The sequence below is a fragment of the Roseospira goensis genome (assembly GCF_014197795.1).
In the GTDB taxonomy this organism is placed as follows: domain Bacteria; phylum Pseudomonadota; class Alphaproteobacteria; order Rhodospirillales; family Rhodospirillaceae; genus Rhodospira; species Rhodospira goensis.
Genome location: NZ_JACIGI010000001.1, coordinates 167,845 through 225,515 on the forward strand (window position 1 = coordinate 167,845; position 57,671 = coordinate 225,515).

Genomic DNA, 57,671 nt, shown 5'->3' on the forward strand with positions numbered 1-57,671 from the left:
GGTGTCGGCGCCCTTGAACAGGTCCTCGAAGCGGAAGTGGAACCCGCCATCGGATCCGGCGGATCCGGCGGATCCGGCGGATCCGTCGGTTCGGCCGCCGCCGGCCCGGAAGCCGGAGAACCCGCCGAACCCGCCCGGTCCGGCGCCGGCATGCCCGCCGCGGAACCCGAACGGCCGCTCCTGGCCGTTGGCGTCGATCTCGCCGCGGTCGAAGCGGGCGCGCTTATCGGCGTCCGACAGCAGGTCGTAGGCCGCGTTGAGGTCCTTGAACCGCTCCTCGGCCTTGGGGTCGCCGGGGTTGACGTCGGGATGCATCGTCCGCGCCAACCGGCGATAGGCGCGCTTGATCTCGTCTGTGCTGGCGCTGCGCGCAACGCCGAGCACGCCATAGGGGTCCTTCATGACCGTCCCGTCGCCCCACAGTGTTCACGGAAACTGCGGACAATATAGGTCGGTGTGCAAGAGCCCGCTAGTTGACCATCTGCCAGGTGCCGTCCGGCTGGCGGCAGGCGGTGCCCGTGGCCTCCTCCAGGCGGCCGTCGATCGTCACCGTGGTGCGGAACTGGCGGCAGTACTGGCCGGTGTTGGTGTAGCCGTCGTTGACCGGCGTGAACGTGCCGCTGTTGCCGGATTGCGGGTTGTTCCAGCGGATGGTCTGGCCGACCGGGGCGGTGTACGCCTGCTGCGACGCCTGGCGCATGCGCATGCGGTCGGTCTCGTCGAGCGAGCGGCCGATCTCGCTGCCGACCACGGCGCCCAGCAGCACACCGAGCCCGGTGGCGGCCATCTTCCATTCGGTCGAGCCGCCGAACTGGGAGCCGAGCAGGCCGCCCAGGGCGGCGCCGCCGACGGCGCCGGCGGTCTGCTTGGGGTTGTTCTGGGCCTGCTGGCAGGCGCTCAGCACGGGCGCGGCCAGCAGGACGGCGGCCAGCGCCGTGGCGGTGGAACGTTTCGCGATGCTGTGCATGGAGGGACCCTTTCTCACGTTCTCTCGTCTCCGGGCTCTCGTCTCCGGGCTCTCGTCTCCGGGCTCTCGTCTCGGGGAGCGACTCCGGGGCCATGTCCGAGCGGGTCGGGCGCGCGACCCATCCTTCCCGCTACCGTGGCCCACCAAGATGGCGAAATAAAGGGCATATCCGGGCCGTCCGACGGTGCGGCGGCCAGAACCGGCGGCGGCGGCCGGGGCGTGCGCCGCTCTCACATGGGGCTGGAAAGCGCGGCCGGGTTCTGGTTTGTGTGGGCGCCCCGTTCCCAGTCCGGTGGTCGTCCGGCCCGCGCGCCGCGCGGCGGCGGCCGGCCCGCTCAGGAGGATTGTCCCGTGTCCTCGATCGACGTGTCCGATCCGTTCGCCCTCTTCCGCGCCTGGCTGGCCGAGGCGGAGGCGGCCGAGCCCAACGACCCCACCGCCATGGCGCTGGCCACGGCGACCCCGGACGGGCGGCCGTCGGTGCGCATGGTGCTGCTCAAGGACGTCGTGCCCCGGCCCGGCCCGGACGGCGGCTTCGTCTTCTACACCAACATGGAGAGCCGCAAGGGCGAGGACCTGGAGAACAACCCGCACGCCGCCCTGTGTTTCCACTGGAAGAGCCTGCGCCGCCAAGTGCGGGTCGAGGGGCCGGTGGTCCCGGTCAGCAACGCGGAGGCCGATGCCTACTTCGCCTCCCGCGCCCGCGACAGCCGGATCGGGGCCTGGGCCTCGCAGCAGTCGCGGCCGTTGCGCGCGCGCATGGACCTGGAGAAACGCATCGCCCAGTATGCGGCCCGGTACGCGGTGGGCGCCGTGCCCCGGCCGCCGTACTGGACCGGGCGCCGCGTCGTGGCCGAGCGCATCGAGTTCTGGCGCGATCGACCGTTCCGGCTGCACGATCGCATGGTCTACACCTGGGACGGCACGGCCTGGCGGACCGAGCGGCTGTATCCCTGAGCCGGCCGCCGCCACCACCGCCGCCGCGAGGAGGACCCGTTCCGATGGTCGACAGCCCCGTGTTGCCCGAGACCGAGGCCGCCGCCGACACCACCGCGCACGCCGGGCGCCTGATGCGGTGGGCGACCTATGCCGCGGTGGGGACGGCGACGACCCTGATCCTCATCAAGCTGGTCGCCTGGACACTGACCGGTTCGCTGTCGCTGCTGTCGACGCTGGTCGATTCCGTGCTGGACGCGGCGGCCTCGCTGCTGAACCTGTTCGCGGTGCGGGTGGCGCTGGCGCCGGCAGACCGCGATCACCGGTTCGGCCACGGCAAGGCCGAGCCGCTGGCCGGGCTGGCGCAGGCGGCCTTCATCGGCGGCTCGGCCCTGTTCCTGGTGGTCGAGGCCAGCGACCGGTTCCTGGACCCCGTGCCGGTGGCGCGCTCGGGCCTGGGCATCGCCGTCATGGTTGTGTCGATCGCCATGACTCTTGCTCTGGTGGCGTTCCAACGCCACGTCGTGCGGCGCACCGGCTCGATCGCCATCCAGGCCGACTCGACGCATTACGCCGGCGACGTCCTCATCAATCTCAGCGTGATTCTCTCGTTGGTGCTCGCCACGACGGTCGGCCTGCCCTGGGCCGATCCGGCGTTCGCGTTCGCCATCGCGCTCTACCTGCTCTACAATGCATGGGCGATCCTGCGCAATTCCCTGAACCTTCTGATGGATCGGGAGTTCGACGAGCCGGACCGCACGCGCATCCTGGAGATCGCCCGCGACCACGCCCAGGTGCTGGACGTGCACGATCTGCGCACGCGCTCGTCCGGGCCGCAGCGGTTCATCCAACTGCACCTGGTGATGGAGCGCACCCTGCCGCTCTGGCAGGCCCACGGCATCGCCGATCAGGTCGAGGCCCGCATTCGGCGCGCCTTTCCGGGCGCCGACGTGCTCATCCACCAGGACCCCTCGGGCCTGGCCGAGCGCCACGACGCCCTGGTCTACAGCGACGGACCGGCGGCCGACGCCGACCCGGCGTCCGCGGACGGTGCACAGACGGGCCAAGAGATCGGGCCAGGGGCGCAAGACTCGCGCCCCGCCTAAAGACTGTCCGGGCCAATGAAGACGCCGAAAGGCTGAGGCTTGCCGCCGCCGTTGCTCGGGGTCATCGTCAGTGGCGGTCCGGTCCCGCATTCCGGTCCCGGCGCTCTTTTGATTGTTGGCTTTCCGGTATCCTTTCCCTACCATGCCGTCCCGGTTGCAGGTGTGGTCCGGCGACCCGGCCGCGCGGTTACAGCACTGTGCGTTTGTATCACGGTGCATTTGCGTCACCATGCGTTTGCATCACCATGTGTTTGCATCACCGGGCATTTGCAGCACTGAGAGTGTGCTGCAGCGTGCCGGAGAGTGTGGCCGGAGAGTGTGGCCGGAGAGTGTGGATGCGCGGCGGACACCCGGTGCAGGGCCGAACGCGGCCGCACCCAGATAATGCAGGGGAGGGGGGCATGGCCGAGGACCCCGCTCGGGTTTTGGTGATCGGGGGAGACGGCGAGCGGGTTGACACCCTCTGCGTCACCCTGGCTGGCGACTCCGACGTTCACAGGGTGCCCGACGTGGACGCGGCCGAGGGGGCGGTGTTCGGGTTGCGGCCCGACCTTGTGGTGCTCGACGCCGCTCTTCTGGGCGACCGCGCGCGGCATCTGTGTGCCGCGCTGCGGGCCGACACCCGCACCGCCATGACGCCGGTCGTGCTGCTGCAAGCCGGGGCCGACGGGGCGGGTGGCGCCGGCGGCGCGGGCGCGTCGGCGCGGGCGTGGCGGGACCTCGGCATCGCCGACGTGCTGTCGGAGCCGGTGGACGCCGACCTGGCGCGGGCCCGGGTCGCCTGGCTGGTGGAACTGCGTCGCCTGCGCATGGACATGGCGCTTGCGGTCCGCTGCGAGACGGGCGGCGGCATCATGAACCGCCGCGTGTTCGATGGCCTGCTGCGGCGCGAGAGCGGCCGCCTGCGCCGGTCCGACGGCTCGCTCGCGCTACTTCTTCTCGACATCGACCACTTTCGGGACTTCCGCGCCCGCCACGGCGCCGCGGCCGCGGAAGACTGTTATCACCGGGTGGCGGACTGCGTCTCCGCCCGCCTGCGGCGCCCGCCCGACGTGGTCTCGCGCTTCACCGCCGACCAGGTGGCCTGCCTGCTGCCGGAGACGGACCTGCGCGGGGCCCGGGTGGTGGCGGAGACCATCCGCGAGTCGGTCGCCGCGCTGGCGCTGCCGCACGGGGACTCGCCGGTGGCCGATCACGTCACCGTGAGCGTCGGGGTCGCCGCGCGGCGCTGCTCCGGGCCCGAGGTGGACGCCTGGCTGCTGTCGGAATGCCTGGAGCGGCTGAGCCGGGCGCGACGCGAGGGCTGCAACCGCGTCGTCGCCGGTGATGGCGGCCCCACCCTGATGGGCGGCGGTCTGGAGCGGTTCGGCGCACTGTCGGGCGGCGCCGACATGCCACCGTACGGCTATTCGGCCCTTTGACCGGCCGGCGCGGCCGGCGCCGGATGCCGGTCCAGCACGTGGGGCCGCCCCAGGTAGTCGGCCGCCTGCATCTCCATCAGGCGGGAGACCGTGCGGTCGAACTCGAACCGGCCTTCGCCGGCCTCGTACAGCTCGGTGGCCGGCGCGTCGGCACCGCAGACCAGGGCCGTGCGGTGCTCGTAGAGGGCATCGACGAGGACCACGAAGCGGCGCGCGCGGTCCCGGTCCTGCGGCCCCAGGCGCGGGATGCCGCTGACCACCACGACGTCGTACAGGCTGGCGATTTCCAGGTAATCGGCGGCCCCGAGCGGTCGCCCGCACAGGTCGTCGAAGGAGAACCAGGCCACGCCGTTGCCGGCCCGCGACACGGCGATGGCCCGACCGTGCACCGGGATCGTGTCCGGCGTCTCCGGGGTGCCGTCCAGCAGCGCCTGGAACGTCTTCTCCAGCATCGCGTCGGTGTCGGGTCCGAGCGGATGGTGATAGAGCGCGTGGCCCTGCAACCGGCCCAGGCGGTAGTCCTGGGCGGCGTCCAGTTCCAGCACGTCCAGACGGGTTTCCAGCAGGCGGATGAAGGGCACGAACTTCTCGCGTTGCAGCCCGTCCTTGTACAGGTCGGCCGGCGGCCGGTTCGAGGTCGTGACCACCACCACGCCGGCGTCGAGCAGACGGCCGAACAGGCGCGCGACGATCATGGCGTCGGCGATGTCCTTGACCTCCATCTCGTCCAGGCACAGCAGCGTGGCGCCGGCGGCGATCTCGTCGGCCAGGCGCACCAGGGGGTCCGTGCCCTCGCGTCCCTCCTGGCGCCAGCGGTGCAGGGTCTCGTGGATCTCGCGCATCAGGACGTGGAAGTGCACCCGGCGCTTGCGCGTCAGCGCGACGGATCCGTGCAACAGGTCCATCAGCATGGACTTGCCGCGCCCCACGGCGCCGTGAATATACAGGCCGCGCGGCGCCGTCCGTCGCGCCTCGTCGCGTCGCGCCTCGTCGGCCCGCCGGCCGCCGGCCGCGCCGCGCCCCAGCCCGGGCAGGCGCCGCAGCAGGCCGCGTCCGGCGCCGCGGGCCGCGCCGCCGTCCGGCCGGCCGGCGTCATGCGCGGGCAGGGCCGCGGCGAGCGCGTCGAGGCGGTGCACCACATGCTCCTGGGCGGGGTCGGGATGCAGCGTGCCCGCCTCCAGCAGGGCCCGATAGCGGGCCAGCGGGCCGTCCGGCGCGGTCATCGCCACACCCCGGCGGTCCCCGCCGCCGTGCCGCGCCCGGGGCCTGTCCTCGTCGTCGCGGGAGTCACGAGGCCCGGCCGCCCCCGGCCGCCGCGGCCTCCGGACTGGTGGCGAATCCCAGGCGGGCGGCGGCGACCACCGCGCCGGTCCGGTTGTGCACCTTGAGGGCCTTGAGAATCGCGGTCACGTGCAGCTTGACGGTGCCTTCGGACAGGTCGAGGGCGCGCGCGATCTCCTTGTTGGACTTGCCCTGGCCGAGCAGCGCCAGGACCTCCCGCTGGCGCGGCGTCAGCAGGCCGCTGGCCGGGGTCTGCACGGGCGCCCGGTCCGGATCGGCCATCGCCGCCGCGCTGTCGCTGCCGAGGGGCAGGGCCTCGCGCAGGTGGCTGACCTCGCGGTCCTCCAGCAGGGCCGGCGGCAGATAGACCCCGCCCGACAGCACCAGGCGCAGGGCGCCGATCATCACCTTGCCGCTCGAGGTCTTGGGGATGAACCCGGAGGCGCCGAGCCGGACCGCGTCGGTGACCAGGCGGCGGTCCTCGGCCGCCGTGAGCACCACCAGGGGCGTCTCGCCGATGCGACGCTTGAGCGCGGTCAATCCCTCGTGCCAGGACATCCCCGGCATGACCAGATCCAGAAGGACGAGATCCACGCCCGGCGGCTCCGCGGCGCGGGCCAGGGCCTCGTCGAAGGTGCTGGCCTCGATGATCTCCAGACCCGGGTCGAGTTCGGTCAGGACCAGCCGCAGCCCGTCGCGGAACAGTTCGTGATCATCTGCGATCAGAAGTCTCACCGGACCCTCGCGCTGCTGTTTGGCGCCGTGCGCCCGTCCCCCGGTCTACCTCATCCCGCCCGCGGCGCGGCCTCCCGCCGACCGGACCGGCAACATCGAGTCTGCCCGGTCCCCAGCCTGATCCGCGCCTGATCCGCGCCCGACCGGTGCCGGTGACACCGCCCCCGCGCCCGGGGCTCGGGCTGCGTTGGGGTGTACCAGGGTCGTTGCGCGGGAGCCGCCGTGCGCCTGCCTTCATGCGCCTGCCCGTGTGCGCCTGCCTGCGGTGGCGACCCGGCCTGTCGGCAGGGGGGGCGGTTCCGACGCCCCCGACTTTGGTCATACTAGGGACGTTTTGATCCGCTGGCAAAGGCTTCCGCATATCTGGACCAACACCGGAACCAACACACATGTGCGGCGTCGGCGGCGGGCGCAAGCCCACGGCGTGCGAACGCGGGGTCATTCGGCAATCGAGGGCAGAAATAGGGCAAGACACCCGCCGGGCATTCGCTTGCAAGGCGCATCGGGACGACAGTCCGGCGGTCGCCCCGAGACCGCTGCAACTCTTGCAGTATACGGCCGCGACGCTGCTCGCCCCGGCCGCAAGCGCCCGGGCTTGGCCTACAGGCGCGGCGGTCTCGGCACCACGCCGCCCGGGTAGACGGCGCCGGGCGCGTCCGGGCCCGCCGCAGACCCCGCGGGGGGACCAAGCCGGGGCGAGGCCGGGCCGGCGGATCCCGGTGGGACGCAGGTGAAGCGCGCCCGCCACGGCTGCATCAGGCGACAGCGCAGCAGGTCCTCGCCGTCGAACCGCGGCACCCGCCCGGTCTCGGCGCAGACCTCGGCAGCCAGGGCGCGAACCTGCTCGGGCGTGGTCTCCCCACGGGCATAGCAGATCACCGGCCGATCGAGGGTGGACGGCCCCACCATCTCGCGGCTGCCGGCCTCGCGCCGGCTGTCGACGAAGGGCGCGCCGCAGGCCGCCAGCAGCGGGAGGGTCAGGCCGGCGACGGTCAGCAGGGCGGCGCGGGTGCGTCGCGTCCGTCGGGTCGGGGGGCGGCGGGCCGCGTCCCGCGCGGTCGGCCGATCCTGAAACAGCATGGCGGGGTCCCTGGGAACGCTCCAGCCGATCGCCCGAAGTCGGCGTCATGCCGTGATCCGGCGTCGGACGAGGGTCGGCTGATGACTCAACAGATCGCGGGGCGTCGCGCGCCCCTTCGTGATCACCGACATGATCACGGATTGGCGCAATCCGCGCTCGCGGCGGTGGCACGGCGCCGATCCCCTGTGTGGGCCGGCCGGTGCCCGGAATCAACCGGGAATCGACCGGGACTCAAGGGCCTGTGCCGGTCGCGACACGGTGTGCGGCGCCGTCCCGCCGTTGCTTGCGCAGGGCACGGCCGGTGCAGTATACGGGACGGCGAATGACACCGGGGAGACCCAGGCATGGCGAATGCCAAGCATCGGCTGGTCACACGCAGCGACTTCGACGGCCTGGTCTGTGCCGCCCTCCTGAAGGAACTCGACATGATCGACGAGATCATGTTCGTCCATCCGAAGGATATGCAGGACGGCCGCATCGACATCACAGGGCGGGACATCACCACCAACCTGCCCTATGTGCCCGGCGTTCATCTGGCCTTTGATCATCACCTGTCCGAGACCATTCGCGTCGGCCGGCGCGACAATCACATCATCGACCCGCTCGCGCCCTCGGCCGCCCGGGTGGTTTACGAGCACTTCGGCGGTCGGGCCGCGTTTCCCCGCATCTCCGACGAGATGATGGAAGCGGTCGACAAGGCGGACTCCGCGCAGTACGAGAAGGAGGAGGTCCTCAACCCGACCGGGTGGGAGCTGCTCAACTTCATCATGGATGCGCGCACCGGGTTGGGACGGTTCCGGACCTTCCGGATTTCCAACTACGCCCTCATGATGGAGTTGATCGACTATTGCCTCGACCATCCCATCGAGGATGTGCTGGCGCTGCCCGACGTCCAGGAGCGGGTGGCGCTGTACCGGGAGCACCAGGACCGCTTCAAGGACCAGCTTCAGCGTTGCGGTAGCGTGCACGGCAATCTTGTCGTGCTGGACCTGCGCGGCGAGGAGACCATCTGGGCCGGCAACCGGTTCATGGTCTATGCGCTCTATCCCCAGTGCAATATCTCCATGCACGTCATGTGGGGCCTGAAGCAGCAGAACACGGTGTTCGCCGTCGGCAAGTCGATCTTCGACCGGTCCGCCCGCACCAACGTCGGCGAGCTGATGCTGGAGTACGGCGGCGGGGGCCACCACGCCGCCGGCACCTGTCAGATCGCCAACGACAAGGCGCGCGAGGTGATGGCCGACCTGATCGCGCGCGTCACCGCCGACGGCTGAGGCCGTCCCGGGGCTGGTGCCCCCCCCTCCTGTCACGAGACCGTCTCGGGATACCGGGCGCCCACCCTGGGGCGTGCCCCGGCCGGCGGCGCGTGACCGGGCGGCGGGGGCGGACCTGTGGCGGGGTTATCGGCTGCTGTCGCGCGGATCGCGATCAATCGGAACCACGATGTGGTTCGGATTGATCGCGTGACTCCGCGCGACCTATATGATTCTCAGCCGATTTTTGCGGCAAACCGAAATCGCGCTGCGAGTCCGGTTTGTCGCAATCGGCTGTAATCAAACATTCACGGCCCTGTCACACAGGCGTCGTCGTCCGTGAGTACGGTGCCGCCCATCCGGGTGCCGGAGCGGTGCCCGGACCGCATGTTCGTTCGGTCGCGGGCTGCTCCCGGGCCGAGGCCGCTCCGGGGGCGGGCACCCCGGAGAGACGCTCCCACTCAGATTTGGAGGTCCTCGTGATCAAGAAGAGCATTCTGCTGGCCGCCGTGGCGACCGTCGGCTTCGCCGGTGTCGCTGAGGCGCGCGACCAGATCCGCATCGTCGGCTCCTCGACCGTCTATCCGTTCACCACGGTGGCCGCCGAGACCTTTGGCAAGAAGACCGGTTATCCGACCCCGGTCGTCGAATCGACCGGCTCCGGCGGCGGCCTGAAGCTGTTCTGCGCCGGCCTGGGCGTCGAGCACCCGGACTTCACCAACGCCTCGCGCGCCATCAAGGCGTCCGAGATCGAGACCTGCGCCAGCAACGGCGTCGACAAGATCACCGAGATGAAGGTGGGCTACGACGGCATCGTGATGGCCAACTCCAAGGCCGCTCCGGTGCTGGATCTGACCAAGGAGCAGGTCTTCCTGGCGCTCGCCAAGGACGTTCCGGTCGACGGCGAGTGGGTCGCCAACCCCAACACGAAATGGTCGGACATCGACCCGTCCCTGCCGGACGCCGACATCGAGGTGCTGGGCCCGCCGCCGACCTCCGGCACCCGCGACGCCTTCCTGGAACTGGTGATGGAGCCGGGCTGCGAGTCCTTCGAGGCGTGCGCGAGCCTGGACGGGGACGCGTTCGATGCCCGGGCCTTCACCCTGCGTGAGGACGGCGGCTTCGTCGAGGCCGGCGAGAACGACAACCTGATCGTCCAGAAGCTGGAAGCCAACGCCGATGCCGTCGGTATCTTCGGCTACTCGTTCCTGGACCAGAACCTGGACAAGATTCAGGGCGCCATGATCGACGGCGAGGCCCCGACCTTCGAGAACATCGCCTCCGGCGCCTACCCGGTGTCCCGTCCGCTGTTCGTCTACGTCAAGGTGGCGCACATGGGCGTGATCCCCGGTATGGAGGAGTTCCTGGAGGAGTACACCTCTGACGCGGCCTGGGGTCCCGAAGGCTATCTGTCCGACAAGGGCCTGATCCCGATGGACGACGCCGAGCGCGCCCAGTATCGCGATGCCGCCCTGAACCAGGTTGACAACGTCAACATGTAAGGGTTCAACGCGTCGGGCCGCGGTCCTCCCGATCGGGATGATCGCGGCCCGGCGTCGCGAGGGCTTTCCGACTCGGTCGCGCCGGAGCAGGCGCCGGGAGACCGAGCCGGAAAGCCGTCGCACGGGGAGCACGGAGGCGTCACCGCGCCGCCGCAAACACGCCGTCGCCGCATCGCGCCGGGGCGGACCGGGGCGGCGGTCATGCCGTCCGCCGCCCGCGCCATCCATCTGCAAACCGGGGCCGCCCCCGGCCGGTCAGCCCGTCGCGGGGGCACGCGGCGCGGCGACGGAGGGGCGGAAAACGGGGACTCATCCATGGACACCTTGCTGGTCATCGCCGCCATTCTGGTGCTGGCGGCCGTCGGTTTCGCGTTCGGACGCCGGCGCGCCGTCGTCCAGAGCGCCGGCGTGCCCGCCCGCCTGCACTCGCTGCCCGGCTACCACGGCCATTTCGTCGCGCTCTGGGCGGCGGTGCCCGCGCTGGTTCTGCTGGCGATCTGGGTGCCGCTGGAGCCTGTCCTGGCGATGAACGCCGCGCTGGACTACTTCCAGGCGCATGTCTCGGAGCCCGGCAACATGGAGAGCATCCGGCAGTCCAAGTTGGCCCTGCTGCTGGGCATTCCCCAGGATGCCACCACCCTCCGGCTCGATGAGCTGGGCGCCGACCAGTACGCGCTCATGCAGACCGAGATCCGGAACACGGCCGTCGGCACCGCCACCACGGGGCATTCGGCATTCATCCAGGAGGTGGCGGACTACTACGCCCGCTACCGCACCACCAGCTACCTGATCATGTTCGCCGCCGCCGTCGGCGTGGCCGGGGCCGGCGCCGGCTTCGCCTGGTCGCGCGTCGCGCCGGAGATGCGCGCCCGCAACCGGGTCGAGGCGGCGGTCAAGTGGTTCATGATCCTGTGCTCGACGGTGGCGATCCTGACCACCGTGGGCATCGTGCTGTCGCTGCTGTTCGAGGCCCTGCGGTTCTTCTCCCGCATCCCGGTCACCGAGTTCCTGTTCGGCCTGCACTGGAGCCCGCAGACCGCGATCCGTGAGGATCAGGTCGGCTCGACGGGGGCCTTCGGCGCGGTGCCACTGTTCGCCGGCACGATGCTGATCTCGTTCATCGCCATGTGCGTGGCCGTGCCCATTGGCCTGCTGTCGGCGATCTACATGGCCGAGTACGCGCACAGCAAGGTGCGCGCCGTGGTCAAGCCGCTGCTGGAGATCCTGGCCGGCATCCCGACGGTGGTCTACGGCTTCTTCGCGGCGCTGACGGTGGCGCCCTTCTTCCGCGATCTGGGCGACGCGGTGGGGCTCGACGTCTCTTCGGAGAGCGCGCTGGCCGCCGGCGTGGTGATGGGGATCATGATCATTCCCTTCGTCAGCTCGCTCAGCGACGACGTCATCACCGCCGTGCCGCAGTCGATGCGCGAGGGCTCGTACGGCCTCGGCGCCACCAAGTCCGAGACCGTGCGCCGCGTCATCCTGCCGGCGGCGCTGCCCGGCATCGTCGGCGGCGTGCTGCTGGCGGTCAGCCGCGCCATCGGCGAGACCATGATCGTGGTGATGGCCGCCGGCCTGGGCGCCAACCTGACCGCCAACCCGCTGGAGGCGGTGACCACCGTGACGGTCCAGATCGTCACCCTGCTGGTGGGCGACCAGGAGTTCGACAGCTCGAAGACGCTCGCCGCTTTCGCCCTTGGCCTGGTGCTGTTCGTGATGACGCTGTTGCTCAACATCGTGGCGCTGCACGTGGTGCGCAAGTACCGCGAGCAGTACGAGTAGGGTCCGCCGCCGGACCCTGTCCCCGCGCGGCCCCAACGAAACGAGAGAGACCATGACCCCACCGTCCGGCTCCCCCGCGACCGCCACCGAGAAGATGCGGGCCTCGCTGAAGCGGCGCTACGCCGCCGAACGGCGCTTCCAGGCCTACGGCATCGTCGCCATCCTGCTGGCCCTGGGCATGCTGGTGACCCTGTTCGCCACCATCATCAGCACCGGCACGTCGGCCTTCGTGCAGCACACGGTGCGGCTGGACGTGACCCTGTTCCCGCAGGACATCGACCCCGACGGCACGCGCGACCCCGCGGTGCTGCGGCGCGCGAACTATCAGACCACGATCAACGATGCGCTCTACTCGCTGTTCCCCGAGGCGACCAGCCGCCAGGACCGCCGCGCGGTGCGCGACCTGGTCAGCAGCGGGGCGAACTTCGTGGTGCGCGACATGGTGCTGGCCGATCCCTCCCTGGTCGGCCAGCGGATCAGCGTGCGCGTGCCGCTGGCCTCCGAGTTCGACCAGGTCCTGAAGGGCAATGTCGATCCGGCGGTCGACCTGGGCGTGATCCGGGAGGCCAGCACGTCGGTCCCGTGGTCGCTGCCGCCGGACGAGCGCCTGATCAGCGAGACGCAGGCCGACTATCTCCAGCAGCTCGTCAGGCAGGGCGAGATCGAAGGCAGCTTCAATCGCTGGTTCTTCACCAACGGGGACAGCCGCCAGCCCGAACTGGCCGGCATCTGGGGGGCGGCCGTGGGGTCGTTCTTCACCCTGGTGGTCACGCTGGCGCTGTCGTTCCCGATCGGGGTCGCCGCGGCGGTCTACCTGGAGGAGTTCGCGCCCAAGAATCGCTGGACCGACATCATCGAGGTCAACATCAACAACCTCGCGGCCGTGCCGTCGATCGTGTTCGGCCTGCTCGGTCTCGCGGTGTTCCTGCAATTCTTCGGGCTGCCGCGCTCGGCGCCGGTGGTCGGCGGCCTGGTGCTGACCCTGATGACCCTGCCCACCATCATCATCGCCAGCCGGGCGGCCCTGAAGTCGGTGCCGCCGTCGATCCGCGAGGCGGCGCTGGGGGTGGGCGCCTCCAAGTTGCAGACCATCACCCACCATGTGCTGCCGCTGGCCATGCCCGGCATGCTCACCGGCACCATCATCGGCATGGCCCAGGCCCTGGGCGAAACCGCGCCGCTGCTGATGATCGGCATGGTGGCCTTCGTGGTCGACATCCCGGGTTCACCGCTGGACTCGGCCACCGTGCTGCCGGTGCAAATCTTCCTGTGGTCGGACAGCCCGGAGCGCGGCTTCACCGAGCGCACCTCGGCGGCCATCATGTGCCTGCTGGGCTTCCTCATCTTCATGAACGCGGCGGCGGTGCTGCTGCGCAAACGCTTCGAGAGACGGTGGTAAGAGCCATGAGCGACGAGCAGCACACCGAGAGCGCCCACGACCACGCTCAGGACCACGCCCGCCCCGACACCACCGCGGGCAAGCCCACGGTGGACGGCCCGGTCAAGGTGGCGTCGCGCCACGTCGATGTGTTCTACGGCGAGAAGCAGGCGATCAAGGACGTCAGCCTGGACATCGCGCCCAACGAGGTCACGGCCTTCATCGGTCCCTCCGGCTGCGGCAAGTCGACGTTCCTGCGCGCGCTCAACCGCATGAACGACATCATCGACATCTGCCGCGTCACCGGCGACATCCGCCTGGACGGCGACGACATCTACGACCGCCGCGTCGACGTCGTGCAACTGCGCGCCCGCGTCGGCATGGTGTTCCAGAAGCCGAACCCGTTCCCCAAGTCGATCTACGAGAACGTCGCCTACGGGCCGCGCATCCACGGCCTGGTGGCGCACAAGGACGAACTGGACGAGATCGTCCACACCAGTCTGGACCGCGCGGGTCTCCTGAACGAGGTCAAGGACCGCCTGGAAACTCCGGGCACCGGCCTGTCGGGCGGTCAGCAGCAGCGCCTGTGCATCGCGCGCGCCATCGCGGTCAGCCCCGAGGTGATCCTGATGGACGAGCCGTGCTCGGCGCTGGACCCGATCGCGACGGCCAAGATCGAGGAGCTGATCGACGAACTGCGCGAGAATTACACCATCGTGATCGTCACCCACTCGATGCAGCAGGCCGCCCGCGTGTCGCAGCGCACCGCCTTCTTCCATCTGGGCCATCTGGTCGAGATGGGCGATACCGAGACCATCTTCACCAATCCGGAACACCGGCTGACCCAGGGCTATATCACCGGCCGCTTCGGCTGACGCCGCACCGGCCGCCGAGGCCGATCCCGGACAACCCGACAGGAGGACGACGGCGGTGGTCGCGTCCAGTGGAGATCATACCGTCCGCGCCTTCGACGCGGAGCTTCAGCGCCTCGCCGACCTGGTGGTGCGGACCGGCGGGCTGGTGGAAAGCCAGCTTGCCGCCGCCATGCAGGCGCTGTCGCGGCGCGACAGCGCGCTGGCCGCGACCGTGATCGCCGGCGACGCCAAGGTGGACGCCCTGGAGCAGGACATCCAGGAGCTGGCGGTGCGCCTGCTCGCCCTGCGCCAGCCGGTGGCCGAGGATCTGCGTCACATCGTCGCCGCGCTCAAGATCGCCGGCGACCTGGAGCGCATCGGCGACTACGGCGCCAACGTCGCCAAGCGCACCATGGTGGTCAACCAGGCGCCGCCGGTGCGCACCGTGGCGGCGATGCCGCGCATGGCCGGGCTGGCCCAGGAGATCGTCAAGGACGTCCTCGACGCCTACGTCGAGCGCGACGTGGAGCGGGCCATCGCGGTCTGGCGGCGCGACGAGGAGATCGACGAGCTGCACACCAGCCTGTTCCGCGAGTTGGTCACCTACATGATGGAGGATCCGCGCAACATCACCGCCTGCACGCACCTGATGTTCATCGCCAAGAACATCGAGCGCATCGGGGATCACGCGACCAATATCGCCGAGATCGTCTACTACCTGGTGCAGGGCCGCCCGCTGAAGGACGCGCGACCCAAGGGCGCCGTGGCGGCGGCCGGGGCGGCCGAGCCGTCCCAGGACGTCGGGGTGTGAGCGAACGTGGAGACCATGGAGACCATGAAGCCGCTGGTCATGATCGTCGAGGACGAGGCCGCCCTCGTGACGGTGCTGCGCTACAACCTTGAGAAGGAGGGCTACCGCGTCTGCGAGGCCATGGACGGCGAAGAGGCGCTGACGGTGTTCGCGGAGTCCAGCCCGGACCTGGTGCTGCTGGACTGGATGCTGCCGGCGCTGTCGGGCATCGAGGTGTGCCGCCAGTTGCGGCGCAAGCCGGGCGCGCGCGAGGTGCCGATCATCATGCTGACGGCGCGCGGCGAGGAGGCCGACAAGGTGCGCGGCCTCAACACCGGCGCGGACGACTACATCACCAAGCCGTTCTCCGTCCCTGAGCTGCTGGCGCGGGTCAAGGCGCACCTGCGCCGGGTCCAGCCGATCCAGCCCAAGGGGGTGCTGGAGTACGACACCGTGGTCATGGATCTGGGGGCGCACCGCGTCACCCGCGCCGGCCGCCACGTCCATCTGGGGCCGACCGAGTTCCGGTTGCTGCGCTTCCTGATGCAGAACCCGGGCAGCGTGTTCTCGCGCGAGGCGCTGCTCAACGCGGTCTGGGGGCCCGACATCTACGTCGAGCCGCGCACCGTGGACGTGCATATCCGGCGCTTGCGCAAGGCGCTCAACGGCGAGGGCGAGACCGACCTGATCCGCACCGTGCGCGCCGCCGGCTACGCCCTCGACGCCAGCGTCACGGCCTGAGGGGGCGGTCCCGGGCCGTGCGGCGGCGGGCGCGGGCGGCGTCCGCGCGGGCGATATCCCTGTGCCGCGCGGCGTTGATCCGGCGGGGCCGATGCGGCATGGTCCGCCGCTCGAACCCTCCCATGCGCCGGACATCATGACCCAGGACACGCCCGCCCCCGCCGCCAAGCCCCAGCCCTCTAAACCCCAGCCCTCCAAACCCCTGCCAAAGGTCCCCGAGATCCCCGCCGATCTGCCGGTGCCGCAGCCGCCGCCCGGAGCGAAGACACGGGCGAAGGCGCTGATGATCCAGGGCACCAGTTCGGACGTGGGCAAGAGCCTGCTGGTGGCCGGGCTGTGTCGCGCCTACCAGCGCCGCGGCCTTGCGGTGCGCCCCTTCAAGGCGCAGAACATGAGCAACAACGCCGCCGTGGCGGTGGACAGCGACGCCCCGCCCAACCCGGACGGCACCTTTCCCCACGGCGAGATCGGGCGCGCCCAGGCGTTGCAGGCGCGCGCCTGCAAGGTGCCGCCGTCGATCGACATGAACCCGGTGCTGCTCAAGCCGCAGACCGAGATCGGCGCCCAGGTGGTGCTGCGCGGCCGGGTGCTGGGCAACTGCCCGGCCAAGGTCTATCACAAGATGCGCCACGCCCTGATGCCGTCGGTCCTGGGCAGCCTGGAGCGATTGCGCGCCGACGCCGACCTGGTGATCGTCGAGGGCGCCGGCTCGGGTGCCGAGGTCTACCTGCGCGAGTCCGACATCACCAACATGCGTCTGGCGGAAAAGGCCGAGCTGCCGGTGGTGTTCCTGTCCGACATCGACCGCGGCGGCACCATGGGGGCGCTGGTCGGCACCCATACGCTGCTGCGCCCGGAGGACAACGCGCGCGTCCGGGGCTATCTCATCAACAAGTTCCGCGGCGACTTCTCCATCTTCGAGCCCGCCTGCGCCACCATCACGGCGCGCACCGGCTGGCCGTTCCTGGGTGTGGTGCGCTGGTTCGAGGGCGGCAGCCGGCTGCCGGCCGAGGACTCGCTGGCGCTGGAACGCCCGGCCGAGCCCGGCGCCGGCGATCTGCGCATCGCCGTCCCGCGGCTGTCGCGCATCGCCAACTTCGACGACATCGACCCGCTGGCCGCCGAGCCGGGGGTGTCGGTTTCCTGGGTGCAGCCGGGCGCGCCGATCCCCAAGGACACCGACGTTGTGATCCTGCCCGGCTCCAAGGCGACGCGCTCGGATCTGGAGGTGCTGCGGCGCGAGGGCTGGGACGTCGACATCCTGGCTCATGTGCGCCAGGGCGGTCGGGTGGTGGGTCTGTGCGCCGGCTACCAGATGCTGGGGCGGGTGGTGCGCGACCCCCAGGGCATCGAGGGGCCGCCGGGCGAGACCCCGGGGCTCGGCCTGCTGGACATCGAAACCGAGATCGGCGGCGACAAGCGCCTGATCGACCTGGCGATGCACGATGCCGAGAGCGGTTGCCCCATCCATGGCTACGAGATGCACATGGGCCGCACCACCGGGGCCGCTCTGGCGCGCCCCTGGCTGCGCCTCTCCGAGACCCCCGACGGCCCGGCGCGGGCCGAGGGCGCGGTCTCGGCCGACGGGTGCGTCATGGGCGCCTACGTGCACGGCCTGTTCGGCGGCGATGCCTTCCGGGCGCACTGGATCGGGCGTATGGGCGGGGAGGCCGCGCGCCTGAACTACGAACAGCGTGTCGAGGATGCGCTGGACGATCTGGCCGCGCACATCGAGGCCAACCTGGACCTGGACGCGCTGCTGGCGCTCGCGACCTGAGAGCGTCGGTCAGGCGGCGACCGCCGCGGCCTCCACGGCCCGGTGCCAGCACTCGACCCGGTTCGCGGCCACCAGGGCCACCAGGTCGCCGTCCAGGATGCGGCGGGCCGCCATCTGCTCCAGGATCTCCATGATCTGGGGCAGGCCCAGGGCCGGCCGGTAGGGGCGCGTCTGGGCCAGGGCCTGGAAGACATCGGCGACCGCGATGATGCGGGCTTCGAGCGGCAGCGTGGTGGCGTCCTTGCGGAACGGATAGCCGGAGCCGTCGAGGGCCTCGTGGTGGCAGGCGGCCCACAGCGCCACCGACTCGAACCCCGTGATCTGGGCCAGGATGTGGTGGGTGTAGTAGGCGTGGCGGTTCATGACCGCGCGCTCGGCCCGGGTCAGTGGTCCGGGCTTGTCGAGGATGTGGTCCGGCACCCGCAGCTTGCCGATATCGTGCAGCAGGGCGGCCACCTCCAGCAACGTGATCTGCTCGGGGTCGAGGCCGACCCACTGGCCGAGGCATACGCTGAGGCGGGCGACGCCCGCCGAGTGTTCGGCCGTGAACGGGCTCTTGGCATCCACGATGCCGGCGAACAGGGTGGCCACGTCGATCAGTTCCGCGGCGCTCAGGGTGTGGTACTGGCCACCGCGCGCCAGGGGGGCCAGTGCGACCGGCAGCGCGTCCGGGTCGAGTCCGAACCACAGGGCGTCGCTCGCGGCGGCCGTCCGGAACGCCGCGACCACGTCCGGGGCGAAGAGCCGCGCATCGGTCTGCGCGAGCCGGTCGAGGACATGGCGGCGTAGCGCCAGGGGATCGGCGGCGCCGTGCCCGGCAAGCTGGGCGTCCACGCGGTCGACCAGATGAATGACGCTGGCCGCCTGGCGCATGTCGTCGGTCACGGTGTCGTTGATGGTGCGGAGCTGGAACCACGGCGTGTGGTGTTGGGCGACGATCGGGGCGAGGTGGGCCAGCGGGCCGAAGCGCGACAGTATGGCCTCGCCGCGCCGGCAGTGGCGGCGCATGTCCGGGTATCCAGGCTCGGCGATCAGGCGATCATGCTCGCGTGTGGTCGACACCCCGATGTCGTGCAGCAGGGCAGCCTCGAACAGGGTGGCCTGACGCTCGCCGGTCACGCCCAGGGCGCGCCCGGTGGCGACCGCCATGTGGGCCACGCGCTTGCCGTGGTGGACGTCGGTGACGCCGACGAAGTCGAGCACACCGGAGAGGACGTAGATCAGCTCACGCAGGTCCACTTGCATTGTCACCTCGTGGGGGACCGAGGGCCGCCGCGCGTGCGGGCCGCCAATGACCCGACCGCGCGGCGCCCGCAGGGAGCGCCCGCCTGTCGGGAAGGAAACAGGGGCTGGCAAGGAGAGACTGTACCGCTTGGAAGACCTCTGGGTGTCCTGGACCGGTGTCGTTCGGGGTGTCGGTGCCTCGGCTCGGGGCCGGAACAAGACCGGGTCCCCGGCTCTCCTCTTGAGGCACAGACCCCCGTGACGCCGACACTTCCCGCGAACGCCACCATCATTGTTGTGGCAGCATAGCACGTCCGGATTAATCCGTCTGCGCGCAGTGTGACAGAAGACGCTCCTCCGAACGTCATAGACGCGGGCAGGCGTCCGGGGGGCATCCCGCGCTTGACCCGGGCGCGGTACCGGCCAACATCGGGGGGATCGACCCGCGACCACAGGAGCATGCCCGTCATGGCCACGGTGGAGTTGTACACCACCCCGATCTGCCCGTTCTGTCACCGCGCCAAGCAGTTGCTGCAACGTAAGGGCGTCCAGTATAGGGAGCGCAACGTTATGCTCAATCCGGGCACCCGGGCGGAGATGGTGGACCGCGCCGGGGGCGCCCGCACCGTGCCGCAGATCTTTATCAACGGGCAGCACATCGGCGGCTGCGACGAGCTGTACGCCCTGGACGGCAAGGGCGGCCTGGACCCGCTGCTGCGCGCCGAGGCGTCCTGACATGGCGGTCACGGACCCGCGCCCGTTCCGCGCCGCCGTCGTTCAGGTCAACGCCGGCAACGACATGGACTACAACATCTGGCGGGCCCTGGATGCGGTGCGGCGTGCCCGCGCCGGCGGCGCCGAGATCGTCATGCTGCCCGAGAACGTCGCCATGATGGAACTGGGCCGGGAGAACGTCCTGGCCCAGGCCCGCCGCGCGGAGGACCACCCGGCGCTGGCGGCGTTCCGGGACGTGGCGCGCGAAACCGGCGCCTGGATCAACGCCGGCACCCTTGCGATCCTGCTGGACGACGGCCGGGCGGCCAACCGGGCCTACCTGATCGCCCCCGACGGCTCCATCGCCGCCCACTATGACAAGATCCACATGTTCGACGTGGACCTGAGCGCCGAGGAGAGCTACCGCGAGTCGGAGACCTTCCACCCGGGGGCGCGCGCGGTGGTCGCGGACCTGCCCTGGGCGCGGCTGGGGATGACGGTGTGCTACGACGTGCGCTTCCCCTCTCTGCACCGGGCGCTGGCGCAGGCGGGGGCCGAGGTGCTCGCGGTCCCGGCCGCGTTCACCGTGCCGACCGGCCAGGCGCATTGGCATGTGTTGCTGCGCGCCCGCGCCATCGAGACCGGCTGCTACGTGCTGGCCCCGGCGCAATGCGGCGCCCATCCGCACGACCGCCGCACCTACGGCCACAGCCTGGTCGTCGACCCGTGGGGCACCGTGCTCGCCGATGCCGGCGAGGCCGATTTCGAGATCCTGCACGTCACCATCGACCCGGCCAGCGTGGCCGAGGCGCGCCGGCGCATCCCGGCCCTGACCCACGACCGGGGGTTCAGCGGGCCGGAACAGGCAGCGGCGGCCGCAACCGTCTGAGGCGCGCACCAAGGGGAGGCGACATGAGACCGGACCTGGCGACGGAGACTCTTGATGTCCTGACAACGGACCCCGCGACGTTTGTCGAGCGCCTGAAGGAGAGCGGGCGCCCCGCGCTGCTGACGCATCAGGGAGAACCGGCTCTGGTCGCCATGGCCCCTGAAGCGTGGCAAGCCCTGCGGGTGCGGCTGGAGGAGGCGGAGACGATGGCCGCCCTCAGAGAAGGGCTCGCTCAGGCGGCGGCGGGAGAGGTTATGCCGGCCGACACGGTGTTCAGGACCCTGACCGCAATCCGCTAGTGCCAGGCTACGACGCCGTTCTGACGGCCCGGGCGGTGCGGGACATTCGAAACGCGCTGGCCTTTCTGGCCGTAGAGGCGCCGCATCACGCGGACGACTGGCTCTCGGATCTGCAGCGCGTCGTCGTTGCCCTGGGCACGTTTCCGCGGGCGCACCCGATCGCACCGGAGGCGCACCGACTGGATGCCGAGGTTCGGCACGTCGTCATGGGCCGAACGGGGCGCTGGCGGGTCTTCTTCACGGTCGACGGAACCACCGTGCAGGTCCTTCACATTCGTCACACCAGCCGCGCCCCTTGGCAGCCGTAAAGGACCGCCGTTCCGGCCGCCGTCCGCTTCCCCGAGCCTCTGGAGCGCTCCGCTCCTTTTCCGTGCCGGATTCGGTCCCACGGTTCCCCATCCGCCCTTTCGCCGGCGACTCCGGGCGCCTATAGTCCGCCGGCGCACGCGCCCGCCCGGAGGCAGAGACCAGGCGGCCCCTCCGCTCGAAGGCAAGGACCAAGCGACATGACCCCAGACTCCACCCACTCCCCAGACTCCACACACTCCGCATCCGCGCCCGTGGCCGGCGCCGACGCCGAGCGCGTCGCCGTCATGATTTGCGGTCACGGCAGCCGGGACGTCGCCGCCGTCGAGGAGTTCAACCGCCTGGCCGTGCACCTGCGCGAACGCCTGCCCCAATACGCGGTCGAGAGCGGGTTCCTGGAGTTCGCCCGGCCCATCATCCGCGAGGGTCTGGACAAGCTCGTGGCCGGCGGCGCCACCCGCATCCTGGCGGTGCCGGGCATGTTGTTCGCGGCCGGTCACGTCAAGAACGACCTGCCGTGGGAGGTCAACAGCTTCGCCGCCGAGAATCCGGCCCTGACCGTCGAGTTCGGGCGCGAACTGGGCATCGACCCCAAACTGCTGAAGGCGGCCCGCGCGCGTATCGAGGAGGCCGAGGCCGCCGCCCCGGCCCCGGTGGACCGCGCGCAGACCCTTCTGATGGTGGTCGGGCGCGGCACCAACGACTCCGACGCCAACGGCAATATCAGCAAGGTCGCCCGCATGCTGTGGGAGGGCATGGGCTTCGGCTGGGCCGAGGTGTCCTACTCCGGGGTCACCGCGCCCCTGGTCGACGCCGGCCTGCGCCATGCGGCGAAGCTGGGCTACAAGCGCATCATCGTGTTTCCGTACTTCCTGTTCACGGGCATCCTGGTGCGCCGCATCTACGACTGGGTCGACGAGGCCGCCGCCGCCCATCCCGAGATCGAATTCCTCAAGGCGCCCTACCTCAACGACCATCCGCTGGTGATCGACAGCTTCGTCGACCGGGTCCACGACATCCTGGCCGGCGAGACCGCGATGAACTGCCAGCTCTGCAAGTACCGCGAACAGGTGATCGGGTTCGAGGACGCGGTCGGCGCGGTGCAGGCCGGGCACCACCACCATGTGCGCGGCGCCGGGACCGACGGCGATCACGGCCACGATCATCACCACCACCACCATCACCACCACGGCCACGGCCACGGCCACGGCCACGGCTCGTCCCACGATCACTGATGCCTTCCCGCCCCCGCTCGGCCCCCCGGTCGGCGGGGGCGCGCGGCGGAGTCTGTCACGCCCGTGTTCGACACCTACATCGGGGTGGATTTCTCGGCGGCCTCGTCTCCGGTCACGGGCCGCAACAGCCTGTGGATCGCCGCGCGCGACCGCGCCGGGGCCGTGCACACCGTGAATCCCCCCACCCGCCACGACGCGGCCGACCGGCTGGTCGACCTGGTGCAGACGGCGGCGGGGCGGCGGCGGGTGCTGGTCGGCCTGGACTTCGCCTTCGGCTTCCCGACGGGCTTTCTGGGGCGGCTGCTGGGCGGTGCGGCGACCTGGCGTGACCTGTGGGGCCATCTGGTCGACCACCTGGGCGATGCGCCGCACAACGCCAACACCCGCTTCGCCCTGGCGGCGGACCTGAACCGCACGGTCAGTGGGCGGGCCTTCCCGTTCTGGGGCTGTCCGCCGGGGTGGGGCTCGGCGACTCTCGGACCGCGCCGGCCGGCCGGCTTCGATACCCCGGAGGGGCTGCCGGCGCTACGCCTGACGGACCGGCCCGGCCCGGGCGGGCTGCGGCCGCAGGCGGTTTGGAAACTGGCCTACGCCGGTGCGGTGGGCGGGCAGACCCTCGTCGGCCTGGCCTGGCTGGAGCGGCTGCGCCGGCGCCTGGCCCCGGACGCCGACGTCCGGGTGTGGCCGTTCGAGACCGGCCTGCACCCGCCCGTGTGGGCTGCGGAGGACGCCGGCGCGCGGCCCCGGGTGGTGCTGGCCGAGGTCTATCCGCGGCTGTTCGCGGCGCGTGTCGACCGTGCCGATCCGGTGCCGGATCGCGCGCAGGCTCAGGCGGTGGCCGCGGCCCTGGCCGAGGCCGACGCCGACGGCCGTCTTGCGTCCTGGTTCGCGGGGCCGGCCGCGTGTGCCGATGACGACCGTCACCGCATCGAGGCGGAGGAAGCGTGGATGCTGGGCCGGACCGACCTTCCGGCCCCCGCAAGCGGAGCACGATCATGAGCCCTGCGGGCGAACTGCCGCCCTATGAGCGCGACCCCGATGCCATCTATCGGCGGTCGTTCGCGACCATCACCGCGGAGGCCGACCTCTCGGGTCTGGCGGCGGACCTGCATCCGCTGGCGACCCGGGTCATCCACGCCTGCGGCATGGTGGACGTCGCCGCCGACCTGGACGGCAGTCCGGAGGCCGCCGGTGCCGGCACCGCGGCCCTCGCGGCCGGGGCGCCGGTGCTCGTCGACACGACCATGGTGGCGCGCGGCATCGTCTCCCGCCGGCTGCGTCGGACGTCGGTCCTCTGCCGGCTCGACGACCACCGCGTGCCGGACCTGGCCGACGCCCTGGGCACCACCCGCTCGGCCGCGGCGGTGGACCTGTGGGTGCCGCTGCTGGGCGGGGCGGTCGTCGCCATCGGCAATGCGCCCACGGCGCTGTTCCGGCTGCTGGAGGTGCTGGCCGACGGGGCCCCGCGGCCGGCCTTGATCCTGGGCTTCCCGGTCGGCTTCGTGGGGGCGGTGGAGAGCAAGCGCGCGCTCGCCGACCTGGCGCCGGCGCTGGGGGTGCCCTACGTCACGCTGCACGGCCGCCGGGGCGGCTCGGCCATGGCGGCGGCGGCGGTCAACGCCCTGGCCCTGGGCCTTGACGGCGCGACGGGGGACGGGGCATGAGCGCGGTCCCGCCCGGCACGCTGCACGGCGTCGGCGTCGGTCCCGGCGACCCGGAGCTGCTCACGCTGCGCGCCCTGCGTATCCTGGACGACGCGCCGGTCATCGCCTATCCGGCGACGACCCGGGGCGACAGCATGGCGCTGGCGATCGTCGACCGGTTCCTGCGCGAGGACCAGGTGTTGGTGCCGCTGCCGCTGATGTTCAGTCCGGCGCAGACGCCCGACGATCCGGCCTACGACCGGGCCGCGACGGTCCTCGCCGCGCACCTGGACGACGGCCGCGACGTTGCCGTGATCTGCCAGGGTGATCCGCTGTTCCACGGCTCGTTCATCTATCTGCTGGAGCGGCTCGGGCCACGCTACGCCGTCGACGTGACCCCCGGGGTGTCCTCGGTCATGGCCTGTGCGGCGGCGGTGCCGCGCCCGATCGTGCATGGCGCGGAGGGCCTGGCCGTGCTGCCGGCGACCGCCGACGAGGACCGCATGGCGGCCCTGTTGTCGCAGGCCGACGCGGCGGTCATCATGAAGGTGGGGCGCCACCTGGCCAAGGTCGGCCGGGTGCTGGACGGCGCCGGCCTGGCGCGGCACGCCGTTTGCATCACCCGCGTCGGGCATGCGGATGAGGCGATCCGCCCATTGCGCGAAGCCCTGGCCCTGGCGGACGGGGTCCCGTATTTTACCGTGGTCCTGGCGCGGCGCGCGTGATGCTGGCGGGCCGGACGATGCGCGCCCCCGGCTGGCGCGCCCTGGAGGTTTGATGGCGGGCAAGACGACTCCGGTGTTCGTGGTGTTGAACCGGACCGGCCTGGCGACGGCCCGCCGGGTCGCGCCGGCCCTGCCGGGGGCCGAGATCCATGGCCTGATGGGACGGGTCGCGGGCGCCGACGCCACCTTCACCGGCACCATCGGGCACCTGCGGTCGCTGTTCCGCGGTCACCGGCCGATCGTGGCGCTGTGCGCCAGCGGCATCATCATTCGCGCCCTGGCGCCCTTCGTGGCCGACAAGCGCGCCGAGCCCCCGGTGGTTGCGCTCGCGGCCGATGGCTCCGCGGTGGTGCCGCTGCTGGGCGGTCATCTGGGCGCCAACGCCATGGCCCAGCGTATCGCCGCGGTGCTCGGCATCCGCGCCAGCCTGACCACCGCTGGCGACATCGCGGGCGGCGGCGTGCCGCTGGATGCCCCGCCGCAGGGTTGGCACGTCGAGAACCCCGAGGCGGCCCGGGCGGTGATGGCCGCGCTGGTGGACGGCGGCCCGGTCGACCTGGAGAGCACGGTGGACGACACCCTGTTGCGGTGGCTGACCAGCGAATCGGCCGCCTTTGCGCGGGTTGACGCCGCGGCCGGGTCTCCCGTTCACCCCGAGGGAGCTGACCCGGACGGCGCCGACGACGGCGCGCCGATGGTCCGGGTGACCGAGAGCACCCGCGCGGCGAGCGGCCCGGCCACGCTGGTGCTGCGTCCGCCGACCCTGGCGCTCGGCGTCGGGTGCGCCCGCGGCTGCGCCGCCGGCGAGCTGGAGAACCTGGCGCGCGAGATCCTGGCCCATCACGACCTGTCGCCGGCGTCGGTGGCCTGCGTGGTGTCCATCGACGTCAAGGCCGACGAGCCGGCGGTGCTGGCGCTGGCCGAGGCCCTGGGCGTGCCGGCGCGGTTCTTCGACGCCGCCACGCTGGAGGCCGAGACGCCGCGCCTGGCCCATCCCTCCGAGACGGTGTTCAACGAGGTCGGCTGCCACGGGGTGGCCGAGGGTGCCGCCCTGGCCGCCGCCGGACCGGGCGGTGCGCTGGTGGCGCCCAAGCACAAGAGCCTGCACGCCACCTGCGCCGTGGCCCGCTGTCCGGCCGGCCTCAATCCCGAGTTGGTCGGGCGGCCGCGTGGCCGGCTGTCGATCGTGGGTATCGGACCCGGCACCCCGGCCTGGCGCACCCCCGAGGTCACCGCCGCGATCACCGACGCCACCGACCTGGTGGGCTACCGGCTCTATCTGGACCTGCTGGGCGAGGCCCAGCTCGGCAAGGCGCGCCATGTCTCCGACCTGGGGGCGGAAACCGATCGGGTCACAGTGGCGCTCGATCTGGCCGCGCGCGGGCGCCGCGTGGCCCTGGTGTGCTCCGGGGATGCCGGGATCTACGCCTTGGCAACGCTGGTGTTCGAGACCATGGCGCGCCACGATCGCGACGACTGGGGCCGGGTTGAGATCGTGGTGTGTCCGGGCGTGTCCGCCATGCAGGCCGCGGCCGCCCGCGCCGGCGCCCCGCTCGGGCACGACTTCTGCGCCATCTCGCTGTCCGATCTGCTGACCCCGTGGCCGGTGATCGAACGCCGCCTGACCGCCGCCGCCGAGGGCGATTTCGTGGTCGCGCTGTACAACCCGGTCTCGCACCGGCGCCGCGACCAGTTGCCCCGGGCGCGCGAGATCCTGCTGCGCCATCGCCCGCCCGAGACGCCGGTGGTGCTGGCCCGCAACCTGGGCCGGGGCGGGGAGTCGGTGACGGCCGTGACCCTGGGGGCGCTGTCGCCGGACATGGTGGACATGCTGACCCTGGTGCTGGTGGGCTCCAGCGAGACCCGGCGCTACCGCGACTGGACCTATACCCCGCGCGGCTACGCCCGCAAGACGGTGCCGGCGGCCGACCACCCGGGCGCCGATCGCTCGGGCGCTGATCACCCGGGCGCTGATCACCCGGGCGCCGATCACCCGGGCGCCGCGCCCCTGGTCGCCGGGGACCCGACGGAGGCCGACCCATGACCGTGCATTTCATCGGCGCCGGCCCCGGCGCGCCCGACCTCATCACCGTGCGCGGCCTGGACCTGATCCGGCGCTGCCCGGTGGTGCTGTACGCCGGGTCGCTGGTGCCGCGCGCGGTGTTGGCGGAGGCGCGGCCGGATGCCCGCGTCGTCGACACCGCGCCGCTTGACCTCGACGCCATCGTGGCCGAGATCGCGGACGCCCACGCCGCCGGGCACGACGTGGCCCGGGTGCACTCGGGCGACCCCAGCCTGTACGGCGCCATCGGTGAGCAGATTCGCCGCCTGGACGCGCTGGCGATTCCCTGGGCCATCGTGCCCGGGGTGCCGGCCTTCGCCGCCGCCGCCGCCACCCTGGGCCGCGAGTTGACGCTCCCGGACGTCGCGCAGACCGTCATCCTGACCCGCACCGCGACACGCAGCTCGGCCATGCCGGCGGGCGAGGATCTGGAGACCCTGGGACGCAGCGGGGCGACGCTCGCCATCCACCTGTCGGTCGCCAACCTGGCCCGGGTGGTGCGCGACCTGACGCCGCTGTACGGCGGCGCGTGTCCCGTCGCCGTGGTGTACCGCGCGAGCTGGCCGGACGAGCAGGTGCTGACCGGGACCCTGGAGACCATCCGCGACCAGGTGAAGGCAGCCGGCTTCACCCGCACGGCGCTGATTCTGGTGGGGCGGGTCCTGGATCCCGACCACGGGTTCAGCGACAGCCGCCTGTACGCCGCCGACCATCATCACGTACTGCGCCCGCGCACCGGGTGACCGGGTCCGGTGCCGGGGTGCAGAGACGGGGTGCGGAGACGGGCGCGGCTGACAGGTCTGGTTGACAGTGCCGGTTGACCCGGGAGCGGGCCAAGGCATAGTACCGCCAAGAGGACTGGGGACACCGCACCGCGCCGCCTCCCGGCCCGTCCGTCTCACCCGACCCGGAAGCCCGCCATGACCTCCATCCCCGTTTCCGTCCTGATGTCGGCGCTGGCCAACCAGCCGTCGACCTGGCTGTCCGCCGCCCGCGGCAACCCGGTGGCGGCGGCCTGCGCCGTTCTCGGCACGCTGCTGCTCACGGTGTGGAATCTGGCCGACCCGGCCGGCGCCCTGGGCCACGCCGTGACCATCGGCCTGATGACCAGCGGCATCGGCTTTTTCGCGGCCCTGGCGGTGAACTGGGGGCTGCGGCGCGGCGGCGCCTGGGCACAGCCGGCCCGCATGGTGTGGGCCGTCATCATCATCCTGGTGGCCGGCGGCACCCTGTTCGCCATCCCGGACCACCCCGAGGCGCGCCTGTGGCCCTACGTCTTCTGGCAGGCCGGCGCGGTGCTGATGGCGCTGTATTTCGCCCTGCGTCCGCCCAAGGACGCCCCCGTCGAGTCCGCCCAGATTGTCGGCTGGTACGGCGGCCTGCGGGTGCTGGTGAGCGCGGGGACGACCTGGCTGCTGGCAACCCTGCTCGGCGGCGGCGTCACCGTGGCCCTGTTCGCGGTCGATGAGATCCTGGGCCTGTCGGTGTCCCAGGACGTGTTCGAGGAGGTCTGGATCCTGGCCTACGGCCTGGTCTGGCCGATGTCGTTCCTGGTGGGCGCCCAGCAGGCGCTGCCCGAGGAATCGCACGAGCGCCCGCCGGTCCCGGAGCGTACGCCGCGCTGGGTCGGGGTCACCGTGGGCTGGGCGCTGATCCCGCTGGCGCTGCTCTATCTGGCGATCCTGTACGTCTACCTGATCCAGGTGGTTCTGGGCGTGGCGGTCGACTGGGGCAGCGTGGCTGGGCTCAACGCCGCCTATCTGGCGTTCGGCGTCGCCACCCACGTGGCATCGCTGCCGCTGGCGGTGGACGGCCACCGGCTGGCCCGGGTCTACCGCCGCGTCTTCCCCTGGAGCGTGCCGCTGCCGCTGCTGGCGCTGGCCTGGGCGCTGTGGCTGCGGCTGGCGCAGTACGGCATGACCGAGCCGCGCGCGTTGCTGACCCTGGTCGTCGTGTGGCTGGTGATCCTGCTGATGGTGTGGCTGTGGCGCGGGGCCACGGCGGGGCCGGCGACGCCCGTCGGCCTGCTGGCGGTGCTGCTGGTCCTGGGCGGCAACGGCCCGTGGGGGGCGCCCGAGGTTTCCATGGTCAGCCAGGAGCGCGCGTTGCGCGAGTTGCTGGAGCAGCATGGCATGCTGGAGGACGGGCGCGCCGTGCCGGCCGACGGCGCGGTGCCGGTCGAGGATCAGCGCCGCATCGCCCACCTGCTGAGCTACTTCCACGATCGGGGCACCAACTACCGGCTGGCCGAGATGTTCTCCGACGAGGTCATCACCGCAGAGATGCGTCTGGAGGCGCTGGAGATCGACATCATGGCGACCCGGGCGCCGGCGTCGCTGACCGTGCGGCCCGAGTCGGATCAGGCGGTCGTGACGGTACGCGGCTTCGACAGCCTGCTGCCGCTGTCCGTGCACGGCCAGGGCGCATCGACCGCCCTCAGCGACGGCGCCGACGCCACCGACGGTGCCGACAGTGCCGGGGCCGCCACGCCGGTGGTCGCGCTGGACGGCCCGGCCGTGACGGTGGCGCCGCCCCAGTCCGAGACGGTGTTGCGGCTCGATCTGTCGCCGGTGGTGGAGCGGGCGTTCGCGACCACCGAGGCGCGGGCCGATGGGCTGGTGCGTCTGCCCGCCGACAGCCTGGCCGTCGAGGCCACGGCCGACGGCTGGCGCGCTCGACTCGTGCCGGACGGCATCACCGTCTTGCACCGGGGGGCGGTCGCGGACGTCGAGGTCGTGTCGGTGACCGGCGTCGTGCTGCTGGCCGCGCCGGACCGCCCGGCGGCGGCGGAGTAGCGCGCCACACGGGCGCGGTCGGGCCGTTCAGCCGTCCGCGCCGTCGTCGATGGTCATGTCGAGGGCGATGCCGCCATTGACCCGCTTGACCGCCTTGGCGGCGATGCGGGGCAGGGGAATGCCGGTGGCGCCACAGAAGGAGATGAGGGCGGCCGCGACGTGCGGCGCGCCGAGGGCGAAGGTGGAGTCCTCGCCGGCGCGGCGCACCGTCACCTCGATCTCCAGCGGCTGGGCGGTGACCACCCGCATTTCCGTCAGGCGGGCGCCCCGGAACGCCGGGTCGCGCGCCTGGACGAAGGACTGCAACGCGCGGGACACCTCGCGGTCCCGCAATACGACGCGCCGCATCTCTTTCGGCACCGGATGACTCCTCCTCAGAGCGGGGCGGGCGGGATCACCCTGACTCGCTGGTGGTGACCCGGGTCAGGAACGCCCGCACCCGTCCGGCCGCGCCGTGGTCGAACAGGTCCACGTGATTGCCCTGCGGGAAGATCGCCGCCTCGACTGCGGGAACCCCGGCCGCGCGCGCCGCATCCGCCAGCCGCTGCGCCATGTCCGGCGGCACGAGGTCATCGCCTGCCCCGTGCATGACCAGCAACGGCGCCGCCAGATCCCGCACCGCGGCCAGATTGTCGAACGGATGGCGGACCAGCCAGCCGGCCGGGTAGATCGGATACTGCCGCCGCGCCATCTCCACGATCGAAGTGAACGCGCCTTCAAGTATCACGGCTGCCGCCCCGCGCTCAACCGCCAAGGGCAGCGCGGTGCCGGAGCCGATCGACTCGCCGTAATGGACGCGCCGCGCGGCCCCGATGCCGGCGCCGTCGAGGAAATCGAGCGCCGCCCGCCCATCATCCCGGAAGCCCGCCTGACTGGGGGTGCCCGGATTGCCGTTGTAGCCGCGGTAGCCCACCAGCAGCACACCGAGCCCCTGGTCCAGGAGCTGGCCGACCTTGACCGCCCGGCCCGCGAAATTGCCGGCGTTGCCGTGGAAGTAGACCACCACCAGGCCGCCGTCCACGGCCGGCGGCGCGTACCACGATGTCACCCGCAGGCCGTCGGCGGTGGTCAGGGTCAGCGGCCGCATCGCCGCCAGCGCGGTCTCGCCCGGGGGCGGGGGCGGCGGCCCGGGCTGGAACAGCAGGCGCTCCTGGAACAGATACAGCCAGCCCCCGACGATGACGTACACCGCCACCGTGACCCCCATCAGCCCGGCGATCGCGTTCACCATGTCCGCCGTCTCCCGTCCGGGGGCATCCCGGGCGCCGTGGTCAGGCCGGGGCGGCGTCCCCGTCGACCGCCACCCGGGCCGCCAGCGCGGCCGCCATGAAGCGGTCGAGGTCGCCGTCCAGAACGCCCTGGGTGTCGGAGGTCTCCAGGTTGGTCCGCAGGTCCTTCACCATCTGGTACGGTTGCAGGACATAGGACCGGATCTGGTGGCCCCAGCCGATGTCCGTCTTGGAGTCCGCCAGGGCCTGGGCCTCGGCCTCGCGGCGCTGGAGTTCGGCCTCGTACAGCCGGGCGCGCAGCATGTCCCAGGCGAAGGCGCGGTTCTGGTGCTGCGAGCGCTGCGACTGGCACTGGACGACGATCCCGGACGGAATATGCGTGATACGCACCGCGCTGTCGGTCCGGTTCACGTGCTGGCCGCCCGCGCCGGAGGCGCGGTAGGTGTCGATGCGGCAGTCCTTGTCCTGGATGTCGATCTCGATGCTGTCGTCGATCACCGGATAGACCCAGACCGACGCGAAGCTGGTGTGCCGGCGTGCCGAGCTGTCGAAGGGCGAGATGCGCACCAGGCGGTGCACCCCGCTCTCGGTCTTCAGCCATCCGTAGGCGTTCGGGCCCTTGACCTGGAGGGTGCAGGACTTGATGCCCGCCTCCTCGCCCTCGCTTTCCTCGAGATAGTCGACGGTGTAGCCGTGGGCCTCGCACCAGCGCACATACATGCGCTGCATCATGCGGGCCCAGTCCTGGGCCTCGGTGCCGCCGGCGCCGGCGTTGATCTCCAGGTAGCAGTCGTTGGAATCGGCCTCGCCGGACAGCAGGCTCTCCAGTTCGCGCCGCGCGGCCTCGTCACGCAGGGCGCGCAACTGCTCCTCGCCCTCGGCGACCGTGTCGGCGTCGTCCTCGGCCTCGCCCAGTTCGATCAGCGTGCGGGCGTCCTCCAGGCTGCCCTCCAGCGCCCGGTAGCCCCCGATGGCCTCCTCGAGTCGGGTGCGCTCGCGCATCAGCTTCTGGGCCGCGTCGGGCTTGTCCCACAGCGTGGGATCCTCGACGAGGGCGTTCAGTTCCTCAAGACGGCGGACGGCATTGTCCCAGTCAAAGATGCCTCCTCAGCAGTGCCATCGACTGCTGGATCTGGTCGACCAAAGCCTGCGCTTCCGCGCGCATCGGAGCGTCTCCATGGTTCGGGGGGCCGAAACGGAAGGACCGGACCATAGTCGGCCCGGTCCGGGGCGTAAAGGGGCGGCGAACGGGCGGTCGGGAGCCAGTCGGCGCGGCGGCTCCCGATTCCGTCGGGTTCAGTACAGCCCGCCGGCCTGCGGGGCGGCTCCCCCGCCGCCGCCGGGCGGGGGTGGTGGGGCGGCGCCCACCTGGCCGCCGCCGGGCGGTACCGGCTGCCCGGGCCGCAGCGGCTGGCCGGTCCCGGTCGGGCCGGCGGCGGGCTGGCCCGCGCTGCCCCACTGGCCCGGCATCGGCACGATGCCGACGCCCAGCGTCGAGGGGGTGCCGTAGGCCGCCGTCCCGGCGCCGCCGCCGTAACCGGCCACGGCGGAGCCGTCGAGCACCTCGGGATTGCTCACCGGTCCCTCGCCGGGCTTGAACGCTTCGGTGATGGTGCCGTCGCCGCCGCTGGCCCGGCGGCCGGTCTGGCGGTCGATGGTGACGAATTCGATGCCCGGGGGGACCCGGAACGGACGCCCCGGCTGGTCCTCCAGCGCGGCCAGCATGAAGTCGCGGAAGATCGGGCCGGCCGCCGTCGATCCGGCCTCGCGCGGCCCCAGGGTGCGCGGCTCGTCGAAGCCGACGAACACGCCGACCGCGAGGTCGGGGGCGAAGCCGACGAACCAGGTGTCGAAGGAGTCGTTCGAGGTGCCGGTCTTGCCGGCCAGCGGTTTCTGGATGGCGGCACCGATGCGCCCGCCGGTGCCGCGCCGCACCACGCCCTCCAGGATGGACACCATCTGATAGGCGGTCAGCGGGTCGATCACCTGGCCGCGCGGGTCGGGCAGGCTGGGCACGGCCTGGCCGGTCCACGGCACCGCCTCGCAGGCCGTGCAGGGGCGGGCGTCGTGCCGGTAGATGGTGCGGCCGTGGCGGTCCTGGATGCGGTCGACCAGGGTGGCCTCGATGCGGCGGCCGCCGTTGGCGATCATGGCGTAGGCCGTGGTCAGGCGCAGCACCGTGGTCTCGATCGAGCCCAGCGAGGCGGCGAGGTACTGCGGCATGTCCCGGGCCACGCCGAAGCGTTCCGCCACGTCGGCCACCGCGTCCATGCCGACCGCCTGGGCCAGGCGCACCGTCATCAGGTTGCGCGACTTCTCGACGCCCATGCGCAGGGTCGACGGACCGTAGAAGCGGTTGGAGTAGTTCTTTGGCTTCCACTTCGCCAGGCCGGGCCCCTGATCGTAGACGAACGGGGCGTCCAGGATGATCGACGCCGGGGTGTAGCCGTCCTCCAGCGCGGCCATGTAGACGAACGGCTTGAAGGCCGAGCCGGGCTGGCGCAGCGCCTGGGTGGCGCGGTTGAACTCGGACCGCTCGGCCGAGAACCCGCCCATCATCGCCAGCACGCGGCCGGTGTGCGGGTCCATCGCCACCAGCGCGCCCTCGATGTCCGGCAACTGCTGCAGGCCGTAGGTTCCGGTCGGCGCGCCCTCGTCGTCGGTGACCGGCGCCACCAGCACCACGTCGCCGGCGGACAGCACGTCGTCGGCACTGTCAGGCGCCGGACCGACCCGCTGGTCGTCGCGCCAGGGCCGCGCCCAGCGCATGGTGTCGAAGGGCATCTTGGCCTGACTCCCGTCGGGCAGGCCCAGGGTCACCGCGCCGCGCTCCACCTTCAGCGCCAGCGCCAGGGTCCAGTCCTCGGGCGCGCCGGCCGGCCGCGGCACGTCCGCCAGCGCCTCGGTCCAGCCGGCCTCGACCGCCAGGGTGGCGACCGGGCCGCGCCAGCCGTGGCGGCGGTCATAGGCGATCAGGCCCTCGCGCAGCACCCGGCCGGCGATCCGCTGCAGTTCGGGATCCAGGGTCGCGCGCACCGCCAGGCCGCCCTTGTAGAGGGCCTCCTCGCCGTAATGTTGGGCAAGCGTGCGCCGGATCTCCTCGGAGAAGAACCCGGCGCCGAACACCGCCTGGGTGTCGTCGCGTTCGCGCAGCACGATCTCCTCGGCGCGCGCCCTTTCGGCCTCGTCCGGCGTGATGTGGCCGTCCTCCAGCATGCGCCCGATGACCCAGTTGCGGCGGGCGTAGGCGGCCTCGCGCTCGCGCACCGGATGGTAGTTGTTGGGGGCCTTGGGCAGGGCGGCCAGGAAAGCGGCTTCGGCGATGGTCAGCTCGTCCACCGACTTGTTGAAGTAGTTCAGCGCGGCGGCGGCGATACCGTAAGACTGGAAGCCGAGATAGATCTCGTTCAGGTACAGTTCAAGAATGTGGTCCTTTGTGAACGCCTGCTCCAGCCGGAAGGCCAGCAGCGCCTCGCGGATCTTGCGTTCGATCGACACTTCGTTGGTCAGCAGGAAATTCTTGGCCACCTGCTGGGTGATGGTCGAGGCGCCCACCGGCCGCCGCCCGGTGTTCATGTTGCGCACGTTGGTGATGACCGCGCGCACCAGCCCCTGCACGTCGATGCCCGGGTGGCTGTAGAACGACTTGTCCTCCGCCGACAGGAAGGCGTTGCTGACCCGCTTGGGGATCGCCTCGATCGGCACGTAGATGCGCTTCTCGATCGCGTATTCGGCCATCAGCCGCCCGTCGGCGGCGTACACCCGGGTGGTGATCGGCGGTTCGTAGGTCTTCAGGTGGTCGTAGGCCGGCAGGTCGGAGCCGAACAGCCAGAACACGTAGGCCACCGACACGAACCCGACGACGCCGAGCACGATCATGCTGCTGAGAACCAGCCGGAATACCTTCAACATGGGGGTCGTCGCGCTCTCGCCTGAGGGTCTTGCCGGGACGGGTGGAGTCGGGCCGGTCCAGGGCCGGCCGGCGGTCGCCGCGGTTCGGTGCGGCACACCGCGTCGGCACCGGAGTCGTTATTCCCTGTCCGGGGGGTCTCCTGTGGAGGTAGGCCGGGATTGTGGCACCCTCATGGCCCCAGGTGGCCCCAGGTGGCCCCAGGTGTGGCCCAAGGTCGCTCCGGGGGCGGCCCCAAGGGGCCCCAGGGCGGCCTGTCCGCCTGCGGTCTGCCTCAGGGCAGCCGCGCGCCCTGCACACCGTGGGCGGCGCTGAAGAAGCCGTCCAGCGCCTCGACCACGGACCGGGCCAATTTGGCGCGATAGGCGCGCTGCCGCAACAGTTTCTCATCGGTCTGGTTGGAGAGGTAGCCCATCTCCAGCAGCGCCGACGGGACGTCGGGCGCCTTCAGCACGGCGAAGCCGGCATAGCGCCGGCTGTGGTTGAGGGTGCGCACCTCGGGCGGCAGCGCGCGCAGCAGCGTGTTGGCGAACTGAACCGAGCGGTTCATGGTCTCGCGCTGCGCCAGGTCGATCAGGATGTTGGTGACGTCGGGCGATTCCTGACTGAAGTCCATGCCCAGGATGATGTCGGCCTTGTTCTCGCGTTCGGCCAGGGCCGCCGCCTCGGAGTCCGACGCCTTTTCCGACAGCGTGTAGACCGACAGGCCGCGCACCCGCGGATTGCCCAGGGCGTCGGCGTGGATCGACAGGAACAGGTCGGCGTTGGCCTGGCGGGCGCGCCGCACCCGCTCGCGCAGCCGCACCGAGACGTCGCGCTCGCGGGTCATGAAGACGCGGTAGCGCCCGGTGCCGACCAGCACCTTGCGCAGCTCCCGACCCATGGCGAGGGTGATGTCCTTCTCGTAGATCCCGCCGACGCTGATGGCGCCGGGGTCGCGTCCGCCGTGCCCCGGGTCGAGCGCGATCACCGGCTTGTAGGGCGCCGGCGGCTTGCGCATCGGCACCGGCACGTAGGCGGCCGGAGTCAGGGTGGGGCGGGGCGTCGCGGCCGGCGGCCGGGGCGCCAGCGCCGCCGGCCGCGGTCGGACCGGCTGTGGGGGAATCGGTGCCGGCGCGGCGGTTGGCGCGGCGTTCACCGGGGCGCTGGCGGTGGGGGCCGGCGTCTGAGCGGACGTGGGGGCCACGGCCGATGGCGGGCCGGGGGGCGGCGCCGGCACCGGGGCGGTGGCGGCGCGCCCGGCTCCGTCGGCCGCCGGCCCGGCGATCACCGCGTTCTCGTGCCCGGCGTCGGCCCGGAAGGCCCGCGCCGAGGTCTCGGTCAGGTCCACCACCAGGCGCCAGGCGTAGCCCTCGCGCGGCGACAGGGCGAAATGCTCCAGCACGCGGACCGGCTCGGCCAAATCGAGCACGATGCGGGTGACCCCGCCGTCCAGCACGCCGAAGCGGACGTCGCCGACGTGGCCGGTGGCACCGGGCAAGGCGCCGGCCGGCACCAGCCAGTCGGCCTCCAGAAGGTCGATGACAAGCCGCGCCGGATCGGCCAGGGTGAACAGACGGTAGGCTGGCGGGTCCGACAGGTCGACGACGACCCGGGTCTTGCGGGTGTGCCGGCCGAGCCGCAGGGCCGTCGCCTGATTGGTGGCCAGGGCCGGCAGGACCCAGCCGGAGGCGAGCGCCAGCCCGCCGGCTCCGGCGACCGCGCTCCGGCACAGCAGGCCGCGCCGCGATACGCCCGTGCGGTCGGGCACGACGGACCGGCCGGCGGCCGCCGCGGTTCGGCTGGTGCTGTCCCCGGTGCTGTGACTGCCGGTGCTGTGACTGCCGGTGCCGTGACTGCCGGTGCCGTGACTGTCTGCGTGCATGCTGGCCCCCATGGCCCTGCTTTCGGTCAAGGAACGATCCGGAGTCCGCCAACTTCGACCAAGATATACGCTGATCGACGCAACCCCGCAAGAACAAATGAAAATTCTCGACTTTTCCCCTGTGGCGCCGCAGGCCGTGGGCGGTCGTGCGCGCCACGTCGCGCCGGGGGCGGGCCCGGTGCCGTGCCCGGTACCGTGCCCGGTACCGTGCCCTGGGGCGCGGGCGCCGTGGTCCCGGGCTCATCACACGCCATCACCATAAGCTATTGTCGCCGGGTCTGTCGGTGACTATTCTCGGGATCGGATTTCCGTCGTCGGTCGGAGCGTCCCGCGCGGGGGTCTCCCACGCCGAAACGACGAGGAAGGTGTCCCGGTCCCGTCTGGCGCGAACGACCGTTCCGCCACCGCTACGGCTTCCGTGGCGGCCGGGTGTCCCCAGTCCGGTGCCGGCGCCAGGTGGCGCGCCATCGCGCGAGCGGTGGCGGCGGCACGGCGCTTTTGGCCCGCCCTCTTCGCACGTCGCGCCTCCGATCGACGACCGACCGCGTGTTCACCCCATTCGAGGCCGGGCCGGCAGGGTCCGGACCGGAGGATCACAGCCCCATGCCCCGCGCCGTGTCCCCGCCCTTGTTCCGGCCCGCGCCCCGGTCGTTCGCGACCGCGGCGTGGCGCGCCGCTGAGGGCGGGGTCGCCCGGCCGGGGGCGCGGTGCCCGCGCGACGCCCAGGCGTCGCGGCGGCGCCCGCGCGGCCGCCTCCCCGACCTGTCGGACTCCGGTCTCGCGTCGAGACCAGGTCGCGGCGCCCCCGCTTCGGCGGCTCCGGCGCCAGCGGCCCCACGGAGTTCAGTCCTGCATGACCAAGAGACTACTGATAGACACGGGCCACCCGGAAGAAACCCGGGTGGTCGTGCTGGACGGCACACGCCTTGAAGAATTTGACGTCGAGACCAGCACCAAGAAACAGATCAAGGGAAACATCTACCTCGCCAAGGTCGTCCGGGTCGAACCCTCCCTTCAGGCCGCGTTCGTCGAGTACGGCGGCAACCGTCATGGCTTCCTGGCCTTCAGCGAGATCCATCCGGACTACTATCAGATCCCGGTGGCCGATCGGCAGGCCCTGATCGCCGAGCAGACCGAGCGCCAGCGCGCCGCCGAGGCCGAAGAGGAAAGCCGGGCCGAGCGCGGCGCCGGTCGCGGCAACGGTAATGGCAACAATGGCAACGGCGACTCCGGGTCCGGTGCCGGGCGCGACAGCGAGGATGTCGAGGAGCTGGGGGGCGAGGAGACGGTCGCCGCCGCCTCACCGCAGCTTCAGGCCAACATGCTGCGCCACTACAAGATTCAGGAGGTCATCAAGCGGCGTCAGATCCTGCTGGTGCAGGTCGTCAAGGAGGAGCGCGGCAACAAGGGCGCGGCCCTGACCACCTACCTGTCGCTGGCGGGGCGCTACTGTGTGTTCATGCCGAACACCGCCCGGGGCGGCGGCGTGTCGCGCAAGATCAGCAGCCAGGCCGACCGGCGCCGGCTCAAGGGCATTCTCGCCGACCTGCACGGTCCGCCCGGCGGTTCGGTGATCCTGCGCACCGCCGGCGCCGAGCGCAGCAAGGCGGAGATCAAGCGCGACTTCGAGTTCCTGATGCGGCAGTGGGAACAGATCAAGGACACCACGCTGAAGTCGATCGCCCCGGCGCTGATCCACGAGGAGGCCAACCTCATCAAGCGCGCCATCCGCGACATCTACACCCGCGATGTCGAGGAGGTGATCGTGGACGGCGAGGACGGCTACCGCGCCGCCAAGGACTTCATGAAGATGCTCACCCCGTCGCACGCACGGAAGGTGAAGCCGTACCGCGATCAGACCATGCCGCTGTTCCACCGCTTTCAGGTGGAAAGCCAGCTCGACGCCATGCACAGCCCGGTGGCGCAGCTCCGCTCCGGCGGCTACGTGGTCATCAACCAGACCGAGGCGCTGGTCGCCATCGACGTCAACTCCGGCCGCGCCACCAAGGAACGGCACATCGAGGAGACGGCCCTCAAGACCAACCTTGAGGCCGCCGACGAGATCGCTCGCCAGCTCCGGTTGCGGGACCTGGCCGGCCTGATCGTCATCGACTTCATCGACATGGACGACAACCGCAACAACGCGGCGGTCGAGCGGCGCCTGAAGGAGGCCCTGAAGCAGGACCGGGCGCGCATCCAGATGGGCCGCATCAGCGCCTTCGGGCTGATGGAACTGTCGCGCCAGCGGCTGCGCCCCAGCCTGATGGAAACGGCGTTCCACACCTGCCAGCACTGCCACGGCACCGGCGTGGTGCGCTCGATCGAATCGACGGCGATCCAGATGCTGCGGGTGCTGGAAGAGGAGGGCGTGCGTCGCCGCTCGGCCGAGGTCACCCTGCGGGTGCCGACGCCGGTGGCGCTGTACATCCTCAACAACAAGCGCGCCATGCTGACGGCGATCGAGGCCCGCTACGAGTTCCGGGTCAGCATCGAGGGCGACGACAGCCTCATCATCCCCGCCTACACCATGGACCGGGTGCGGGCCGAATCCCGCCCGGGGGCCGAGGCCACGGCGCCCGAGCGTGAGCCGGTCGCGACCGAGGAGCCCCCCGAGGCGTACGACAACGATAACGATGACGACGGCGAGGACGACGACCTCCCCGACCGGGCGGACCAGCGCGAGGCCGCACGCGACGGCGACGACGCCAGCACCCGCAAGAAGCGCCGCCGCCGCCGCCGCAAACCGAAGCGCGACGATGCCGGCGAGCGCAGCGGCGACGAGGCGCGCGACGAGCGCGATGACCGCGAAGAGCGAGACGAGGGTGACGACGGCGAGGGGCGTGACGAACGCGACCAGCGCGACCAGCACCAGGACGACGACGCGTCGGCCGACGACGACGCCGGCAATGGCGACGGCAACGGCGACGGCGACGGCGACGCCAACGGCAACGGTGACGACGACGGCGGCAATGGCGGCAGCAGTCGGTCGCGGCGGTCGCGCCGACGGCGCGGCGGACGGCGCAACCGCCGGAGCTCCGGGACGGAGGCCGAGGACGGCGCCGACGGCGCGGGCTCCGGCGAGGCGGCTCCCGCCCCCGACACGGCCGCACCCGTGACCGAAAGCGATGGCGAGTCGGTCAACGCCACCGACGCCGAGGCGGCCGTTCTTGCCCTGGCCGCGCCCGACGAGCGGTTGGCCCTGGCCCCACCGGTCGAGACGGAGGCCGAGACGGAGACCGAAGCCAAGACCGAGACCGCGCCCGCGCCGGTGACCCCGGTGCCGTTCGGGCCCGCCGCCGGAGAGCCGGAGCCCGCATCTGAGCCGGGGATCGCGGCCGAGGCGCCCGCCAGCCCGGCCGACGCGGCCGGCGAAGAAGCGGCGGACCAGGGGGCGGAGGCCACCGAGGCCCCGGCAGAGGCGGCCGAGACCGCGCCCGAGGAGAGTCCCGAGGAGGCCCCCGCCGAGGCCCCCGCCGCGGCGCCGGATGAGACGCCCGAGGCGGCTCCCGAGCCGGCCCCCACCGAAGCCCCCACCGAAGCCCCCACCGATGGGCAGCCCGAGGGCACGGATGCGGCCCAGGCCGCGAACGGCGAGCCCGGAGGGCGTCGCGGCTGGTGGCGCCGGTAAGGCACGGCGCGACGGTCGACGGCCCCGTCGCGGCGCGGATGCGGGGGCGGCGGGGCCGTGGCCGGCGGGCGCAGGCGTCGGCCCCCGCCCCGCCGGTGGCGCCCCCCCGATCGTACCCCTCCGGTGGCCTGTGTGTGGCGACGGGCCGGACGCCCGGCCTGGCGCCCGGCTTGGTCAGGCTACGCCGTTCGGTGCGTTTACAGGGGGCGGACGGCGGGGCCATACTGCGTCGGCGAGGATCGGGGGGCCGGTGGGACCGAACGGCGGCCGCCAGGGGTGGGTGATCCCGGTCTTGCGCTCAACGAGGTGTGGTGTGACGGATCCTGGCGGCAGCAACGCGACCGGGGGCGTGCAGAAGGCGTTGCAGGGCCTGCGCGTTCTCATTATCGACGACAACAAGTTCTCGCGATCCCTGCTGACGACGCAACTCGCGACCTACGGGATCCGGACCGTCTTCGAGTGCAGTGACGGCGTCGAGGGTCTGAAGTGCCTTCAGACCGAGGCGGTCCAACTCATCCTGCTGGACTACGAGATGACGCCGCTGAACGGCGCCGAGTTCGCCCGCCTGGTGCGGCGCGACCCGTCGATCCGCAACCCCGAGATCCCGATCATCATGATCTCGGGATACTCCGACCTGCCCCACGTCCGCGAGGCCCGCAACGCCGGGATTAACGAGTTCCTGGGCAAGCCGGTGGCGGCCAAGACGCTGTACAAGCGGATCGCCCATACCGTGCTGCATCCGCGCCCGTTCGTGCGTACAGACGCCTACGTCGGTCCGGTTCACCGGGCCGAACGCGCCGCCCCGGCGTCGGACACGGGCGGTGGCCCCTCGTCGGCGTCCGGTCCGACCTGACACGCGCCCCCGGCGTCCTCGGCTGGCGTGCTGGCGGACCGGCGGGGTGGGCCGCGTCAGGCGCCGGAGCGGACGACGGCGTGATCCGCGTCCGGCGCGGCCGGCTCCAGGGTCCGCTCCGACGGGAACCGCAGGATCACGGTGGTGCCGCGCCCCGGCGCGCTGTCGATGTGCAGGCTGCCCCCGAACACCGCCATCAGCTTGGTGCACAGGTACAGACCGAGGCCGGAGCCCTCATGGGCGCGCGGATGCCGGCTGTCGGCCTGCTCGAAGGGCGCCAGGGCGCGCGCGATGCCGGCGCTGTCCATGCCGGGCCCGGCGTCGATGACGCGCACGAGGATGGCGCCGTCCTCGTGCCGGGTCGCCTCGAAGCGGATGGTCCCGCCGGGCCGGTTGAACTTGACCGCGTTGGAGAGCAGGTTGTTGAAGATCTGGAGCAACGCCCGTTCATCGCCGCGCAGGCATGGCAGCGGCTCGGGCACCGACAGGACGACGGTCTGACCGGCCGCGTCCGCCATGGCGGCGGTGTGGCGCCGCGCCGCCGCCATGACCGACCGCAGGTCCAGAACCTCCTCGCGCAACTCGTACTTGCCCGCCTCGACCTTGGACAGGTCCAGCACGTCGTTGACCAGGCTGACCAGGAGCGCGCCGCTGTTATAGATGTTGTCGGCGTACTCCTGATAACGCGGGTCGCCCAATGGCCCGAACATGTTCAGGCGCATCATGTCGGCAAACCCCATGATGGCGTTGAGCGGCGTCCTCAGGTCGTGGCTCATCGCCGCCAGGAACTCGGACTTGGCCCGGTTGGCCTGCTCCGCGGCCGTCTTGGCGCCCAGGATCGCGGCCTCGGTCCGCTTCTTGTCGGTGATGTCGCGGATGAACACGAACAGGCGGCCGCCGGCGATGTCGGCGTAGCTGATGCCGATCTCCACGTCCAGCAGGCGCCCGTCCTTGGCGCGATGCCGGGTCTCGAACAGGTCGCCGCCGGCCTCGATCAGGGCCGAGATGCGGCGCTCCACCCGATCCTCGTCGTGCAGCACGTCGACGTCGGACGGCGTGCAGCCCAGCAGATCCTCGCGGCTGTAGCCGGTCATGCGGAGGTAGGCGTCGTTGACCTCCAGCAGACGGCCGACCCGGTCGGTCATCCAGAAGCCGTCGTGCGCCGTCACGATCACCGAGCGGTACAGCTCCTCCCGTTCGCGCATGACCCGCTCGGCCCGGACGCGCTCGGTGACGTCCAGGAGCGTCACCGGTACGTGGCTCCGGGTCTCCGGGTCGGGGGGCAGAGGTACGGTCAGGATGGCGTCGAACCGAACGCCCTCGGCGTCGGGGAACACGGCCTGACCGCGGAAAACGGTCGCGCCGCGCCACAGCGCGCCGGCGATCGCCTCGATGGTCTGGCGCGGGCCGCGGTCGAAGTGGTCAAGGAAGGCCTGTCGTACCGCCTCCGGGGACTCGACGCGGGACAGGCGCAGGGCGGCCGGGTTCGCGTCCAGGAGGCGCAGGGTTTCCGCCAGGTGCCGGGCCGTGGCGGGGTGGTCGGCCAGATGGGCGGCGATATCCGTCACGCCACTCCGCCGCAGACGGTGCAGAGCCGCGCACAGCGGGTTCAGGTCCACGGTCCAGATCGCGATCTCGGCGGTCTCGAACAGCGCCTGCAGCCGGGTCTCGTTGCGGGCCATGCCCTCTTCCATCGCGACCCGGGCCGCGATGTCGCGCAGCAGCCAGGCGAGCAGGGCGGTGGCGGCGGCCAGCACCGGCACGAAGACGGGGGTGACGGTGCGGGTCACCTCCCAGGCGATGCCGCCCGGCAGCAGCAGGAACAGGGTGGCCGCCGTGCCCTGGACAACGATCCCGAACACGAGCAGCGCCCAGACCTGCAGCCCGACCCAGCCCCGGCCAAGGAGATGGCGATAGAGCAGGCCGAGGCCGGCGCTGGCCAGGATGACCGCCAGGCCGATCATGTCGCCGGGCGGTCCCAGCCCGAGTCGGTAGATGCCCGCGACGGCCGCGGCAACGCCGGCCACCACGGGACCGCCGAACAGGCCGGCGTTGGCGAGGACCACGGAGCGGGCATCAAAAATCAGCCCGGGCGCGAGATGGACCGGCATCGCCATGCCGAGGACGGTGACCGCGCCGAAGACGAGGCCGGAGAACAGCGCGGTCAAGCGCGGCCGCCGGAAGCCGTGCCGAAGCACAAGACTGTGCAGGAAGCACAGAACGACGAGGAAAACGGCGTTCTTGGCGAGATCGACGATCATTCAGGGTTCCGTGGGCACGGCCGAGGTCCCGTGGTGCCGTGTCCCGCCTTTGGGTGATCCGGCGTTCGAGTCAGCGGCCTTGTGGCATTGTCTCGGCGCGCCATCCGTCGGTCCTTCAATCCTAGATGATCGGACAGGGGGACGGAACAGAAAGACGGGGACACGGGCCGTCGGTTCCCACGCCGGGGCCGCGCGCGGTCACGCGTCCGCGCCGGGCGGGTCGTCCGCCGCCGGGGCGGTTCGCGCCGTGCGGTGCAGCGCGAGCAGGGCGCGCAGCCGTCGCCGGGCGTCGGCATCCGCTGGGTCGAGGCGACAGGCGCGGGCCAGTGCCCGGCCGGCCGCCAGGGTGTCGCCGGCCGCCGCCAGGGCCGTGCCCAGCCCGGACCAGGCCGCCGCCGCCTCCGGGCGCAGCATCGTCACCCGCCGGGCCGCCATCACCGCGGCCCGGTGCCGGCCCGCCAGCCGCGCCACCGCGGCCCACTGGCGCCAGCCCTCGACCGTCGCCGGCCGCACCGTCACCGCCCGCCGGCAGGCGGTCTCCGCCTCGGCGAACGCGGCCAGGGCGCCCAGCACGGCGCCCAGGGCGACCAGGGCCTCGGGATGCGCCGGGTCCGCCACCAGCGCCCGGCCGCACAGTTCCAGCGCCGCCTGCGGTCGCCGCCACGCCAGCGCGACCCGGGCCAGCAGGGTCCAGGCATCGGCGTCCAGGGGGACGGCGCGGGTGCGCTCGCGGCACAGGGCGGCCGCGGTTTCCAGGTCCCCGGCCCGCCACGCCGCCAGCGCCGGCGCCAGGAACGCGTCCGGCGCGCCGGGGGCCGCAGCGCCTGGCCCGTCGCCGTCCGTCACGGCGGGGTCACCGGGCCGGCGGGGCCCGCGGTCGTTCCGGGGCGCCGGCGGGTGGCGCCGATCAGGTCGGCCAGTTTGACCCGCAACTGATCCGGCCGGACCGGCTTCTGCAACACGGGCAGGCCGCCTCGGCTGGCCTCGCGCAGCCGGTGGCTGTCGGTGTCGCCGGTCAGCAGCAGGGCCGGAATGGGCCGGCGGAAATGGCCCCGGGTCAGGGCCACGGCCTCGATGCCGGTGCGGCCGCTGGGCAGGCGGAAGTCCACCAGCAGCACGTCGGGATCGGCGAGCCGGTCGGTCAGCAGGGCCTCGGTCAGGTCCGACAGCCCGGCGAAGGCGGAGACGCGGTGCCCCCAGCCTTCCAGCAACAGGGTCAGGCTCTCGCGGACCGGGGCTTCGTCGTCCACCACCACCAGGTGAGGGGGATCGCGCCGGTCGGCCCGCGCTGTCAGGCCGGCGGGATCGGTGCCCGGCGCCGGGGTCTCCTTGCGCCCCGTCCGGTCGGTCGCCGCGCCGGCCTCGTGGCAGGGCACCTCGACGGAGAACCGCGCGCCGTGGCCCGGTGTCGAGTCTACGGTCACCGCCACCCCCAGCAACCGCGCCACCCGGCTGACGATGCCAAGGCCGAGCCCCAGGCCGCCCCGGTGTCCCGCGCCGCCCCCGCCGGCGTCGGGCGGGACCTGATGGAAGTCCTCGAACACCAGACGCCGCTGGTCGGGCGGGATGCCGGGGCCGGTGTCGATCACGTCCAGGCGCAGGCTGCGGCCGCCGTCGCGACGGCGCCCGCCCACCAGCACCCGGCCGCCGTGCGGGGTGTACTTCAGCGCATTGCCGATCAGGTTGCGCAGGATGACCTCCAGCAGGGCCGGGTCGCTGTACAGGGTGACGGCCGGGGGCACCAGGCGCAGGGTGTGCCCGCCGGCCAACGCCACCGGCTCGAACTCGTCGGCGAGCCGGTCCAGCAGGGCCCGGGCGTCGAACGGCCGCTGGTCGGGCAGGATGGCCCCGGCTTCCAGCTTCGAGATATCGAGAAGGGTGTTCATCAACTCCGAGAGACCGGCCAGCGAGCGCTCGACCTTGCCCAGGATGTCCTGCTTGGCGGGATCGGTCTCGCGCCCCGACAGCACGGAGACGAACAGGTTCAGGGCCTGGAGCGGCTGGCGCAGGTCGTGACTGGCGGCGGCCAGGAACCGGGTCTTGGCGACCAGGGCCTGTTCGGCGGCGTCGATGGCCTCGTGCAGGCGCGCCTCCGCGTCCACCTGTCGGGTGATGTCCTGGACGTGGGCGATGAAGTGGCGCGGCTGCCCGGCGCCGTCGCGCGCCAGGGCCAGGCTGACGTGCGCCCGCACCACCGCGCCGTCGGCCTTCAGGTAGCGCTTCTCGCCCGAGAACACGCGCACGTCCCCGGCCAGAAGGCGGCGCGCCGCCTCCAGTTCCAGGTTCAGGTCTTCGGGATGGCTCACGGCGGTGATGTCGCGCGCCAGCAGGTCGGCCTCGGTGCGCTCCAGCATGCGGCAGAGGGCGGCGTTGACCTCCTCGAAGCGGCCGTCCAGGGCCAGGATGGCCATGCCGTGCGGGGCGGCGGCGAAGCTCTCGCGGAACCGGCTCTCGCTGGCGCGCAGGGCCTCCTCGGCGGTGCGGTGGCGGCTGACGTCGGCGATCTGGGCCACGATGTCCTGGGGCCGGCCGTCGGGACCGCGGGTGACGGCGCCGGTGACCCGCGCCCACACCAGGGTGCCGTCGGGACGCAGGAAGCGCTTTTCGGCGTCGAAGGGCGTGTCGTCACCGGCCAGCGCGGCGTCGAGCCACGCCGTTTCGGCCGCCCAGTCGTCGGGATGGGTGACGGACAGCACGGAGCGCCCGATGAGGGCCTCGGGCGGGCGGCCGAGCATCTCCACCAGCGCGGGATTGACCCGGCGCCAGCGACCTTCGATGTCCATCAGGGCCATGCCGTGCGGTGCCTGATCGAAGGCGTTACGGAAGCGGCCCTCGCTGCGGCGCTCCTGGGCGGGCGCCTCGGGAGTGACCGCCTCGTCCTCGCACACCATGACGACGGGCGCCGCCGCTGCGGCCGTATCCGGGCACGCGAGGCCAACGGGCACCAGGGTCCAGCGCACCAGGCACGGGCGCCCGTCCGCGTCGGCCACACGGTCGACGACGCTGCGTGCGGCCGTCTCGGTCTCCGCGGGGTCGAGGACGGCCCGCAGCCGGTCCCGCCGCGCCCGCGCGACGGCGGCCGGCAGCAGCGCGAAGTAGTCCCGGCCGGCCAGATGGTCCGGATCGCCCTCGCCCAGGCGCAAGGCGGCGGCGCGGTTGGCCTGTACGATGCGGCCGTCGCGGTCGAGCAGGAGCACCGCTTGCGGCGTCAGGTCCCACAGCCGGTCGAGTCGAACACCCTGCATCGGTTGGGCCTCCACCGGTTCGCGGCGAGCCGGGCTACTTCTTCTTCTTTTTCTTGTCGCCCTTACCCTTTTCCTTTCCCTTGCCCTTGTCGCCGTCGCGGTCCCCGTCCTTATCCTTATCCTTATCCTTGTCCTTCGCCCGGCCCGGGCCGCTGTCGCCGCCGCCCTGCTCGATCATGTCGGCGACCATCCGGTCCAGCAGCCGCACGCCGAACGCGGTGCCGCCCTTCGGCACGGTCGGCTTGTCCTTCTTGGACCAGGTCACGCCGGCGATGTCGATGTGCGCCCAGGGTGTGTCCTTGTCCTTGAGGTAGCGTTGCAGGAACTGGGCGGCGGTGATCGAGCCGGCCTCGCGGTTGCCGGTGTTCTTCATGTCGGCGATGTCGGAGCGCAGCATCTTGTCGTAGGCCTCGCCCAGCGGCAGGCGCCAGACCTTCTCGCCGACGGCGGTCCCGGCCTCGCTGATCGCCTCGGACAGGTCGTCGTTGTTGGAGAACAGACCGGCGTGCTCACTGCCCAGGCTGATGATGATCGCCCCGGTCAGGGTGGCCAGGTCGATGATGTGGCTGGGCTTGAACCGGTCCTGCGCGTACCACAGCACGTCGGCCAGCACGAGCCGGCCCTCGGCGTCGGTGTTGATGACCTCGACCGTCTGGCCGGACATGGAGGTGACCACATCCCCGGGCCGCTGCGCCGTGCCCGACGGCATGTTCTCCACCAGGCCGCACAGGCCGACGGCGTTGACCGCCGCCTTGCGGCCGGCCAGCGCCTTCATCAGGCCGGCGACGACACCGGCGCCGCCCATGTCCCACTTCATGTCCTCCATGCCGGCGGCGGGCTTGATGCTGATGCCGCCGGAATCGAAGGTCACGCCCTTGCCGACGAAGGCCACCGGCGGGGCGGTCTTGTCCCTGGCGCCGCGGTATTCCATGACCAGCAGGCGAGGCGGGCGCGCTGAGCCCTGGGCCACGCCCAGCAGGGCGCCCATGCCCAGCTTGCGCATGCGGGCCTCGTCCAGCACCTCGATGGAGAGGCCCAGGTCGGCCAGGTCGGCCACGGCCTCGCAAAAGGTTTCGGGGTAGATCACGTTGGCTGGCTCGCTGACCAGGCGGCGCGTGAGCGCGACCCCCTCGGCCACCGCCTGGAGCGGCGCGAAGGCGGCCTTGGCCCCCTCGTGGGCATCGCACAGCACCGTCAGCTTGGTCAGCGCCGGCTTCTCCTCGGGCTTTTCCGTGGTGCGGTACCGGTCGAAGCGGAAGGCGCCCAGTGTGGCGCCGAACGCCGCATGCGCGGCGGCGTCCGCCGGCTCCAGGTCGGCCGCGTCGGGCAGGTCGATGGCCAGCGCGGCGGTCTCGTCGCCCAGCTCGCCCAGCCGCGCGACGGCCGCGCCGCCGACGGTCTCCAGCGTGGTGGTGGTGACGGCATCGGGCTTGCCCAGGCCGACCATGATGATGCGGTCGAGGGTGACGCCGTGGGGCGCGTCCAGCACCACGCTTTTGCCGGCCTCGCCCTTGAAGCGCGACGCCTTGAGGGCGCGGCCGAGCTGTCCGCCGGTGAGTTCGTCAAGCTCGGTGGCCGTGGCCCCCAGCGTCTTGCCGTCGAACACACCGACGACCAGGGCGCCCTTGTCGGGAATGGCGGGCTTGGCGAACGCGATCTTCATCGGAAGGTCCTTCTGCAGGGAGAACGGGCCGCGGGCCGCGCGGGGCACCCCTCGTGGCCGGACGGCGCCGCACGACGTGCGCGAGTGTACAGAGCCCGCCGGGGCGCGAAAAGGGGCCGCGCGCGAGGGCTGGCCCGGGTCAGCCGCCGTAGAGCTTCTCCAGGCGGGGGCCGTAGGTCGCCTTGATGATGTGGCGGCGCACCTTCATGGTCGGCGTCATCTGGTCGTTCTCGACCGTGAACGGCTCCGGCGCGATCATGAAGCGGCGCACCTTCTCGATCTGGCCCAGCTTGGCGTTGACGCGGCCGATGGCGTCCGTCATCGCCTTGCGCAGGTCGGCGTCCTCGGCCAGCGCGGCCAGGTCGGCGGCCTGACTGCTCTTGTCCGCCTTGTCCGCCCAGCGCCGCAGCCAGTCCTCGTCCGGCACCAGCAGGGCGACCAGATGGGGCCGGCGGTCGCCGTAGACCATGGCCTGGCCGATTTCGGGCTCCAGGCACAGCAGGCCCTCGACCCGCTGCGGCGAGATGTTGTCGCCGCCGGAATTGACGATGATGTCTTTCTTGCGGTCGGTGATCTGGATGTAGCCCTGATCGTCGATGAGGCCGACGTCGCCGGTGTGCAGCCAGCCCTGGGCGTCGACGGTCTCGCGGGTGGCGGCCTCGTTCTGCCAGTAGCCCTTCATCACCAGGTCGCCCTTGACCAGGATCTCGCCGTCCTCGGCGATACGCACGGCGACGTCGCGGATCGGCGGCCCCACGGTGTGCATGCGCACGCGTCCGGGCGGGTTGCAACTGATGACGGGCGAGGATTCGGTCTGGCCGTAACCCTGGAGGATGGGCACGCCGAGGGCGTGGAAGAACAGCCCCACCTCGACGTTGAGCGGTCCGCCGCCGGAGACCATGGCCTTCAGGCGACCGCCGAACCGTTTGCGCACCTTGTTGCGCACCAGCCGGTCGAGCACCAGGTCGGCGACGCGCTCGCCCAGGCCCAGGCTCTTGGGGTCATGGTACTTCTTCAGGCCCAGGTCGAGCGTGCGCTGGAACATCCGGCGCTTGGTCTCGGGCTGGGCCTCCAGGCCGCGCAGAACGCGCGTGCGCATGGTCTCGTACAGCCGCGGCACCGCGGTCATGATGGTCGGGCGCGCCTCGGCCATGTTGGTCGCCAGCCGGTCGATGCTCTCGGCGAACCAGACCTCGGCGCCGATGGTGATCGGGAAGTGCATGCCGGCGGTGTGCTCGTAGGAGTGCGACAGCGGCAGGAACGACAGGAACACCTCGCGGCCCAGGCCAATGCTGCGCAGCAGTTCGTAAGCGCCGCGGCAGTTGTGCAGGATGTTGCGATGGCTCAGCATGACCCCCTTGGGGGCGCCGCCGGTGCCGCTGGTGTAGATGATGGCGGCCAGGTCGTCGGGCTCGATGGCGGCCAGCGTGGCCGGGCGCGGCCGGCCGGCGTGGCGGGCCAGCAGGCCCACCCACGAGAGCACGTCGATGCCCGTGTACTGGTGCAGGTTGGTGTCCTCGATGGCGATGACGAACGGGGTGACGTGCGCCTTGCCGGCCGCCTCCAGCGCCCGCGGGGCCAGCTTGGGCGTCGAGACGATCATCGCCTTGGCGCCCGAGTCATTGAGAACGTGCAGGTGATCGGCCACCGTGTTGGTGACGTAGCAGGGCGTCACCACCGCGCCGGCCATCAGGATGGCGAGGTCGGCGACGAACCACTCGGGCCTGTTCTCCGCGATCAGCGCGACCCGGTCGCCGGGTTCGATGCCCTGGGAGACCAGGGCGTTGGCCAGGGCCACCGCGTCCCGCTCGACGTGGGCCCAGGACATCGGCCGGTAGCGTCCCTCGACCTTGCGCCAGAGCAGCGGCTGGCGGGCGAAACGCTGGGCCTGGTGCAGGAAGGCGTCGACCAAGTCGGTGACCGTCCCGTAGTCGATGGCGCGGCGGCTGTCGGCAGGCACGGACGAGGCTCCCTATGGTTTGGCGGTGTTCCCGTCGGGTGATCGCCACGCCGGTCGGACCGCCTTGTCATTGTTCGGCGTTTTCGGTTTCCGGTGTTCCTTCTTCGCCGCGCCTTGACGCGAAGGCAAGGATGAAGTGGCCCGCCCTGCGGGGCCGGCGCGCCCCCGCGTCGCACACGGCCGGATCGCCACCGGATCGCCACCGGATCACCTGTGGATCCGGCGCGGTCGGCACCCCATATCGCGTCCGTGCAAGGGAGGTAACGCATGCCCCGATCCGTTCCGACGCTTCCGACCCCCGACCGTCGTCCGCGCGCGCCGGAAGGCGGCGGCGCGCCGCCCGCGTCCCCCGCGGGCGCATCCGGCGAGACGCTGCCGGGCTGGGATCTGACCGACCTCTACGCCGGCGACGACGATCCCCGCCTCGCCGGCGACCTCGATGCGGCGATGACGGCCGCACACGGTTTCCGTGACCGTCACCTCGGTCATGTGGCGACGCTGGACGGCGCGGCCCTGGGCCGGGCGATCGCGGAATTCGAGGGCATCAGCGAGGTGCTGTTCCGGGTCATGTCCTATGCCCAACTGCGCCACGCCGCCGACCAGACCGACCCCGACATCGGTCGCTTCTACCAGGGGATCCAGGAGCGGGTGACCGACATCTCCGCTCATTTGCTGTTCTTCACGCTGGAGATCAACCAGCTCGACGAGAACGCCCTGGCGGACCGGATGGCGGCGCCGGAGACGGCGCACTACGGGCCGTGGCTGCGCGACCTGCGGGTGTTCCGCGACCACGAGCTGCCCGAGGCGATGGAGCGCCTGCTGCACGAGAAGGACGTCGCCGGCCGGGCCGCCTGGGTGCGGCTGTTCGACGAAACCCTGGCGCACCTGCGGTTCGACATCGACGGCCAGTCCCGCACCGTGACCGAGGCGCTGGACCAGCTCTCCGATACCGATCGTGCGCGCCGCCGCGCCGCCGGCAAGGCCATCGGCGCCGGGCTGGGCGCCCAGACCCGCCTGTTCGCGCATATCACCAACACCCTGGCCAAGGACAAGCAGATCGAGGACCACTGGCGCAACCACGATCATCCGATGGCCTCGCGCAACCTGGCCAACCACGTCGAGGACGCGGTGGTCGATGCGCTGGTGGGCGCGGTCAGGGAGTCCTACGCCGAAACGGCACATCGGTACTATGCCCTCAAGGCGCGCTGGTTCGGGCTCGATCGCCTGGCGTACTGGGACCGCAACGCGCCGCTGCCGGACGCTGAGGATCGCCGCTTCACCTGGTCGGAGGCGCGCGACGCCGTGCTCGGCGCCTACGGCGCGTTCAGCCCGCGGCTGGCGCAGGTCGGGCAGCGCTTTTTCGACAACGCCTGGATCGACGTGCCGCCGCGCCCCGGCAAGACCTCCGGCGCGTTCGCCCATCCCACCGTGCCGTCGGCGCATCCCTACCTGCTGCTCAACTTCATGGGCCGCACCCGCGACGTCATGACGCTGGCGCACGAGCTGGGCCACGGCGTCCATCAGGTGCTGGCCGCGCCGCGCGGTGCCTTGATGGCCGACACGCCGCTGACCCTGGCGGAGACGGCGTCGGTGTTCGGCGAGATGCTGACCTTCCGCGCCATGCTGGACGCCGAGACCGATCCCAAGCGGCGCCGCACCATGCTCGCCGGCAAGGTGGAGGACATGCTCAACACCGTGGTGCGCCAGATCGCGTTCCATGAGTTCGAGCGCCGGGTGCATCTGGAGCGGCGCGAGGGTGCGCTGTCCGAGGAACGCCTCAACGCCATCTGGATGGAGGTGCAGAGGGAAAGCCTGGGGCCGGCCTTTGCCTTCGACGACGAATACAAGGTCTACTGGACCTACATCCCGCACTTCATCCACACCCCGTTCTATGTGTACGCCTACGCCTTCGGCGACTGTCTGGTGAACAGCCTCTATGCCGTCTACCAGGCCGGCACGGTCGACGGCTTCCAGGACAAGTACCTGGAGATGCTGGCCGCCGGCGGCACGCTACGGCACCGCGAGTTGCTGGCCCCGTTCGGGCTGGACGCCAGCGATCCCGCGTTCTGGCGCCAGGGGCTGGGCGTGCTCAAGGGCTTCATCGACGAACTGGAGCAGATGGCCTGACACCATGGCGGAAAACAGCAGGCGTGAATCCAATAACCTGGGCGGGCGCGTTCGTCGCTACGCCCAGGTCTCGACCGCCATGAGCGGGTTCGCCGCGCGCGCCGCCGGCGAACGGTACCTGGGCATGAAGTTCGACAAGAGCCGGCAGGCCGAGGAACTGCGCGAGGCGCTGGGCGGCCTGAAGGGGCCGCTCATGAAGGTGGCGCAGATCCTGTCCACCATCCCGGAGGCGCTGCCCGAGGAGTTCACCCGCGAGCTGTCGCAGTTGCAGGCCGACGCCCCGCACATGGGCGGACCGTTCGTGCGCCGACGCATGAAGACCGAACTGGGGGCGGATTGGCGTGCCCGCTTCGGCGACTTCGACCTGACGGCCGCCGCCGCCGCCTCGCTCGGACAGGTCCATCGGGCCACCCTGCACGATGGCACCCGGCTGGCTTGCAAGCTGCAATACCCGGATATGGCGTCGGTGGTGGAGGCCGATCTGCGCCAGTTGCGCTGGATCATCACGCTCTATCGCCGCTACGACACGGCCATCGACCCCAGCGATATCCACGCCGAGATCGCCGAGCGCCTGCGTGAGGAACTGGACTACGGGCGCGAGGCGCGCAACATGGCGCTGTACCGGCACATGCTCCGCGACGTGCCGACGGTGCAGGTGCCGCGGGTCATCCCGGAGCTGTCCACCCACCGGCTGCTGACCATGACCTGGCTCGATGGCCAGCGACTTCTGTCCTTCGTCGATGCCCCGGCCGAGGTGCGCAACGCGATCGCCATGAACATGTTCCGGGCCTGGTACGTGCCGTTCTATGAATACGGCGTCATCCATGGCGATCCGCACCTGGGCAACTACACGGTCCGCGAAGACACCAGCATCAATCTTCTGGACTTTGGTGCGATCCGGGTCTTCCGGCCGATGTTCGTCAAAGGCGTGATTGACCTGTTCTTCGCGCTTCGCGATGATGACGATGAGCGGGCGGTGCATGCGTACGAGAACTGGGGCTTCACGAATCTTGATCGCGAACTGATCGAAGTCTTGAATCTGTGGGCTCGTTTCATCTATGCCCCTCTCATGGAGGATCGCACCCGGCGCATCCAGGAAACCAACGGCGGTCGCCAGGGTCGGTCGGTGGCCGAGGGGGTGCACGAGAAGTTGAAGCGGTTGGGCGGCGTCAAGCCGCCGCGCGAGTTCGTTCTGATGGACCGGGCCGCCATCGGTCTGGGGTCCGTCTTCCTGCACCTGAAGGCGGAGATCAACTGGCACCAGATGTTCCGGAATCTCATCGACGATTTCGACGTGGAGGCCCTGGCCGCCCGGCAGAGGGCGGCGCTGGAGGCGGCCGAACTCAACCTGGCCGACGAAGCCGGATCCGGGGAGACGCCCAAGACGGCGTAAAACCTGGACTTCTGATGCGCGTTTCGGTGGTGCCAGCCGCCGTTTCGTCTTGACCCCGCGCGGCGACTTGGCGTTCAGTAGCCGGTCTGAACCGCGCTTTCGGACTGTTTGTTCCCGTATCGCGGGGCTCCAAGGGGGCAGAGCGTCGCGGATCGGCCGTTGGGGGACGGCGGGTCCGGGTATCACACGGACGGGTTACGGCGGCACGCGGGATCATGGATGCGCACCAAGGCCTTACCTGCCTTTTGATCGAAGACAACGTGGCGGACGGGCGTCTGATCCAGTATCTCCTGGACGATGCGGACGGAGCCCCCCTGACCTTCACCCACGTCCGCACCCTGTCCCAGGCCCTGACGGTCCTGGCGCGCGAGTCCTATGACGTCATCCTGCTGGACCTGACGCTGCCCGATTCGGAGGGCCTGGTGACGCTGGAGACGGTGCACCGGGCCCGCGCCGACATCGCCATCGTGGTCCTGACCGGGATCGACGCCACCGATGTCGCCATCGGCGCGGTCCAGCGCGGCGCCCAGGACTATCTGGTGAAGGGGCGCGGCGACGGCCAGCTCATCAAGCGGTCGATCCTGTACGCCGTCGAGCGGCACCGCGCCAACCAGCGCCTCTTGCTGGCCGAGGCCGCCTTCCGCAACATCGACACCGGCATCATGGTGACCGATGCCGCCGGCAAGGTGGTGCGGGTCAACCCCGCCTTCTCGCGCGTCACGGGCTACGACGGCCACGAGATGGTCGGCGGTCAACCCAACGTGCTGCACGCCGGCGTGCACGAGCCGGCGTTCTACGATGAACTCTGGCACCAGTTGCGCGAGACCGGCGCCTGGGAAGGCGAGATCTGGAACCGGCGCAAGGACGGCAAAGTCTATCCCGAGTGGCTGCGCATCAACGTGGTCACCGACGAGAGCGGCGGCATCGCCGGCTACGTCGCCATCTTCAGCGACATCACCTTCCGCCGCCGGGCCGAGCAGGAGTTGTTGCGCCAGGCCACCACCGACCCCCTGACCGGCCTGGCCAACCGTCAGCTCTTCACCCGCCTGCTGACCAGCACGGTGGAACAGGCCACCCGCTATCAGCGCGACGCCGCCCTGCTGTTCCTGGACCTGGACGGCTTCAAGGCGGTCAACGACACCGCCGGGCACTCGACCGGGGACGCCGTGCTGCGCGAGATCGGCGGCCGGCTGCGCGGCGCCGTGCGCATCTCCGACGAGGTGGCGCGCCTGGGCGGCGACGAGTTCGTGGTCATCCTGCCCGAGGTGCGCGGCCGCGAGGCCGCCGCCGCGGTGGCCGAGAAGCTGTTGCAGGAGACCACCCGGCCGTTCGCCGAGGACCTGACCGGCATGCGCCTGACCGCGAGCATCGGCATCGCCATGATCCCCGACGATGGGGTCAGCTACGAGAGCTTGTTGCACGCCGCCGACGCCGCCATGTACCAGGCCAAGCGCGCCGGCAAGAATGCGATCCGCTTCTTCTCCGGTCACGCCGCGGCGTGCTAGAAGGCGGGACGGCCCGGCTGCGGGGGGACCCGGCTGCGGGGGGATACGGGGCTGGCCGGCCGCCATCCGGTTGCGGGAGGATCCCGCCGACCCAAGTCAACACATAACGCCTCAGGGGGTCCACGCGAACCATGGACATTCTGCTGGTCGAGGACAATCCGGGGGACGCGCGCCTGGCGGCCGAGGCCTTCAAGGAAGGCGGCAGCCAGACCCGGTTGCATGTGGTGCAGGACGGCATCGAAGCCATGGCCTTCCTGCGGGGGGAGGGGCGCTACGCCAGCATGCCGCGCCCCGATCTGGTGCTGCTCGATCTCAATCTGCCGCGCAAGGATGGCCGCGAGGTCCTGGCCGAGATCAAGCAGGATGCCGATCTCAAGCGCACGCCGGTGATCGTTCTCACCACGTCGCAGGCCGAATCCGACATCCTGCACGGCTACGAACTGCACGCGAACTGCTACATCGTCAAGCCGGTGGACTTCGACCGCTTCATCGAGGTGGTCAAGGGCATCGAGAGCTTCTGGCGCAACATGGCGCGCCTGCCCCCGCACTGAACGGGGGCGTCCCGGCCGGCGGCGGGGCCTCCAGCCGAGGGCGACACACCGGACTCGCAGCGCGATATCGGTGAGCCCCAACCTTTGGCTGTTACTCGTGCGGTGATCGCGATCCGCGCTAAGGCGCCGCGTCCGCTGCGCGGGTGCCGCCCAGGAAGATCCGGATCGCCCGGTCGAGGCGGGCATCGGCGGCGGCGGAGTCGTCCGGTGTGATGTCCGGGTCGATCAGGGGGTCCAGCGGGTCCTGGTAGGCCATGTCGAGCAGGATCATGGCCGCCTGCCAGGGGTCGTCGACCCGGATTTCCCCGGCCGCCGCGGCCCGGGTCAGCTCCTCGGCGACGATGCCGCGGGCGGCGCGCCAGCCCTCGCGCACGAAGGCACGCGCCAGCTCCGGATAGCGCGGCGCTTCCGCCACCATCGACCGCAGCACCGCCAGCCGCCGGCCCGACAGGCAGTGCTGGCCCTCCAGCCGCAACAGCAGGCGCAGCCGCTCGGCCAGCGGCAGCCCGTGCGCCTGCGGCGGCAGCGGGCGCACGACCGAGGCGCGCGCATGCCGTACCCAGGCCTCGAACAGGTGGTCACGGCCATCGTACAGCCCGTACAGCGTTCGCTTCGACATCCCGGCCGCGCGCGCGATGGCGTTCATGCTGACGCCCTGAAGGCCGACCTCGGAAATCACGGTCTCGACCGCATCGAAGATGCGCGCCGCGCGCGTCTCCGCGTCCAGCGCCGGCCGGCCGCGTCGGCCCGGGCGCATCTCCCCGGTGGCGTCCTGATCCATGGTCATGATGGTGTGTCGGGTCTCCCGTCGGCACAAGTCGCTTGCATCGGGCCAGGGTAGGGCGTATTTAGGAAACCGTCCAGTTTCCAAATTCCCGCGCGACCCGGCCCTGGTGTCCCATGCGGTCACCCAGGTCCCGGTCCCCAGGCTCAGTTCCCAGACTCGGCGGTGCGCCGCGACGCGCACCGCATGCGGAGTGGTCCATGATAGTCTCCCGCCGGCCCCGGGTCGCGTGCGCGCTGGTGCTCGCGATCGTGACGCTTTCCTGCATCCCGGCCGCCCTGGCCCAGGCGCCGCAGCAAGGCGGAGGCGAGCGCCCGCCCCCCACCGTCACCGTGGTGACCCTGGCCGCCCAGGATGTCACCCTGACCGCCGACCTGCCCGGGCGCGTGGTGGCCTCGGCGGTGGCCGAGGTGCGGCCGCAGGTGGACGGGATCATCATCGAACGCCTGTTCCACGAGGGCTCCGACGTCACCGTCGGCCAGCCCCTGTACCGGATCGACGATGCGACCTACGAAGCCCGCGTCGCCTCCGCCCGGGCCCAGGTGGCGCAGGCGCAGGCGGAGCTGCGCGCCGCCGAACGCGACGCCGACCGCCAGGGCGAGCTGGTGCGCCAGAAGGTCGCCAGCGTGCGCACCTATGACGAGGCGGTCGCCGCCCGCGACATGGCCGCCGCCGCCGTGCAGGTGGCCGAAGCAGCCCTCAACACGGCCCAGATCGACCTGGACCGGACCACCATCAAGGCGCCGCTCGACGGTGTCATCGGCCGGTCCCTGACCACCCAGGGCGCGCTGGTCACCAACGGACAGACGCAGCCCTTGGCGATCATCCGGACCATTGACCCGGTGTTGGTCGACGTCACCCAGTCGGCGGCCGAGATCCTGGCCTGGCGGCGCGGCCAGATGACCGAGGAGCGCGCCGCCACGGAGGCGCCGGTGACCCTGACCCTGGCCGACGGCGCGCGCTACGAGCACGTCGGCTCGCTGACCGCCGCCGAGCCCTACGTCAATGAGCAGACCGGGGTGGTGACCCTGCGCCTGGAGTTTCCGAACCCGGACCGCCTGCTGCTGCCCGGCATGTACGTGCGCGTCGCCATGCCCCAAGGCGTGGCCGAGACCGTGGTCCTGGCCCCCCAGGAGGGCGTGACCTACGACCGCCGCGGCCGCCCCACCGCCATGGTGGTTACGCCCGACAACCGCGTCGAA

Annotated in this window: 46 protein-coding genes (2 of these 46 only partly in view); 29 read left to right on the plus strand and 17 right to left on the minus strand. The window is 71.5% G+C overall.

Annotated features, from left to right (window positions below; all coding sequences use genetic code 11):
- Both GGD88_RS00745 and GGD88_RS00750 read right to left on the minus strand, forming a co-directional pair.
- Positions 1–402: the start of a DnaJ C-terminal domain-containing protein gene (locus GGD88_RS00745; protein WP_184430914.1), read on the minus strand. The gene continues 666 nt to the left of window position 1, outside the view; the window shows 402 of its 1,068 coding nt (coding positions 1–402); it begins with the start codon at positions 400–402; its stop codon lies off the left edge, out of view.
- A 67-nt stretch (positions 403–469) separates the two neighbouring features.
- Positions 470–967: an RT0821/Lpp0805 family surface protein gene (locus GGD88_RS00750; RefSeq protein WP_184430915.1), complete on the minus strand. Its 498-nt coding sequence runs from the start codon at positions 965–967 to the stop codon at positions 470–472.
- A 351-nt stretch (positions 968–1,318) separates the two neighbouring features.
- On the opposite strand from GGD88_RS00750, the gene pdxH reads away from it, so the two are divergent.
- From pdxH to GGD88_RS00765, 3 genes are all read left to right on the plus strand, one after another.
- Positions 1,319–1,924, plus strand: a complete 606-nt coding sequence (pdxH, locus tag GGD88_RS00755; protein WP_184430916.1) for a pyridoxamine 5'-phosphate oxidase — start codon at positions 1,319–1,321, stop codon at positions 1,922–1,924.
- Between the two features lie 44 nt (positions 1,925–1,968).
- A complete protein-coding gene (locus GGD88_RS00760; protein WP_184430917.1) occupies positions 1,969–3,009 on the plus strand; it encodes a cation diffusion facilitator family transporter in 1,041 nt (346 codons plus the stop codon).
- A gap of 401 nt (positions 3,010–3,410) precedes the next feature.
- Complete coding sequence (locus tag GGD88_RS00765; RefSeq protein ID WP_184430918.1) at positions 3,411–4,430, plus strand: GGDEF domain-containing protein; 1,020 nt, start codon at positions 3,411–3,413, stop codon at positions 4,428–4,430.
- On the opposite strand, the gene zapE is transcribed toward GGD88_RS00765, so the two are convergent.
- The 3 genes from zapE to GGD88_RS00780 all read right to left on the minus strand — a co-directional run bounded on the left by zapE (position 4,415) and on the right by GGD88_RS00780 (position 7,526).
- Entirely contained in the window at positions 4,415–5,653 is a 1,239-nt protein-coding gene (zapE, locus tag GGD88_RS00770; RefSeq protein WP_184430984.1) for a cell division protein ZapE, read from the minus strand. The genes GGD88_RS00765 and zapE overlap by 16 nt on opposite strands.
- Positions 5,654–5,717: 64 nt before the next feature.
- Positions 5,718–6,446 (minus strand): LuxR C-terminal-related transcriptional regulator, encoded by a 729-nt coding sequence (locus GGD88_RS00775; RefSeq protein ID WP_184430919.1) that lies wholly within the window; start codon positions 6,444–6,446, stop codon positions 5,718–5,720.
- Between the two features lie 600 nt (positions 6,447–7,046).
- A complete protein-coding gene (locus GGD88_RS00780) occupies positions 7,047–7,526 on the minus strand; it encodes a hypothetical protein (RefSeq protein WP_184430920.1) in 480 nt (159 codons plus the stop codon).
- A 345-nt stretch (positions 7,527–7,871) separates the two neighbouring features.
- Between GGD88_RS00780 and GGD88_RS00785 the strand changes: the two genes are divergently transcribed.
- The 8 genes from GGD88_RS00785 (at position 7,872) to GGD88_RS00820 (ending at position 17,604) form a co-directional block, all read left to right on the plus strand.
- Complete coding sequence (locus GGD88_RS00785) at positions 7,872–8,801, plus strand: exopolyphosphatase (RefSeq protein WP_184430921.1); 930 nt, start codon at positions 7,872–7,874, stop codon at positions 8,799–8,801.
- Positions 8,802–9,259: 458 nt separating this feature from the next.
- Positions 9,260–10,282, plus strand: a complete 1,023-nt coding sequence (locus GGD88_RS00790; RefSeq protein ID WP_184430922.1) for a substrate-binding domain-containing protein — start codon at positions 9,260–9,262, stop codon at positions 10,280–10,282.
- Between the two features lie 315 nt (positions 10,283–10,597).
- Positions 10,598–12,064, plus strand: coding sequence for a phosphate ABC transporter permease subunit PstC (gene pstC, locus GGD88_RS00795; RefSeq protein ID WP_184430923.1), 1,467 nt, complete (start codon positions 10,598–10,600; stop codon positions 12,062–12,064).
- A 52-nt stretch (positions 12,065–12,116) separates the two neighbouring features.
- Positions 12,117–13,463, plus strand: coding sequence for a phosphate ABC transporter permease PstA (gene pstA, locus GGD88_RS00800; protein WP_184430924.1), 1,347 nt, complete (start codon positions 12,117–12,119; stop codon positions 13,461–13,463).
- A gap of 5 nt (positions 13,464–13,468) precedes the next feature.
- Entirely contained in the window at positions 13,469–14,317 is an 849-nt protein-coding gene (gene pstB, locus GGD88_RS00805; protein WP_184430925.1) for a phosphate ABC transporter ATP-binding protein PstB, read from the plus strand.
- 55 nt (positions 14,318–14,372) lie between these two features.
- Positions 14,373–15,107, plus strand: a complete 735-nt coding sequence (gene phoU / locus GGD88_RS00810) for a phosphate signaling complex protein PhoU (protein WP_184430926.1) — start codon at positions 14,373–14,375, stop codon at positions 15,105–15,107.
- Positions 15,108–15,131: 24 nt separating this feature from the next.
- Positions 15,132–15,827 (plus strand): phosphate regulon transcriptional regulator PhoB, encoded by a 696-nt coding sequence (phoB, locus tag GGD88_RS00815; RefSeq protein ID WP_184430985.1) that lies wholly within the window; start codon positions 15,132–15,134, stop codon positions 15,825–15,827.
- A gap of 283 nt (positions 15,828–16,110) precedes the next feature.
- Entirely contained in the window at positions 16,111–17,604 is a 1,494-nt protein-coding gene (locus GGD88_RS00820; RefSeq protein WP_246423483.1) for a cobyric acid synthase, read from the plus strand.
- A gap of 9 nt (positions 17,605–17,613) precedes the next feature.
- Here GGD88_RS00820 and GGD88_RS00825 read toward each other — a convergent pair whose 3' ends face one another.
- Positions 17,614–18,843, minus strand: coding sequence for an HD domain-containing phosphohydrolase (locus GGD88_RS00825; protein WP_184430928.1), 1,230 nt, complete (start codon positions 18,841–18,843; stop codon positions 17,614–17,616).
- Between the two features lie 453 nt (positions 18,844–19,296).
- Here GGD88_RS00825 and grxC point away from each other — a divergent pair, with 453 nt between their 5' ends.
- The 11 genes from grxC to GGD88_RS00880 all read left to right on the plus strand — a co-directional run bounded on the left by grxC (position 19,297) and on the right by GGD88_RS00880 (position 29,496).
- On the plus strand, positions 19,297–19,563 hold the full coding sequence (grxC, locus tag GGD88_RS00830; protein WP_184430929.1) for a glutaredoxin 3: 267 nt from the start codon (positions 19,297–19,299) through the stop codon (positions 19,561–19,563).
- A 1-nt stretch (position 19,564) separates the two neighbouring features.
- On the plus strand, positions 19,565–20,431 hold the full coding sequence (locus GGD88_RS00835) for a carbon-nitrogen hydrolase family protein (RefSeq protein ID WP_184430930.1): 867 nt from the start codon (positions 19,565–19,567) through the stop codon (positions 20,429–20,431).
- A gap of 23 nt (positions 20,432–20,454) precedes the next feature.
- Positions 20,455–20,730, plus strand: coding sequence for a type II toxin-antitoxin system Phd/YefM family antitoxin (locus GGD88_RS00840; RefSeq protein ID WP_184430931.1), 276 nt, complete (start codon positions 20,455–20,457; stop codon positions 20,728–20,730).
- Positions 20,730–21,038, plus strand: a complete 309-nt coding sequence (locus GGD88_RS00845) for a type II toxin-antitoxin system RelE/ParE family toxin (protein WP_184430932.1) — start codon at positions 20,730–20,732, stop codon at positions 21,036–21,038. Before GGD88_RS00840 ends, GGD88_RS00845 begins: the two co-directional genes overlap by 1 nt.
- A 198-nt stretch (positions 21,039–21,236) precedes the next feature.
- A complete protein-coding gene (locus GGD88_RS00850) occupies positions 21,237–22,271 on the plus strand; it encodes a sirohydrochlorin chelatase (protein ID WP_343056168.1) in 1,035 nt (344 codons plus the stop codon).
- A 63-nt stretch (positions 22,272–22,334) separates the two neighbouring features.
- On the plus strand, positions 22,335–23,270 hold the full coding sequence (locus GGD88_RS00855) for a cobalamin biosynthesis protein CbiG (protein WP_184430933.1): 936 nt from the start codon (positions 22,335–22,337) through the stop codon (positions 23,268–23,270).
- On the plus strand, positions 23,267–23,935 hold the full coding sequence (locus GGD88_RS00860; protein WP_184430934.1) for a precorrin-8X methylmutase: 669 nt from the start codon (positions 23,267–23,269) through the stop codon (positions 23,933–23,935). Before GGD88_RS00855 ends, GGD88_RS00860 begins: the two co-directional genes overlap by 4 nt.
- Entirely contained in the window at positions 23,932–24,639 is a 708-nt protein-coding gene (gene cobI, locus GGD88_RS00865) for a precorrin-2 C(20)-methyltransferase (protein ID WP_184430935.1), read from the plus strand. The genes GGD88_RS00860 and cobI overlap by 4 nt, the downstream gene beginning before the upstream one ends.
- Positions 24,640–24,691: 52 nt before the next feature.
- Positions 24,692–26,683 (plus strand): precorrin-3B C(17)-methyltransferase, encoded by a 1,992-nt coding sequence (cobJ, locus tag GGD88_RS00870; protein WP_184430936.1) that lies wholly within the window; start codon positions 24,692–24,694, stop codon positions 26,681–26,683.
- A complete protein-coding gene (gene cobM / locus GGD88_RS00875) occupies positions 26,680–27,444 on the plus strand; it encodes a precorrin-4 C(11)-methyltransferase (protein WP_184430937.1) in 765 nt (254 codons plus the stop codon). Before cobJ ends, cobM begins: the two co-directional genes overlap by 4 nt.
- 177 nt (positions 27,445–27,621) lie before the next feature.
- Positions 27,622–29,496 carry a DUF4153 domain-containing protein gene (locus GGD88_RS00880; protein ID WP_184430938.1) on the plus strand — a complete coding sequence of 625 codons (1,875 nt, stop codon included), beginning with the start codon at positions 27,622–27,624 and terminating at the stop codon, positions 29,494–29,496.
- 27 nt (positions 29,497–29,523) lie between these two features.
- Here the strand turns inward: GGD88_RS00880 and GGD88_RS00885 are convergent, their stop codons facing one another.
- The 5 genes from GGD88_RS00885 to GGD88_RS19060 form a co-directional block, all read right to left on the minus strand.
- A complete protein-coding gene (locus GGD88_RS00885; protein WP_184430939.1) occupies positions 29,524–29,856 on the minus strand; it encodes a hypothetical protein in 333 nt (110 codons plus the stop codon).
- Between the two features lie 34 nt (positions 29,857–29,890).
- Complete coding sequence (locus GGD88_RS00890) at positions 29,891–30,727, minus strand: alpha/beta hydrolase (protein ID WP_184430940.1); 837 nt, start codon at positions 30,725–30,727, stop codon at positions 29,891–29,893.
- 40 nt (positions 30,728–30,767) lie between these two features.
- Positions 30,768–31,890, minus strand: a protein-coding gene (gene prfB / locus GGD88_RS00895) for a peptide chain release factor 2 (RefSeq protein WP_184430941.1) whose coding sequence is annotated in 2 segments (ribosomal slippage) — positions 30,768–31,820 and positions 31,822–31,890 — 1,122 coding nt in all. Because the reading frame shifts where the segments join, the coding sequence is not laid out codon by codon here.
- Between the two features lie 131 nt (positions 31,891–32,021).
- Positions 32,022–34,637: a penicillin-binding protein 1A gene (locus tag GGD88_RS00900; RefSeq protein WP_184430942.1), complete on the minus strand. Its 2,616-nt coding sequence runs from the start codon at positions 34,635–34,637 to the stop codon at positions 32,022–32,024.
- 272 nt (positions 34,638–34,909) lie between these two features.
- Positions 34,910–36,529 (minus strand): N-acetylmuramoyl-L-alanine amidase, encoded by a 1,620-nt coding sequence (locus GGD88_RS19060; RefSeq protein WP_184430943.1) that lies wholly within the window; start codon positions 36,527–36,529, stop codon positions 34,910–34,912.
- An 823-nt stretch (positions 36,530–37,352) separates the two neighbouring features.
- Between GGD88_RS19060 and GGD88_RS00910 the strand changes: the two genes are divergently transcribed.
- Together GGD88_RS00910 and GGD88_RS19250 are read left to right on the plus strand one after the other, a co-directional pair.
- Positions 37,353–40,127 (plus strand): Rne/Rng family ribonuclease, encoded by a 2,775-nt coding sequence (locus GGD88_RS00910; RefSeq protein WP_184430944.1) that lies wholly within the window; start codon positions 37,353–37,355, stop codon positions 40,125–40,127.
- Between the two features lie 313 nt (positions 40,128–40,440).
- Positions 40,441–40,980, plus strand: a complete 540-nt coding sequence (locus GGD88_RS19250; RefSeq protein ID WP_184430945.1) for a response regulator — start codon at positions 40,441–40,443, stop codon at positions 40,978–40,980.
- A 56-nt stretch (positions 40,981–41,036) separates the two neighbouring features.
- Here GGD88_RS19250 and GGD88_RS00920 read toward each other — a convergent pair whose 3' ends face one another.
- The 5 genes from GGD88_RS00920 to GGD88_RS00940 form a co-directional block, all read right to left on the minus strand.
- On the minus strand, positions 41,037–43,241 hold the full coding sequence (locus GGD88_RS00920; protein ID WP_184430946.1) for a PAS domain S-box protein: 2,205 nt from the start codon (positions 43,239–43,241) through the stop codon (positions 41,037–41,039).
- Between the two features lie 198 nt (positions 43,242–43,439).
- Complete coding sequence (locus GGD88_RS00925) at positions 43,440–44,087, minus strand: tetratricopeptide repeat protein (RefSeq protein ID WP_184430947.1); 648 nt, start codon at positions 44,085–44,087, stop codon at positions 43,440–43,442.
- Complete coding sequence (locus GGD88_RS00930) at positions 44,084–46,486, minus strand: hybrid sensor histidine kinase/response regulator (protein ID WP_184430948.1); 2,403 nt, start codon at positions 46,484–46,486, stop codon at positions 44,084–44,086. Before GGD88_RS00930 ends, GGD88_RS00925 begins: the two co-directional genes overlap by 4 nt.
- A 34-nt stretch (positions 46,487–46,520) precedes the next feature.
- Complete coding sequence (locus GGD88_RS00935) at positions 46,521–48,149, minus strand: leucyl aminopeptidase (protein ID WP_184430949.1); 1,629 nt, start codon at positions 48,147–48,149, stop codon at positions 46,521–46,523.
- Positions 48,150–48,288: 139 nt separating this feature from the next.
- Positions 48,289–50,109, minus strand: coding sequence for an AMP-binding protein (locus tag GGD88_RS00940; RefSeq protein WP_184430950.1), 1,821 nt, complete (start codon positions 50,107–50,109; stop codon positions 48,289–48,291).
- 267 nt (positions 50,110–50,376) lie between these two features.
- Between GGD88_RS00940 and GGD88_RS00945 the strand changes: the two genes are divergently transcribed.
- The 4 genes from GGD88_RS00945 to GGD88_RS00960 all read left to right on the plus strand — a co-directional run bounded on the left by GGD88_RS00945 (position 50,377) and on the right by GGD88_RS00960 (position 55,685).
- Positions 50,377–52,236, plus strand: a complete 1,860-nt coding sequence (locus tag GGD88_RS00945) for a M3 family oligoendopeptidase (RefSeq protein ID WP_184430951.1) — start codon at positions 50,377–50,379, stop codon at positions 52,234–52,236.
- 4 nt (positions 52,237–52,240) lie between these two features.
- The gene (locus GGD88_RS00950; RefSeq protein WP_184430952.1) at positions 52,241–53,629 is read left to right on the plus strand and encodes an ABC1 kinase family protein; all 1,389 of its coding nucleotides are present in this window, start codon (positions 52,241–52,243) and stop codon (positions 53,627–53,629) included.
- A gap of 215 nt (positions 53,630–53,844) precedes the next feature.
- The gene (locus GGD88_RS00955) at positions 53,845–55,134 is read left to right on the plus strand and encodes a diguanylate cyclase domain-containing protein (protein WP_184430953.1); all 1,290 of its coding nucleotides are present in this window, start codon (positions 53,845–53,847) and stop codon (positions 55,132–55,134) included.
- A 131-nt stretch (positions 55,135–55,265) separates the two neighbouring features.
- Complete coding sequence (locus GGD88_RS00960) at positions 55,266–55,685, plus strand: response regulator (RefSeq protein ID WP_184430954.1); 420 nt, start codon at positions 55,266–55,268, stop codon at positions 55,683–55,685.
- Positions 55,686–55,803: 118 nt separating this feature from the next.
- Here the strand turns inward: GGD88_RS00960 and GGD88_RS00965 are convergent, their stop codons facing one another.
- Positions 55,804–56,472 (minus strand): TetR/AcrR family transcriptional regulator, encoded by a 669-nt coding sequence (locus GGD88_RS00965; protein WP_184430955.1) that lies wholly within the window; start codon positions 56,470–56,472, stop codon positions 55,804–55,806.
- Between the two features lie 197 nt (positions 56,473–56,669).
- Between GGD88_RS00965 and GGD88_RS00970 the strand changes: the two genes are divergently transcribed.
- Positions 56,670–57,671: the 5' portion of an efflux RND transporter periplasmic adaptor subunit gene (locus tag GGD88_RS00970; protein ID WP_184430956.1), read on the plus strand. Its footprint extends 195 nt past the window's final position; 1,002 of the gene's 1,197 nt are visible here — the first part of the coding sequence; it begins with the start codon at positions 56,670–56,672; its stop codon lies off the right edge, out of view.

Coding starts and splice junctions, on each gene's coding strand:
- GGD88_RS00750 (WP_184430915.1), bottom strand. CDS start 967: ATGCACAGCATCGCGAAACGTTCCACCGCCACGGCGCTGGCCGCCGTC.
- GGD88_RS00760 (WP_184430917.1), top strand. CDS start 1,969: ATGGTCGACAGCCCCGTGTTGCCCGAGACCGAGGCCGCCGCCGACACC.
- GGD88_RS00765 (WP_184430918.1), top strand. CDS start 3,411: ATGGCCGAGGACCCCGCTCGGGTTTTGGTGATCGGGGGAGACGGCGAG.
- zapE (WP_184430984.1), bottom strand. CDS start 5,653: ATGACCGCGCCGGACGGCCCGCTGGCCCGCTATCGGGCCCTGCTGGAG.
- GGD88_RS00780 (WP_184430920.1), bottom strand. CDS start 7,526: ATGCTGTTTCAGGATCGGCCGACCGCGCGGGACGCGGCCCGCCGCCCC.
- GGD88_RS00785 (WP_184430921.1), top strand. CDS start 7,872: ATGGCGAATGCCAAGCATCGGCTGGTCACACGCAGCGACTTCGACGGC.
- pstC (WP_184430923.1), top strand. CDS start 10,598: ATGGACACCTTGCTGGTCATCGCCGCCATTCTGGTGCTGGCGGCCGTC.
- pstA (WP_184430924.1), top strand. CDS start 12,117: ATGACCCCACCGTCCGGCTCCCCCGCGACCGCCACCGAGAAGATGCGG.
- pstB (WP_184430925.1), top strand. CDS start 13,469: ATGAGCGACGAGCAGCACACCGAGAGCGCCCACGACCACGCTCAGGAC.
- phoB (WP_184430985.1), top strand. CDS start 15,132: ATGAAGCCGCTGGTCATGATCGTCGAGGACGAGGCCGCCCTCGTGACG.
- GGD88_RS00820 (WP_246423483.1), top strand. CDS start 16,111: ATGATCCAGGGCACCAGTTCGGACGTGGGCAAGAGCCTGCTGGTGGCC.
- grxC (WP_184430929.1), top strand. CDS start 19,297: ATGGCCACGGTGGAGTTGTACACCACCCCGATCTGCCCGTTCTGTCAC.
- GGD88_RS00835 (WP_184430930.1), top strand. CDS start 19,565: ATGGCGGTCACGGACCCGCGCCCGTTCCGCGCCGCCGTCGTTCAGGTC.
- GGD88_RS00840 (WP_184430931.1), top strand. CDS start 20,455: ATGAGACCGGACCTGGCGACGGAGACTCTTGATGTCCTGACAACGGAC.
- GGD88_RS00850 (WP_343056168.1), top strand. CDS start 21,237: ATGACCCCAGACTCCACCCACTCCCCAGACTCCACACACTCCGCATCC.
- GGD88_RS00860 (WP_184430934.1), top strand. CDS start 23,267: ATGAGCCCTGCGGGCGAACTGCCGCCCTATGAGCGCGACCCCGATGCC.
- cobI (WP_184430935.1), top strand. CDS start 23,932: ATGAGCGCGGTCCCGCCCGGCACGCTGCACGGCGTCGGCGTCGGTCCC.
- cobJ (WP_184430936.1), top strand. CDS start 24,692: ATGGCGGGCAAGACGACTCCGGTGTTCGTGGTGTTGAACCGGACCGGC.
- cobM (WP_184430937.1), top strand. CDS start 26,680: ATGACCGTGCATTTCATCGGCGCCGGCCCCGGCGCGCCCGACCTCATC.
- GGD88_RS00880 (WP_184430938.1), top strand. CDS start 27,622: ATGACCTCCATCCCCGTTTCCGTCCTGATGTCGGCGCTGGCCAACCAG.
- GGD88_RS00890 (WP_184430940.1), bottom strand. CDS start 30,727: ATGGTGAACGCGATCGCCGGGCTGATGGGGGTCACGGTGGCGGTGTAC.
- GGD88_RS00900 (WP_184430942.1), bottom strand. CDS start 34,637: ATGTTGAAGGTATTCCGGCTGGTTCTCAGCAGCATGATCGTGCTCGGC.
- GGD88_RS00910 (WP_184430944.1), top strand. CDS start 37,353: ATGACCAAGAGACTACTGATAGACACGGGCCACCCGGAAGAAACCCGG.
- GGD88_RS00920 (WP_184430946.1), bottom strand. CDS start 43,241: ATGATCGTCGATCTCGCCAAGAACGCCGTTTTCCTCGTCGTTCTGTGC.
- GGD88_RS00930 (WP_184430948.1), bottom strand. CDS start 46,486: ATGCAGGGTGTTCGACTCGACCGGCTGTGGGACCTGACGCCGCAAGCG.
- GGD88_RS00935 (WP_184430949.1), bottom strand. CDS start 48,149: ATGAAGATCGCGTTCGCCAAGCCCGCCATTCCCGACAAGGGCGCCCTG.
- GGD88_RS00945 (WP_184430951.1), top strand. CDS start 50,377: ATGCCCCGATCCGTTCCGACGCTTCCGACCCCCGACCGTCGTCCGCGC.
- GGD88_RS00950 (WP_184430952.1), top strand. CDS start 52,241: ATGGCGGAAAACAGCAGGCGTGAATCCAATAACCTGGGCGGGCGCGTT.
- GGD88_RS00955 (WP_184430953.1), top strand. CDS start 53,845: ATGGATGCGCACCAAGGCCTTACCTGCCTTTTGATCGAAGACAACGTG.
- GGD88_RS00960 (WP_184430954.1), top strand. CDS start 55,266: ATGGACATTCTGCTGGTCGAGGACAATCCGGGGGACGCGCGCCTGGCG.
- GGD88_RS00965 (WP_184430955.1), bottom strand. CDS start 56,472: ATGACCATGGATCAGGACGCCACCGGGGAGATGCGCCCGGGCCGACGC.